This is a genomic window from Neorhizobium sp. LMR1-1-1.1 (assembly GCF_040675795.1).
GTDB classification, from domain to species: domain Bacteria; phylum Pseudomonadota; class Alphaproteobacteria; order Rhizobiales; family Rhizobiaceae; genus Neorhizobium; species Neorhizobium cellulosilyticum.
Genome location: NZ_JBEGHE010000002.1, coordinates 110106 through 158029, shown reverse-complemented (window position 1 = coordinate 158029; position 47924 = coordinate 110106). Strand labels below are relative to the sequence as shown.

The following is a 47924-nucleotide window of genomic DNA, read 5'->3' as shown; positions in this document are numbered from 1 at the left end:
GCCGCAGCAGCTCAGAAGAGAGGAGAAAAGGCCAATCCCTTGACCAAAGCCTGATCAGAAAACCATACTCAGAGGTGGCTCACTTCTCGGTGGAAAAACCGGCTCAGTTCCGCGTGGAAACCAACACAGGTCGGTGTAATCCCAGATATTCTCGATCTTGAAGTTTGTACGGTTGACGAATTCCTGCTTTAGGCCCGTGTAGCTCTTCTGCTTCGTCCCAGCGACCATGATGATGATACGAGGGTACAGGCCGATCTGCTCATCTGTGAGCACCTCCAGCGTGTCGTTGATTTTTCCAGATCCGCCCTGAGATGTGACTTGGATCCCGATCCCGCGGACGTCATCAATGAGATCTAAGCCAGGCGCGTTGCTCCGCTCTTCGTTTGCATTCCTCAGGCTATAGTCGTGGATATCGTTGATGATTTCCCGATAGAAATTCTCCAGCAGCTTCGTGAGATCGGTCATGCCTACCTTATTTCGATTTGCGACCTGACCACCGATAGAAGCAAGATCGTCTAGAAGCTGCCCGATATAGTAGCCTGCAGTGATCATGGCTGGATCCCGTGTGCATCGAAACCGTACTGGAGGTAGTCATACATGCAGGCCAGCTTTCGGAAGTACGATCTATAAGACCCCTCCTTTAGCTTCTCTACATTATCTCTGAGGAATTGGCCGAGTACGACGAGGTCTGTCTCGGCCCGTGACTGAAATGGCAGAATAACAGATGCCTTTTCAGGCGTTGTTCGATCTATAATCTCTTGAGTACCCAGTCCGCGAAAATCCCGATCAAATTGACTACGATACGAATGCGTTATGAAACCCCGCTCGACCGTCCTGGCTGCAACTCGCTTCGCGTCGTCGTAAGAGCATTCCGCAAATGATTGCTTGTCCACAACCCCCACCTCTCGCAGATAGCGGAATGAGGGGATGTAGGCATTAGGCAATTTCTTGAAGAGCGGATAGGTCGAGTTCAGGATGTTTTCTGCATCATAGGAACTTTTCTCGAGGAGGATGTCACTGAACACATCATCGACGCTTATGCCCGTGTAACCTCTGGCCGTCAAAACCTCCTTTCGGCGCTCTACTACCTTTTCCTCTCGTTCCGTGAACTCCCTAGCGACACCAACCCCTACCACGAACTCAATATCATCGGTCTCGCCGATTTCATCCAAGTCACGAACAGCGAGCTTCACCTCGGGATTTGTCGATTTGACGAGCTCGTACATCTGCTCTTTGCAGTAGCGTAGGACGCGGGCGGGGATCTTGCGTTTGGTCGCTTCCACAGCACTGTAGATTTTCGTAAAGTCATTCGTACGTACCAGAGTGACACGAACCTTGCTTGCGCCAATCGTGATCGTTGCACCCTCGAACGCATCGTCTTGGCCTTCATCTGGCCGCTCCACGAAAATCAGGTTCTCCTCGAACTGCTTAAGCTTGTCGCCGCCTACGCATTCAGCGATCGACCCTATGATAGCTTGGATATGGGGATCATTAATTGAGTATCCGAGGAAGATCACGGGATGCTCTACGAAGATCGTTATCAGCTTGGCGGCTAGATATGGGTTCTTTTTTTGAAAATCTTGATAGTCCTCTTCGGTGAGGACCAAAGATGAAGGACGCGACGAGCAGCCATGGATTTTGTAGACTTCCGCGATCGACTGCGGATTGGAGAAGATCAGCTCTTCCTGCCCAATGAAAACCTTGTAGTCGGGGAAGAGATCCTCGAGCAAAAGATCCCAGTTTGTGGTGATGATACCGTCTACGTTCATCTGGGAGAGCGCCTTAATCTCGTCGGCGAAACCTGATTCCTTATACTCAAGCGAAAGGCCTCGGAGGTACCCCGCTATCTCGAACTTCAGTGAGGCTGCCTGATCAGTGACATCTTTCCCGTGCTCTTGTTTACTGGCTTCAAAGTCGGGATGGTTCCACCACATCTGATTGAAGTCTTTGGCTATCAAAGATGCGGTTCTCGGCAAATCGCCATTAGCGTTCGATAGGTACAACCCGTAGTCGCTTATGTTCGTGCAAAACCTGGCTAACAGATCGGACCAAGTCTCCAGACCTATATATCTCCTTGAAAACCCCGAACCGACAAAAAGGAAAGGTGCGGATCCACAGCTATGAAGAGCTTTAGTAAGGCTTTCGGTAATGTCGACCACGTCTACAACTCGCGCAAGAAATTGACGCCTCATCAAACACCACAAAAGACTGATTCGCCTATAGAAACTTGCAGTCCCTACCGTTCTCATGGTCTCAATATCCGTATTTCCGAGACCATTTTCTATGACGGCAGATTTCCCCTCAAAAGAGCTTTTACAAGTCATCAGATCGATGGCTCGAATGAAAGAAAAGCTCGACAACTTCATGAAGTCCCAGAGCGCTCTCAGCAAAGACGTCGCAGATCTTCAAGATGATGTCGCCGACCTAAAGTCCGCTTTGAAATCTCAACGTGCTTGGATCGCCGGCGCGTCGGCGGTTATCTCGGCCATAATGGTCTTCGGGACGCCGCTCATCAAAAAATAATTGGCCTCTGAACGCCTGAGATTTCCTGACCGCGTCAACAGATTTGGAATCAAAGTCTAAAAAGTTGTGTGTAAGGCGTTGTTTCCTTTGAGCTTTGCCGCCAGCATTCACTTATGGAATGCTAAAAAAAGAAATGAGCACCATACAAGTAGTTTGTCTGAAAGCCCTATCTAGCAGGGATTTCAGCAGTTCTATCGGCGGATTTGGTTTCCGCCGGTGACTTTTCGGACATCTGAATGTCGTCTAGAAAGTCAGTATGAGCGACGTCGAGCCCCTTCATCCGACATTGAATGATCTCAAATTCGAGATCGGTCAGGTGCTCGTGTGTTGGTCTTTCTTAGAAAACACGATGAGACGGCACCTAGCCGCGGCAGGGCTTCAGGAAAAGATCTTGAAGGGTCCTATTATTGTGCACTGGCGCACACATATAAAGGCGACATATCCCGAGCGGGCCGAGGAGCTGCTCGAACATATTGAAGCGGTAGCTCGCGTTAGAAATCTTCTCGCTCACAGCATCTATTCGCTGTCCGCCGACCCGTGGACAGCAGGCAGCGCCGTCATCGTATGCGGTGACCCCGACGGCACAAAACACTCATTCAGTATCGATGATCTTCGCGCTGCATGCACTGAGCTGAGTAAGTTGATGGTCGCGCCGATCCGGCTCTTTGTCACTTGCTGACGCCGACGGCAGTCTCCTCCATATATATAGAGGAGACCCACCCGATGAAATTCAAAGACATCCCAGCTGTCATCGAGAAAGCCGCTCTAGCGCTGCTGACAGCTATCGCAAAGCTGATCGACGCCATCATTGCCGCCATCTTTGGCAGCGACTCGAACCTGGCGGCCAAGGTGCCGCGGTTGGCGACGAAAGCAGAAGACGTCCTGCAAGCACTGGCGCGGGAACCAACTTACACAAAACCTGAAATCGAATACATGGTCGCTCATACACCTCGGTCTGTGCTTCATGAATACGCGAGTGCGAAGGATCTGGTCTCGCGGGCTGCCGTTGATATCCGTGCTCTGACGCCTGAGCAGACCGACTGGCTTTTTGGGCTATCTGATGAAGATCTCGACAAGCTTGCAAAGGCTGGCCCAGACGCGTGTGAGAAAGCTTTGGTAGGTAAGAAGTGCGGGATCGTTGGTTTGGAGCTGCCACATAAGCCGAAGGGCGTCTCTACATATAATGAGCCGCCATACAGTGATGTTGTTCTGGAAACCGAGCTGGCCAAGCGCGTTAGGGATTTTAAGACGGATGAATTCTCGCCATTCCAGATAGCCACTTGAAGTGATCTTAGGCTAACAATGCCTAGCGATAAGTAGAGGGCGCGATGTCAGACGACTTAGAAAAAGACGAGATTGCTCTCGTCATTCCTACAGAGCCAGAAGACCATGTCTTCGTTCCCTATGAGGCTCTACAATACCTACCGGACGAGTGGCAGCAGCATTTCGACAGGATGAGGGAGGAGGGGGTAGCGCTCCTCTCTGTAGTGGACGACGATCTGAGGAATCTGAATCGTCTAATTCAGGCATTTCCGTCGATGGCCAGTCTTCGCTACATCCAGAAACGGTTGGCTTCGACGGAGTTCGAGGCGACCGCAGAATGGGCCATGGAAAACGACATGCTTACGCTTGCGTTCGTCACGACTTATTTCCGTCTTATCGACGGCGGCATGGGAAGCGGAGTGTCTAGAAAGTCGCTACCTTCAAAATTACGGAAGGTGCACGATCAGATCATTGTGCTCAGGCATAAGCGGTACGCCCATAATGCGGGCCATGATTCTCTCAAATCTGGGATGGTTATCGGATTTACTGAAGACCAATTCAGTGTTTCGATGAACTACAAAATGGGATTTCATGTCGGCGGTGCACTTGAGTGGGATCCGCTTGTTGCCTTTTTAGACAACCTTATGGTCGAGCGATTGCAAAAATTGCTCGATCGGTTGTCGGAAAAGACGGGCAGAAAATGGGGATTTTCAACCGGACCAGCGCCGCATTGGGTCTTTGATGACCCCGCTAATCCCCAATGAAACCGTAGTCACCATAAATCTCGACGCCTTTGCATTTCTGGAGCGTCGTCAGTGAGATATCGCCGCCACCATTGATGACTAGCCACACAGTGTCGTCGGGAAATCTGCCCATGAGGCCATCGTCATAATGATGGCTCTTCGTAAATTCGAGCGGTCCACGCTCCATATCGGCCGACACCTCGCATCGCACTTTTCGGGCATCCCGACCGTCGGCGACGACGAAACGAAGACCGTAAGCCGTCTTGGACTTCTGCTCGATCTCAATCCTGCACTGGATGCCTTTACCGCATCCTGTAGACGTCCAAGCGCCAGTATATGGATTTTCCTCCGCGGACACGGGTCCGCAAGCAGCTAACAGAGCCGCGGCTACCAAAAATTTCTTCATTTTAATTCCTTCAATTAATGAGTACGCATGCGCTCGATGTAAGCTTGACGCTGTGCCAAAGCCGCAGTCAGACTAGCATTCTGAGCACGCAGGGCTTTGATCTCTCCGACGAGCTGGAGTGCAATGTCGCCGAGAGACTGAGCTTCATCCGTTACCGTAGCCAGCGCTTGAAGCTGAGCCGTCTGCTCAGCGCGTTCCTGACGGCGTTCGCGAGCTTCGACGTGGGCTTTCCGCAATGCGTTGCCGATGACCAGTCCCGTTACCGCGACAGCGGCGCTCATGTTCATTCCGTGTACAGTTGCTGGGTTGCTCATGTTGATGTCTCCTTGGATCCGTAGCTAGCACACTACAGAATCGCCGTGAGCCCCAAGGTTTCGCACTTAAGGAAGAAAATCGTCTGCTTGTCATAGAATGTGTGCGGATGGCTGCGTAATGTGCAGCGCGAATGATGAAATTGATTGTAATTTAGTGCTTGTAAGGTTTTCCGCAGACGGCAATCATTTCTTTATGAGTACAATCAAGGAAATGGAAATTTTTGGAAAATTATAGGGCGAGGATTTGTGTTAGACGCGAAGAGTATTTCGAGCACGGGCGGATGAACTCGGTCGGCCATTGCAAGCTTCAGGTGCCTGCGGCTGCTATGACGGCTATCGGGGCAGGGGTAGGCGACCAGTATCGCGTTACCCGTGATGGCGATCAGGTCGTCTTCAAGAAAGCGAAGACCAGGAACTGGTGCGACAAATATGAATTGCGGGAGCCTGAGGCAGTTCGGTTCGAGCCGATGCACATTCTCTATATCGACTCACGTCGCGTTGGTTTGCCGTCGGTCGACTACCCGCTGACTGATATCGATCTGATCCTGGAAGACGACAGCCTTCGGTTCACTGTGCCATCTGATGTGCCCAAGCTGCGCGTCATAACGCCTAAGCCAGACAAAGTGGCTCATGAAGACCGCATGGATTTCTCAGAGATCAGGCAGTCATATCGGGGAGCTGCATATGCGGTAGCTTTGGATGCCAAGCGGCTAGGTTTAAAGCAGCATGCTCTCGAACAGGATCAGCTGGTTTCCATGTTGAGAAATGCTGGGCATCAGCTCGCACGGATATCGCCGAGGCTATGGAAGATGGATGATCAAACGGTCACGCTATCCGACATGCTCGAGCGAGCACGCAAGATAGATGAAGAGATGATTCTGGTAGCCGAGGCGGCCTAACCTTTAGATGCCCATTTTGGCGGCTCGATTTGCCGCCATGTCTTATAAGTGCCTGGTACAGGGATCTTGGCACCTTTTTCCTTTGGTACGCCGCCGAGCGAATAGATGTTGGCAAAGACCTTGGGATTGCCGAAGTACGGAGCAGGGCCGACCAAAGGCCCGATCGAGGTCACCTGCGCGACGGTGTCGCCCCAAGTCGTGCGACGGATCCAGAAGCCAGTACGATTCCTATTTGCGACATACATCTGAAAAATGTTGGGCTGATCGCTCATAGATGTCCTCCCCAAAAAACTTCAGAGAGAGAAAATCAGAAAACGAAGAGGAAATCAGCCGTCGGCGCTTAAGACGCCCGCGAATATCAAGAGGACGAAAGTGTGGCGGTTTTTGTGGTGGTGAAATCCAGCTATAGAGCTAGGCGCCTGTAAGTCATTGATTTTATTAGGGGAAATGGTGGGCGATGAGAGACTCGAACTCCCGACATCCTCGGTGTAAACGAGGCGCTCTACCAACTGAGCTAATCGCCCTTCGCGAGACCGGATCGTGTCCGCCGCGTCGGTGGCCGTGATCTATGCGGATCGGAAAAAAACCGCAAGAGCCTTCGTGATGTTTTTTTGAATTTTTCGTCGGATATGCGCAAAAAAGAGCGGCTGTGGATAAAACATTGAAGGCGTCATCCTTTTGTCTTGAAACCTGCTTGACACCCGATCCCGAACCTCTTAGACAGCCGCCAACCGAGCGATTGAGGTCGCCCGGCCAAGAGGTTTCCCTTCCAGGAGGTGGATTTCTTGAAGAAAGTGCGGGTGTAGCTCAGTCGGTTAGAGTGCCGGCCTGTCACGCCGGAGGTCGCGGGTTCGAGCCCCGTCACTCGCGCCATTCTTCTCTCATTGATTAATCGGTTGACCCCGGTTGATCCGCCGTAAAAGGCAAATGCGCGGGTGTAGCTCAGTCGGTTAGAGTGCCGGCCTGTCACGCCGGAGGTCGCGGGTTCGAGCCCCGTCACTCGCGCCATTCTCTCTATCCTCCATATTTCTATTCACCTATGCGGTTTCAAACACCGCATGACGGTCGCTTTTAGACTTACGTCGCCCTGTTCCTTCCATCCTGCATTTCGCGGCCCTGCTGATCGCTCGGCTGCTGTTTCCTCTCTTTATCTTCGGGGGAGGGTGGTTGCCCGTTCGCAATTGCGTGATCGACCTTTTTCGTGTGGGCAGTTTTGTGTCGGTTTCGGTTATGCTGTCCGGGGTGGCGCGGATTTCCCGTAATGCGCGAGATGGCTTTCCGGTGCGGAGGGTTTTGCCTGTGTTTTCGGAGTTGCCTGCAACCGCTGCGACTGTTTTTGTGGGGCTCGTGCCGTGCGGACAATTGTCGCAGGGGTGATTTTTCGTGCGTAGACTTGGCAAAACGCAAGTTCACTGCAAACGTTGATATTTTTGCTCCTGTTAATAACTTTTTGCGATGCTCCCGGCTCTATGGCTTTGTCGTTTTTCAATCGTTTCAGGCTTTCCGTCACCCTCCGCGACATTTTGTCGTCTTTCGCACCTCTATGCGTGTGGGGTGGCTTGTTAAAGCACTTGCGTGGGAAACGCGGCTGCGATAGTCACGGCTTGTTGCAATGCACGTTCGCTTGCCCGCGCATTGCCTAAAAATGCGTCGTTCGGCGCTTCTTGCAGGCAGGGGTTGGATATCATGAGTGAACTTCTCGCTTCTTACATCCCGATCGCGATCTTTATCGGAATCTCCATGGTTATCGGCCTGGCGCTTTTGATCGCGCCGTTTGCCGTCGCCTATAAGGCTCCCGATTCCGAGAAGCTGTCGGCATATGAATGCGGCTTCAACGCATTCGATGACGCGCGCATGAAGTTCGATATTCGATTCTATCTCGTGTCGATTCTCTTCATCATCTTCGACCTTGAAGTGGCGTTCCTCTTCCCCTGGGCTGTGTCCTTCGGGGAAATTGGCTGGTTCGGCTTCTGGTCGATGATGGTCTTCCTTGCTGTTTTGACAGTCGGCTTTATCTACGAATGGAAAAAAGGAGCTCTGGAATGGGAGTAGTCGATAGCGGCAGCACCCTCGTTGCACCTCAGCCGAAAGGCATCATTGATCCCAATACCGGTAAGCCGATCGGCAGCGATGACGCATTTTTCGGCGAGATCAACAATGAGCTCGCCGACAAGGGGTTTCTCGTCACGTCGACGGACGAGCTGATCAATTGGGCCCGTACCGGTTCGCTGATGTGGATGACCTTCGGTCTTGCCTGTTGCGCCGTCGAGATGATGCAGCTTTCCATGCCGCGTTATGACGTAGAGCGCTTCGGTTTTGCACCGCGCGCCTCTCCGCGCCAGTCCGATGTGATGATCGTCGCCGGCACGCTGACCAACAAGATGGCGCCGGCGCTCCGCAAGGTCTATGATCAGATGCCGGAACCGCGTTACGTCATCTCGATGGGCTCCTGCGCCAATGGCGGCGGTTATTATCACTATTCCTATTCGGTGGTGCGCGGATGTGACCGCGTTGTGCCGGTCGACATCTATGTGCCAGGCTGTCCCCCCACGGCAGAGGCGCTGCTTTACGGCGTGCTTTTGCTGCAGAAAAAGATCCGCCGCACCGGCACGATCGAACGCTGAGGCTTCAAGGAGGATATCATGACTGAAGCCTTGAGCGAACTTTCCAACTATATCCGCGAAGCGCGCCCCACGCTGGTCGAGGACGCATTGATTGCCTATGGCGAACTGACGCTCCTCACAACCGGTGCAAATGTCGTCGATCTTCTGACTTTCCTGCGCGACGATCCCCGCTGTGCCTTCGTCAATTTCATCGATGCCTGTGGTGTAGACTATCCGGCGCGCGTCAAGCGCTTCGATGTCGTCTATCACTTGATGTCGCCGAAGCAGAACCAGCGCATCCGCGTGAAGCTTGCAACGGCTGAGGAAGAGCCCGTTCCGTCTGTCACTTCCGTTTATCCGGGTGCCGACTGGGCCGAGCGCGAAGCCTGGGACATGTACGGTATCCTGTTTACAGGCCATCCGGATCTTCGCCGCATCCTCACCGATTACGGCTTTGAAGGTCATCCGCTGCGCAAGGATTTCCCGACCACAGGTTTCGTCGAGGTTCGCTATGACGACAGCCTCAAGCGCGTCGTCTACGAACCGGTTGAACTCCGCCAGGAGTTTCGCAGCTTCGACTTCCTGAGTCCGTGGGAGGGACCGGAATACGTCCTTCCCGGGGACGAGAAGGCTAATACCTGACGCCGAAATCTGAAACTGGCGCATAAGCGCCGGTTTGACGCCAAGTTTTTCCCGCCCGGTACGCTTGAGTACTGGCATGGAGCCGCAGATGACCGAGCACAACGTTCGTAACTTCAACATCAATTTCGGGCCGCAGCATCCTGCCGCGCACGGCGTTCTGCGTCTTGTGCTGGAACTCGACGGCGAAATTGTGGAGCGCGTGGACCCGCATATCGGTCTTCTGCACCGCGGCACCGAAAAGCTCATCGAGACGAAGACTTATCTCCAGGCCGTTCCCTATTTCGACCGCCTCGATTACGTCGCGCCGATGAATCAGGAGCATGCCTTTGCTCTGGCCGTCGAAAAGATGCTCGGTCTGGAAATTCCGATCCGCGGCCAGCTCATCCGCGTCCTTTATTCCGAGATCGGCCGTATCCTGTCGCATCTCTTGAACGTCACCACCCAGGCCATGGACGTCGGCGCGCTCACCCCGCCGCTCTGGGGTTTCGAAGAGCGCGAAAAGCTGATGGTGTTTTACGAGCGTGCCTGTGGCGCGCGCATGCACGCAGCCTATTTCCGTCCCGGCGGCGTCCATCAGGATCTGCCGCATGAGCTGGTCGAGGATATCGGCGCGTGGTGCGACCAGTTCCCGTCCAAGCTGGACGATATCGACGACCTTCTGACCGGCAACCGCATCTTCAAGCAGCGTAACGTCGATATCGGCGTCATCGATATCAACGACGCTTGGGCGCGTGGTTTCTCCGGCGTCATGGTCCGTGGCTCGGGCGCTGCCTGGGACCTGCGCCGTGCGCAGCCCTACGAATGTTATTCCGACCTCGAATTCGACATCCCGATCGGTAAGAACGGCGACTGTTACGATCGCTACCTCATCCGCATGATCGAGATGCGCGAGAGCTGCAAGATCATGAAGCAGTGCGTCAACCGCCTGCTCGGCGATGCCAAGACAGGCCCGTTCTCGGCCACCGATGGCAAAGTCGTTCCGCCCAAGCGCGGTGAGATGAAGCGCTCGATGGAAGCGCTCATCCACCATTTCAAGCTTTATACCGAAGGCTACCACGTGCCCGCCGGCGAAGTGTATGCCGCCGTCGAAGCGCCCAAGGGTGAATTCGGCGTGTTTCTCGTGGCCGATGGCACCAACAAGCCCTACCGCTGCAAGATCCGTGCCCCGGGTTATGCCCATCTGCAGGCGATGGATTTCGCCTGTCGCGGGCACCAGCTTGCGGACGTCTCGGCGGTGCTGGGCTCGTTCGATATCGTGTTCGGCGAGGTAGACCGCTGATGACTGACGTCGTTGCGATCATCCCTGCCAATGCCTGCGAAGCCGCTTTTGCGGTGGTCTCGCGGCGTGTGTCAATAAACTGATAAGGCGTGAGAAAGAATGTCCGTTCGTCGACTAGCCGAAGAACAGTTCCAGCCCGCTAACTTCGCCTTCAACGAAGAGAACGCGGCCTGGGCCGAGGCAACGATCAGGAAATACCCGGAAGGCCGGCAGCAGTCGGCCGTCATCCCGCTTCTGATGCGAGCGCAGGAGCAGGAAGGCTGGGTCACCCGCGCCACGATCGAGCATGTCGCGGCCCGTCTCGACATGCCCTATATCCGCGTCATGGAAGTGGCGACTTTCTACACCCAGTTCCAGCTGAAGCCGATCGGCACCCGCGCCCATATCCAGGTCTGCGGCACAACGCCCTGCATGCTGCGCGGCGCCGAAGAGCTGATCAAGGTCTGTCAGCACAAGATCCATCACGATCCGCTGCAGCCGAATGCCGACGGCACGCTGTCCTGGGAAGAAGTCGAGTGTCAGGGCGCCTGCGTCAACGCACCGATGGTCATCATCTTCAAGGATGCCTACGAAGACCTCACGCCCGCGCGTCTCGAAGAAATCATCGATGCGTTCGAAGCAGGCAAGGGTGACGAAATCAAGCCCGGCCCGCAGATCGACCGCCATCTCTCCGCGCCTGAAGGCGGGGCGGTCACGCTGAACGACGAGATCAAGCCGGTCCGCACCAATCTCGAGCCGCAGCCGGAGCCGGCTGTCGACGCAGCCCCGGTTCCTCCGGCAGAGGCTGCAAAGCCGAAGGATACGGCACCCGAAACTGATCCCAAGCTGAAAACGCCGGTCACGGCGCCGAAGGCCGCTGAAGCAAATGCCAAGGCAACGGTAGATAAGTCGGCTACAGAGGTCCCAAAGGCTGAAGCCGTTAAGGCTGCTCCCGGCGCAAAGTCCGAAAAGCCGTCGCTGGAAGACAAGAACCGCCCTAAGGGCATCGAAAAGCCGGCTGAGATTGATGACCTGAAGCTGATTTCCGGCGTCGGTCCGAAGATCGAAGCAACCCTTCACGAACTCGGCATATTCACCTTCGCGCAAGTCGCATCGTGGAAGAAGGCCGAGCGCGAATGGGTGGACGGCTACCTGAATTTCAAGGGCCGTATTGAACGTGACGACTGGCTCAACCAGGCCAAGGCGCTCGCCAAGGGTGGCGAAGCCGAATACATTAAAGTCTTCGGCAAGAAGCCACGGTAAGGGGTGAGATATGCTTAACGATCAGGATCGCATCTTCACCAATATCTACGGCCTCAAGGACAAGTCCTTGAAGGGCGCGATGAGCCGCGGCCACTGGGATGGCACCAAGATCATCATCGAAAAGGGCAGGGACTGGATCATCAATGAGATGAAGGCATCCGGCCTTCGTGGTCGTGGTGGTGCTGGCTTCCCGACCGGCCTCAAATGGTCCTTCATGCCGAAGGAATCTGACGGCCGTCCGCATTATCTTGTCGTCAACGCCGACGAATCTGAGCCCGGCACGTGCAAGGACCGCGAAATTCTCCGCAACGATCCGCACACCCTGATCGAAGGCTGCGTGATTGCCGGTTTCGCCATGGGCGCCCATACGGCCTTCATCTATGTTCGCGGCGAATACATGCGCGAGCGTGAAGCCCTGCAGGCAGCGATCGACGAATGTTACGAGGCAGGCCTGCTCGGCAAGAACACGGTCCATGGCTGGGATTACGACATCGTCGTCCATCACGGCGCCGGTGCCTATATCTGCGGCGAAGAAACGGCATTGCTCGAAAGCCTCGAAGGCAAGAAGGGCCAGCCGCGCATGAAGCCGCCATTCCCGGCGAACATGGGTCTCTATGGCTGCCCGACCACGGTTAACAATGTCGAATCGATCTCGGTCGCCCCGACCATCCTGCGTCGCGGCGCATCCTGGTTCTCCTCGATCGGCCGTGCCAACAATGTCGGCACCAAGCTGTTCATGGTTTCGGGCCACGTCAACAAGCCCTGCACCTTCGAAGAGGCAATGGGGCTCTCCTTCCGCGAGATCATCGAACATCACTGCGGCGGCATCCGCGGCGGCTGGGACAATCTGCTGGCTGTCATTCCTGGCGGCGCATCCTGCCCGATCGTGCGTGGCGAAGACATGGCCGACGCGATCATGGACTTTGACGGCATGCGCGAGGTCAAGTCTTCCTTCGGCACCGGCGGCATGATCGTCATGGACAAGTCGACGGATGTCATCAAGGCGATCTGGCGCATCGCGGCCTTCTTCAAGCATGAAAGCTGCGGCCAGTGCACGCCGTGCCGCGAAGGCACCGGCTGGATGATGCGCCTGATGGAACGCATGGTGCGCGGCAACGCCCAGAAGCGCGAAATCGACATGCTGTTCCAGGTTTCCAAACAGGTCGAAGGACACACGATCTGCGCGCTCGGTGACGCGGCCGCATGGCCGATCCAGGGCCTGATCCGCAATTTCCGCGCCGAGATCGAAGCTCGGATCGATCAGTATACATACAATGCGACGTCTGAAGGCGCCGTCATGGAGGCGGCCGAATAAGCCCGCGAGAGGCGGAATTTCGGTTGTTGAAATGAACTATTTCCGGGTTCTGAACGGCTCGGGTTGAACACAGGACGTAAGTGATACGATGGCAAAGCTGAAGGTTGACGGCAACGAAATCGAAGTTCCTGACCATTTCACGCTGCTTCAGGCATGCGAGGAAGCGGGAGCCGAGATTCCGCGTTTTTGTTTCCATGAGCGTCTGTCGGTGGCGGGCAACTGCCGCATGTGTCTGATCGAGGTGAAGGGTGGTCCGCCAAAGCCGACGGCCTCCTGCGCCATGGGTGTGCGCGATATCCGCGGCGGCCCGAACGGCGAACTGCCGGAAATCTTCACCAATACGCCGATGGTCAAGAAGGCCCGCGAAGGCGTGATGGAATTCCTGCTGATCAACCATCCGCTGGATTGCCCGATCTGCGACCAGGGCGGCGAATGCGACCTGCAGGACCAGGCGATGGCCTTCGGCATCGACTCGTCTCGTTATGGTGAAAACAAGCGCGCTGTCGAAGACAAGTATATCGGCCCGCTGGTCAAGACCGTAATGAACCGCTGCATCCACTGCACGCGCTGCGTCCGCTTCACCACTGAAGTCGGTGGCATTTCCGAACTCGGCCTGATCGGCCGCGGCGAAGATGCCGAAATCACCACCTATCTCGAACAGGCCATGACCTCCGAGCTTCAGGGCAACGTCGTTGACCTTTGCCCGGTCGGCGCGCTGACCTCCAAGCCTTTCGCCTTCACCGCCCGTCCGTGGGAACTCGGCAAGACCGAATCGATCGATGTCATGGATGCCGTCGGCTCAGCCATTCGCGTCGATACCCGCGGCCGCGAAGTCATGCGCATCATGCCGCGCGTCAACGAGCAGGTGAACGAGGAGTGGATCTCCGACAAGACACGCTTCATCTGGGATGGTCTGAAGACCCAGCGTCTCGACCGACCTTACGTCCGCAAGGATGGCCGTCTGCAGCCCGCAAGCTGGGGTGAAGCCTTCGCGGCCGTCCAGGCTGCCGTTTCCGCAACCTCGGGCGACAAGATCGGTGCGATTGCCGGTGACCTCGCTTCCGTCGAGGAAATGTATGCTTTGAAGCAGATTCTGTCTTCGCTCGGATCGGAAAACCTCGACTGTCGCCAGGACGGGACGGCGCTCGATCCGTCGCTTGGCCGCGCAAGCTACCTCTTCAACCCGACGATCGAAGGCATCGAACAGGCCGGCGCTCTGCTCATCATCGGCGCCAACCCGCGTCTCGAAGCTGCCGTCTTGAACGCTCGCATCCGCAAGCGCTTCCGCCGCGGCAACTTCCCGATCGGCGTGATCGGCGAAGTCAATGAACTGCGTTATCCTTACGATTATCTCGGCGCTGGCCCGGAAACGCTTTCCGATCTGGCCTCGGGTGTAAACAGCTTTGCCGAAAAGCTGCGTGGCGCAAAGAACCCGATGATTATCGTAGGGCAGGGGGCTCTCACCCGTCCGGATGGTCTGGCTGTTCTTCAGGCTGCAGCGCAGCTCGCAGGCTCGGTCGGTGCCCTGACGGAAGAGTGGAACGGTTTCGCCGTCCTCCACACCGCAGCCTCCCGCGTCGGCGGTCTCGACCTCGGTTTCGTTCCGGGTGCGAAGGGCGCCGATGCTGCAACCATGCTGCGCTCGATGGACGTTCTCTTCCTACTCGGCGCCGACGAGATGAACTTCTCGGCCAAATACGCCAAGACGACGATCTATATCGGCAGCCACGGCGATAACGGCGCGATGAATGCGGATATCATCCTGCCGGGTGCGGCCTATACCGAAAAGTCCGGTACCTGGGTCAACACCGAAGGCCGCGTCCAGATCGGCAACCGCGCCGGCTTCGCGCCGGGCGAAGCCCGCGAGGAATGGGCGATCCTGCGTGCGCTCTCCGATGTGCTCGGCAAGAAACTGCCCTTCGACAGTCTCCAGGCTCTACGCGCCAAGCTTTATCAGGACCACCCGCATTTTGCGCAGATCGATGAGATCGCTGCAGGCTCGGTCAACGATGTGGCAGCGCTCGGCCAAAAGGCCGGCGAAATGACCAAGGGCGGCTTCTCTTCGCCGATCAAGGATTTTTACCTGACCAACCCGATTGCCCGTTCCTCTGCCGTCATGGCTGAGTGCTCGGCATTGGCCCGCAACAACTTCCAGGCTGCGGCGGAGTGATATGAATATGGATTCGTTCTTCTGGACCTACGTTTGGCCGGCGCTCATCATGCTGGGGCAGTCGCTTCTGCTGCTGGTCTGCCTTCTGGTCTTCATTGCCTATATCCTTCTGGCCGACCGCAAGATCTGGGCCGCCGTACAGCTGCGCCGCGGCCCCAACATCGTTGGTCCGTTCGGCCTGTTCCAGTCCTTCGCCGACCTTTTGAAGTTCGTCTTCAAGGAGCCGATCATTCCGGCTGGTGCCAACAAGGCAGTCTTCCTTCTGGCGCCGCTCGTTTCCGTGACGCTGGCGCTCGCCACTTGGGCAGTGATTCCGCTGAATGAAGGCTGGGCTATCGCCGATATCAATGTCGGCATTCTCTACATCTTCGCGATCTCCTCGCTGGAGGTCTACGGGATCATCATGGCGGGTTGGGCATCCAACTCCAAATACCCGTTCCTCGGTGCGCTCCGTTCCGCGGCCCAGATGGTGTCCTACGAAGTCTCGATCGGTTTCGTCATCGTTGCCGTCCTTCTCTGCGTCGGCTCGCTGAACCTGACGGATATCGTCATGTCGCAGCAGGACGGCCTCGGCACCAAGCTCGGTCTGCCGAACTCCTTCCTCGACTGGCACTGGCTGTCGCTCTTCCCGATGTTCGTGATCTTCTTCATCTCGGGTCTTGCCGAAACCAACCGTCCGCCCTTCGATCTTCCGGAAGCGGAATCCGAACTGGTCGCCGGCTACATGGTCGAATACGGCTCGGCTCCGTACATGATGCTGATGCTGTCGGAATATGCCGCCATCCTGATGGTCTGCTCGCTGACGACCATTCTCTTCCTTGGCGGCTGGCTGCCTCCGGTCGATATCGCCATCCTCAACTGGGTACCGGGTGTCATCTGGTTCGTGCTCAAGGGCACAATGGTCTTCTTCATGATCGCCATGGTGAAGGCATTCGTACCGCGCTACCGCTATGACCAGCTCATGCGCCTCGGCTGGAAAGTCTTCCTTCCGCTGTCGCTCATCATGTTGATCATCGTTGCATTCGTGCTGAAACTGACGGGATGGGCTTGATTATGACCGGTCCGTTCCTCGGCATCATTGGAGAATAAGATGGCTATTGCACAGGCTATCAACTCACTGTTCCTGAAGGAGTTCGTCGGCGCCTTCTTCCTGTCGATGAAGTATTTCTTCAAGCAGAAGGCCACGATTAACTACCCGTTCGAAAAGGGGCCGGTTTCACCGCGCTTCCGTGGCGAGCATGCGCTGCGCCGTTATCCGAACGGGGAGGAGCGCTGCATCGCCTGCAAGCTGTGCGAGGCGATCTGTCCCGCTCAGGCGATCACCATCGAAGCCGGTCCGCGCCGCAATGACGGCACCCGCCGCACGGTGCGTTACGATATCGACATGGTGAAGTGCATCTATTGCGGCTTCTGCCAGGAAGCATGCCCGGTCGACGCGATCGTCGAAGGCCCGAATTTCGAGTTCTCGACGGAAACCCGCGAAGAGCTTTATTTCGATAAGACACGGCTTCTGGAAAATGGCGATCGCTGGGAACGGGAGATCGCCCGCAATATCGCAATGGATGCGCCTTACCGGTAAGGCGCATTCGCCGGATGGCTTGATGCTTCCGGCTCATTCAAATTCATACCGGCGCTTAAACGGCACCGGTCGGGCGGGTAGGGCGGAAAGCCCGATCTCGACGAGGGACGAGAAGGCACCACGATGGGTCTGCAGGCACTATTCTTCTATCTGTTCGCGTTCATCGCCGTCGCGTCGGCGTTCATGGTCATTTCGTCCAGGAACCCGGTCCACTCGGTTCTCTTTCTCATCGTGGTCTTCTTCAATGCGGCCGGTCTCTTCCTTTTGACCGGCGCTGAATTCCTCGCGATGATCCTGCTGGTTGTCTATATCGGCGCGGTGGCGGTTCTCTTCCTCTTCGTCGTGATGATGCTCGACATCGATTTCGCCGAGCTGAAATCCGGCGTCCTGCAATATGCCCCGATCGGCATGCTGGTCGGTCTGGTGGTCGCGGCCGAGCTGATCCTCGTTATCGGCTCGAGCGTGCTGTCGCCGGAAGCCGCGCAGTCGATCACAATGCCTATCCCGAACCCGGCAGAGCGCACGAATACTGCCGCTCTCGGGGACGTGCTCTACACCCACTATGTCTATTTCTTCCAGATTGCCGGCATGGTTCTGCTGGTGGCGATGATCGGCGCGATCGTGCTGACCCTGCGCCACCGCCAGAACATCAAGCGTCAGGATGTTTCGCGCCAGGTCGCCCGCACGCCGGAGACCGCCGTCGAGGTGGTCAAGGTCAAGCCGGGCCAAGGGCTCTGAGGAAGCGGGAAAAAGGAACAGTAAAATGGAAATCGGTCTTTCCCACTATCTCACGGTCAGCGCCATCCTCTTCACGCTTGGCGTTTTCGGCATCTTCCTGAACCGCAAGAACGTCATCATCATCTTGATGTCGATCGAGCTCATCCTGCTCGCGGTCAATCTCAATATGGTCGCCTTCTCGTCGTTCCTGAACGACATCGTCGGCCAGGTCTTTGCTTTGTTCATTCTGACTGTTGCGGCTGCGGAGGCCGCCATCGGTCTTGCAATTCTTGTCGTCTTCTACCGCAACCGCGGCTCGATCGCCGTCGACGACGTCAATGTGATGAAGGGCTGATCGGGTCATGATCTACAAGCTTATCGTCTTCCTTCCTCTGGTCGGCTTCCTGATCGCGGGCCTGTTCGGTCGCCAGATCGGCGCCAAGGCCTCGGAATTCGTCACCTGCGGCCTGATGGCCGTGGTTGTGGTTCTCTCCTGGATCGTCTTCTTCCAGGTGGCGCTCGGTTCCCAGGAAACCATGAGCGTCGAGGTGCTGCGCTGGATCCAGTCCGGCAATATCGACGTCTTCTGGGCGCTTCGCATTGACACGCTGACTTCGGTCATGTTCGTCGTCGTCAACACGGTGTCCTTCCTCGTGCATGTCTATTCCGTCGGTTACATGCACACCGATCCGCATCGTCCGCGCTTCTTCGCCTATCTGTCGCTCTTCACCTTCACGATGCTGATGCTCATCACGTCGGATAACCTGCTGCAGATGTTCTTCGGCTGGGAAGGCGTCGGTCTCGCATCCTATCTCCTGATCGGCTTCTGGTACGATCGCCCGTCGGCCAATGCGGCTGCCATGAAGGCCTTCATCGTCAACCGCGTCGGTGACTTCGGCTTCATGCTGGGCATTGCCGCCGTCTTTGTCATGTTCGGCTCGATCAACTTCGAGACCATCTTCGCCAATGCCGGCACCTATCTGCCGGCCGAAGGGTCTCCGGAAGCAGCTCGCGTCATCTTCGACGTCTTCGGCCTGACGCTGACCCGCGAAGGCGCGCTGACTGCCGCCTGCCTGCTGCTCTTCATGGGCGCGATGGGCAAGTCGGCGCAGTTCCTGCTGCACACCTGGCTGCCGGACGCGATGGAAGGCCCGACCCCGGTTTCGGCCCTCATCCATGCCGCAACCATGGTCACCGCCGGCGTCTTCCTCGTTGCCCGCATGTCGCCTTTGTTCGAACAGTCGCCGGATGCACTGACCGTTGTCACGATCATCGGCGCGATCACGGCTTTCTTCGCAGCGACCGTCGGTCTCGTGCAGAACGATATCAAGCGCGTCATAGCCTATTCGACCTGCTCGCAGCTCGGCTATATGTTCGTCGCACTCGGCATCGGCGCTTATGGCGCAGCGATCTTCCACCTCTTCACCCACGCCTTCTTCAAGGCTCTGTTGTTCCTTTGTGCCGGCTCGGTCATCCATGCCGTCGATGGCGAGCAGGACATGCGCAAGATGGGTGGCCTGAGAAAGCACATCCCGGTCACCTTCTGGATGATGACGATCGGCACCCTGGCGCTGACCGGCGTCGGTATCCCCTTCACGCCGATCGGTTTTGCCGGCTTCTTCTCCAAGGACGTCATCATCGAGGCATCCTATGCCTCGCATTCGGCGGTCTCGGGCTTTGCCTTCACGTTGCTCGTCATCGCAGCGCTGTTCACCAGCTTCTACTCTTGGCGTCTGGCGTTCCTCACCTTCTTCGGCAAGGAGCGCGCCAGCCACGAGGTCATGCATCACGTGCATGAAAGCCCTAACGTCATGCTGATCCCGCTCTATGTACTGGCCATTGGCGCGGTGCTCGCCGGCGTGATCTTCCAGGGAATGTTCTACGGTGAGGCCTACGAGGGCTTCTGGAAGGGCGCGCTCTTCACCTCCGAACACAACGAACTGCTGCACGAATTCCATCACGTGCCGTTCCTCGTCGTCCTGTCGCCCTTCATCGCCATGCTGATCGGCTTCGTCACCGCCTGGTATTTTTACATCAAGTCGCCGGAAACGCCGAAGAGGCTCGCGGCCGCACAGCCGGGCCTTTACCAGTTCCTGCTCAACAAGTGGTATTTCGACGAACTCTACGACTTCCTGTTCGTCCGTTCCGCCAAGGCTCTCGGCCGCTTCTTCTGGCAGAAGGTCGATGTCGGTACGATCGACCACTTCGGACCCAACGGCGTTGCTGCTCGGGTGGTTGACACCGCCAACCGCGTCGTGCGCCTGCAGACCGGTTACCTCTATCACTATGCCTTCACGATGCTGCTTGGCGTCGCTGCCCTGATTACCTGGATGATGCTCGGGAGTTCTGTCTGATGACCGATTGGCCTATTCTTTCCACGGTCACCTTCCTCCCGATGGTGGGCGTGCTGTTGCTGGTGTTCACCCGCGACGACACCGACGACGGTCGCCAGAACGTCATGATCATCTCGTTGATCACGACGATCATCACATTCCTCCTGTCGCTGGTCGTCTGGTACGGCTTTGACGGCTCTAGCGCCGATTACCAGATGGTCGAGCAGTATTACTGGCTCGGCAAGGGCATCAGTTACCATATCGGCGTCGATGGCTTGTCCGTCATGTTCGTCGTGCTGGCGACCTTCCTCATGCCGTTCGGCGTGTTGACCAGCTGGAAGGCGATCACGCTGCATGCGCGTGAATACATGATCGCCTTCCTGGTTCTGGAAGTGCTGATCGTCGGCGTCTTCGTGTCGATGGACCTCGTGCTCTTCTACGTCTTCTTCGAAGCGAGCTTGATTCCGATGTTCCTGATCATCGGCGTCTGGGGCGGACCGCGTCGCATCTACGCGTCGATGAAGTTCTTCCTTTATACGCTGGCTGGCTCGGTCTTCATGCTGGTCGGCATCCTTGTCATGTATGCGGAAGTCGGCACCACCTCCATTCCGGTCCTGCTTGCCTACAAGTTCTCGCCGGAAATGCAGTTCTGGCTGTTCCTCGCCTTTTTCCTGTCGTTCGCCGTCAAGGTGCCGATGTGGCCGTTCCACACCTGGTTGCCGGATGCGCACGTAGAAGCCCCGACGGCCGGCTCGGTCGACCTTGCGGCTCTGCTCCTGAAGTTCGGTGGCTACGGCTTCCTGCGCTTCTCGCTGCCGATGTTCCCCTTGGCGTCCGACTATTTCACGCCGATGATCCTCACCCTGTCGGTCATCGCCATCATCTACGCCTCGCTCGTGGCTCTGATGCAGTCCGACATCAAGAAGATGATCGCCTATTCCTCCGTCGCCCACATGGGTTACGTGACGATGGCCATCTTCGCGGTCAACCAGCAGGGTCTCCACGGCGCGATCTTCCAGATGCTGTCGCACGGCGTCATCTCCGGCGCGCTCTTCCTCTGCGTCGGTATCGTCTACGAGCGCACCCATACGCGTAACATCGGCGATTACGGCGGCCTCGTGCATCGCATGCCGAAATACGCGCTGGCCTTCCTGATCTTCACCATGGCCAATGTCGGCCTGCCGGGCACTTCCGCCTTCGTCGGCGAATTCCTGGCGACGGTCGGTGTCTTCCGTGTCAGTGTCTGGACGGCCTTCTTCGCCACCACCGGCGTCGTTCTTTCCGCCGCCTACATGCTGTGGCTCTACCGCCGCATGATCTTCGGTCAGGCAAAATCGCCGCTGATGCAGGGCCTTGTGGACATTTCTTTCCGCGAGCACTGCATCGTCTGGCCGCTGATCGTTGTGACCATCTTCTTCGGCATCTATCCTGCGCCGGTCTTCGATGCCTCCGCAGCGACAGTCGACAGAATCGTAACCAATTACCATGCGGCCATCCAGGCCGTGGCGACCGCCGCTCAGGCTGCGAATTGATGACGGGACAGATAAGACTATGACTCCTGAACTCTTCTCTCAAAGTCTGCAGTTTGCTCTGCCCGAAATCATTCTGGCGGTCGGCGCGCTCGTGCTGCTCATGATGGGTGTTTTCATCGGCGAAAAGGCGAACCAGCTGATTTCCGGGCTGGCAATCGCGCTTCTCGCCGTCGTCGGACTGCTGATCACGGTGTCTTCCGGCAATGGCGAAGCCTTCGGCGGTGCCTTCATCGTCGATCCGTTCGCCCGCTTCATGAAGGTCGCGGCAATCGCCGGCTCGATTTTCGCGCTCGCCATGTCAGCCGTTCAGGGCAAGGCCATGCAGCTCGACAAGATCGAATATCCGGTCCTGCTGGTTCTCTCGACGCTCGGCATGCTGCTCTTGATCTCGGCCAATGACCTGATCGCCTTCTATCTCGGCCTCGAGCTGATGTCGCTGGCGCTTTATGTCGTTGCCGCCTTCAACCGCGACAGCCTGCGCTCGACCGAAGCTGGCCTGAAATATTTCGTCCTCGGTGCGCTGTCTTCCGGGATGCTGCTCTACGGCATGTCGCTGGTCTACGGCTTCACCGGCAACACCGGATTCCAGGAAATCGCGTCCGTCCTTTCTTCGGAAACCCGTGGCCTCGGCCTGATTTTCGGCATGGTCTTCATCCTCGCCGGCGCCTGCTTCAAGATTTCCGCGGTTCCTTTCCACATGTGGACGCCGGACGTTTATGAAGGTGCACCGACCCCGGTTACCGCCTTCTTCGCAGCCGGCCCGAAGATCGCTGCCATGGCGATCCTCATCCGTCTGACCTCGGAGACCTTCCTGCCGCTCATCGGCGACTGGCGCCAGATCATCGTCTTCGTGGCGATTGCCTCCATGGCGCTCGGCTCCTTTGCCGCCGTCGGCCAGAAGAACATCAAGCGCCTGATGGCCTATTCCTCCATTGGCCACATGGGCTTCGCGCTTGTCGGCCTGTCGGCAGGCAGCGAAAGCGGCGTTTCCGGTGTCGCCCTCTACATGCTCATCTACATGATGATGTCCTTCGGCACCTTTGCCTGCATCATGTCGATGCGCCGCCCGGATGGCACCTATGTCGAGGAGATCGACGAGCTTGCTGGCCTCTTTGCCAGAAAGCCGTTCATGGCGGTGGTACTGACCGCGCAGATGTTCTCCATGGCAGGCATTCCGCCGCTCGCAGGCTTCTTCGCCAAATATTACGTATTCCTGGCGGCCGTCGAAGCAGGTCTCTTCACGCTTGCCGTCATCGGCTTCCTGATGTCTGTCGTCGCAGCCTACTACTACCTGCGCATCGTCAAGCTGATGTGGTTCGATGATCCGAAGGGCGAATTCGAGCGCACACCCGGAGAACTACGCTTCATCTTCGGCATTTCCGGCCTGCTGATCACCACCTACATCCTCTATGGCGGCCCGATCGGCTCCGCGGCGGATGCGGCTGCACGGTCGTTCTTCTGAGAATGGCGGGAGAGAAGAGCCGCTTCTCGCTCGAAGCTTTCCGTCATGTCGCCTTCGACGACATAGGATCCACCAATAGCGAATGTCTCGCCCGCGCTCGCGCGGGCGATCCCGGTTTGTTGTGGGTGACGTCTGCCCGTCAGATCGAAGGGCGTGGCCGACGCGGCCGCGCCTGGACCTCCGAGCCGGGCAATCTCTACGCCTCGCTGCTGCTGATCGATCCTGCCCCCATGGAGCGCGTGGCCTCGTTGCCGCTTGCGGTGGCGGTCGCCGTCCATGACGCGGTCAAGGCGATCCTACCGCCCGGCGACGCCGCCCTGCAGGTCAAATGGCCGAATGACATCCTGATCAATCGCAAAAAGACCTGCGGTATCCTGCTTGAGGGCGAGCCGCTTGCCGGCGGAAAGCGGGCTCTGGTCATTGGCATTGGTATCAATATCCGCCATATGCCTGACAGCGCGCCTTATGGCGTCACCCGTCTTTCCGATCACGGTGCGGCGATTTCGCCGGATGAACTTTTCGCCCATCTTTATCAGTCCATGGCTTTGGCGCTCGATTTGTGGGATGAGGGAAGGGGCACCGCCGAAATCGTGCGCCGCTGGCGGGAGGTCGCCTGCGGCGTCGGCGAGCGTATTACCGTCAATCTTCCCGACAGGTCGCTGGAGGGCAGATTTGCCGGAATCGACGACGGCGGCCTGCTGTTACTCGACATGGGGGGTGGACAAGACCTGCCGATCGCGGCAGGTGATGTATTCTTTATGAAAACGGAATAAGAAGAAGAATGGCTAATCAAGACGAACTGGTGTTTCTGCCGCTGGGCGGCGTGGGCGAGATCGGCATGAACCTCGCTCTCTATGGCTATGGACCGCCTCAGAAGCGTCAGTGGATCATGGTCGATGCGGGCGTGACCTTCCCGGGTCCCGATCTTCCGGGCGTCGATCTCGTTCTTCCCGACATCCGTTTCCTTGCCTCGCAGCGCAACAATCTCAAGGGCATGATCATCACCCATGCGCATGAGGACCATTACGGCGCGCTGAACGATCTGTGGCCGGGCCTCAACGTACCGGTCTATGCCTCGCCCTTTACCGCCGGCATGCTGGAAGCCAAGCGCAAGTATGAAGGCGACCGTGCCGAGATCCCGATCACCATCTTCAAGGCCGGCGACCGTATCAATGTCGGACCATTCGAGATCGAGGCCGTCGGCGTCAACCACTCCATCCCCGAGCCGATGTCGCTGGTCATCCGCACTCCGCTCGGCAATGTCGTCCACACCGGCGACTGGAAGATCGATGCCAAGCCGACACTCGGTCCGCTCACAGACGAGGCGCGTTTCCGCGCCATCGGCGACGAGGGCGTGCTGGCGCTGATGTGCGACAGTACCAATGCCCTGCGCGAAGGCGTTTCGCCATCTGAAGAAGAAGTCTCTGCCGGCCTGCAGAAGGTCATCGAGGAAGCCGAGGGCAGGGTGGCCGTCACCACCTTCTCGTCTAATGTCGGCCGTATCCGCTCGATCGCCGAAGCCGCAAACGCAGCCGGCCGTGAAGTTCTGCTGCTCGGTTCGTCGCTGAAACGCGTCGTCAATGTTGCGCAGGACATCGGCATCATGGAAGGCCTTAAACCCTTCCTCGCCGAAGACGAATACGGCTACATCCCGCGCGACAAGGTCGTCGTCATCCTGACCGGCAGCCAGGGCGAGTCCCGCGCGGCGCTGGCGAAGATTTCCCGCGATGAGATGCGCCATGTGGCACTCACCAAGGGCGATACGGTCGTCTTCTCGTCTCGCACAATTCCGGGCAATGAAAAGCCGATCATCGAGATCAAGAACGCGCTGATCGAACAGGGCATCAAGATCGTCACCGATGCCGATGCGCTCGTGCACGTTTCCGGCCACCCGCGCCGCAACGAACTTCTGAAAATGTACGAGTGGACAAGGCCTCAGATCCTCGTTCCCGTTCACGGCGAGGCGGCCCACCTGACGGCACAGGCTGAACTTGGTGCATCCGCCGGCATTGGCGAGATCCCGCGCGTCCGTAACGGCAACATCCTGCGCCTTGCGCCCGGTCCGGCGGAAGTCATCGACGACGCTCCCTTCGGCCGCATCTACAAGGATGGCAAGCTGATCGGCGATCTGGACGAAATGGGCATCAGCGATCGTCGCAAGCTCTCCTTTGTCGGCCATGTCTCGGTCAATATCCTGCTCGACCAGCGCTATGAATTCCTCGCCGACCCCGATCTCGTCTCCTTCGGCCTGCCGGAATTCGACGACGAGGGCGAGGACATGGACGACGGTCTTTATGACGCCGTACTCGGCGCCGTTGAAAGCATCCCGCGCGCCCGCCGCAAGGATCTCGACACCGTACGCGAATCCGTTCGCCGCGCCGTCCGCTCGGCCGCCAATATCGCCTGGGGCAAGAAGCCTGTGGTCACGGTGTTCGTAACAAGGGTTCAGTAGGGGGGGTGCTTATGCGGAGTGTAGCGAGCTGCACTCCGCATCTCCCCCGGAGAGGTATGTCACGTCGCTAGCGATGGCACCTTCCTGGTGCGCTTAAATCGAGCCTGTTGCGCAAAAATGTGCAGCAGTTTTGCGCAACAGACATGCTATAAAACAAAGACCTAAAACTCCGCGAGCGGATCCGCAGGATCGCGATATGCTTTAGCGCTTCACTCGGTCATGGGCGTCAGTCATAGTGGAACTCGGCAGACGTTCTTTGCCCCGTCAGCCTCCAAGGAGGAGATGAGCACGATGAGAAAAACGTTAATTTCCTTGGCCGTTGCAACGCTGACCGCGTGCAGTGCTACTGCCGATCCCGAATTGGTCGCGCGCGACTACGGATCCGACATTGCGCCAATCTCGGGTAGCATCACATACGGCGGTCAACCTAGAAGCCGTCTCACCAAAGCGCCCGTCGGCAGCAGCTTCGATCATGAGTTTTACAATAGTTTCGGTAACCGCGTTGTTGAACGCTACCGGATACAGCCAGATCGAAGCCTGAAAATCGTCAGCCGTCAGATATTCAACCTGCCATCGGGCGATTGAGACGTTTGCGGGCATGACGGCCAGAGTGCAGGTCCCGCCACTCAGCCCCGCACCGCCCCGACGTCAAGCCGGGCGTCGTGCTCTAAATTGTCTAAGGGGAGAAGGTGCCGGCAGGCGAATGAGGAGCGGCTGCCTGCCGAAAGCAGGCGCCCGAAAGAGGAGGAACACATGCTCGGCCGAGTAAACCACATCGCCATCGCCGTCCCGATCCTCGAAGAGGCTGCCGCGATTTATCGAGACACGCTCGGCGCAAAAGTCTCCGAACCGCAATCGCTGCCCAAACACGGCGTCACCGTCATTTTTGTCGAGCTTCCAAATACCAAGATCGAGCTGCTCGAACCGCTCGACGATGCATCCCCGATTGCCGCATTCCTCGAACGCAATCCCTCAGGCGGCATCCACCACATCTGCTACGAAACGCCTGATATCCTCTCTGCCGCCGAAAAGCTGAGTGCCGCCGGCGCGCGTATTCTCGGCGATGGAAAGTCGAAGATCGGCGCCCACGGAAAGCCGGTTCTCTTCCTCCACCCAAAGGATTTCAACGGCACGCTGATCGAGCTGGAGGAAGTCTGATGCGGCGTGCAATGGCGAATAAAATCAATGACTCTGCCGAAAGATCGGAATCATTTTATCAGCGGCTTCAACCGCCTGTTCCGATGATCAAACGCCAGGATGGAGCGTCCGCATGCCAATCCTGACAATCGTCGCGATCTATTTCATCCTATGGTGGACTGTCCTCTTCATGGTTCTGCCGCTCGGCTACCGTAGCCAACGTGACGAGGGCGAGGTGACGCTCGGAACTGTCGAGAGTGCGCCTGCGAAATTTCGTGGCGGGCGCGTCATTCTGCTCACCACCGTCATCTCGGCAGCGATCTATCTCGCCTATCATTTTGCATCGGTTTATTTCGGCTTCGGTATCGGCAGCATCCCGAACATCATGCCGAGCTTCAAATAATGCAGTACGAAATAGGGATCGATGCCGATGCGGGCGGGGGAATTCCGGGATAACAGTGAGCGACGGATCGTTCTGGCTATTGTCTATACAGTCGCGGCTCTAGCCTTTGTGATGCTTTTTGGCATTCAGGCCTATCGCCGCCACACATTTCCCCATTCGGTCGCGACGATCCTTGAAATAAGGGAGGAAGAACGAGATGGCGGGCGCTCCGGGCCATACATCGCGGTCATCGGTCTTCTTGAATTTACCCGTGAGGCAAACGGCCAGATCGTCACATGCAGGACAGAAAAGGAGATCGATCGCGGGCGTCACCGCCATGAAATTGGCCAAAAGCTGGATGTGATACCGGCAACCGGCACATGCGATCGCGTCGATATCATCGGCAAACTGTAATCCGAAAGGCTCTCTGGAGGCATTGTTGCCTGTCTAAAGGCAAAAAAAAACAAGGCGTTGAAGCCTTGTTTTTCAGTTTCGCGTGATCCTAACCGTTTCCGGGGCAGCGTCTAGCGCGCCTAAGATCTGATCCTCCCAAGACTTTACCGCGATTGGCATGAATTTGAACTTCATGCCTGTTTTATGGGCTGAAACTAGCTCATAGGTTGGGCTTTGTCATCCTCTTTTTTTGTATTTTTGTGACAGGTGTGGAAAAAATTGCCTTTGGCGCATTTGTCGCACCCCTGCCTTCACGAAAATCACATCTTCCGCAAGTCCTTGCCGATTTTCGCTTCGGTCATCCACCGGCTTTTCGATAGGAGCCGGGTTTCCTTGGCGTCTGGGAACCGGTAATAAGCCACGCAAATGGTCTTCAAATCGGCCGATTCCTGCGAGATGCGGGAGGCCAGTCAAAAGTCGGAAATCACCATGCGCCTGTCCCGCTATTTTATGCCCATCCTGAAGGAAAATCCCAAGGAAGCGGAAATCGTCTCCCACCGTCTGATGCTGCGCGCGGGCATGGTCCGCCAGCAGAGCCAGGGCATCTATTCCTGGCTGCCGCTCGGCAAGAAGGTGCTGGACAAGGTCAACGCCATCATCCGCGAAGAGCAGAACCGCGCTGGTGCCATCGAGTTGTCGATGCCGACGCTGCAGTCCGCTGAGCTTTGGCAGGAAAGCGGTCGTTACGAGGCTTACGGCAAGGAAATGCTGCGCATCAAGGACCGCCAGGAGCGCCCGATGCTCTACGGCCCGACCAACGAGGAAATGGTCACCGACATCTTCCGGTCCTATGTGAAATCCTACAAGAACCTGCCGCTCAACCTCTATCATATCCAGCTGAAGTTCCGCGACGAGATCCGTCCGCGTTTCGGCACTATGCGCTCGCGCGAATTCCTGATGAAGGATGCCTATTCCTTCGACCTGACCCGCGAAGACGCGATCCATTCCTATAACAAGATGTTCGTCGCTTACCTGCGCACATTTGCGCGGCTCGGAATGCGCGCGATCCCGATGCGTGCCGATACCGGCCCGATCGGCGGCAACCACAGCCACGAGTTCATCATCCTGGCCGATACCGGTGAATCGGAAGTCTTCAGCCACAAGGCCTTCACCGATTTCGAAACCCCGGCGGAAAATACCGATTTCGACGATGTCGCCGGCCTGCAGTCGATCTTCGACAAGTGGACCTCGGTCTATGCCGCAACCTCGGAAATGCACGACGAGGCAGCTTTCAACGCGATACCGGAAAGCGACCGCCTGTCCGCCCGTGGCATCGAGGTCGGCCACATCTTCTATTTCGGCACCAAATATTCCGAACCGATGGGCGCCAAGGTTCAGGGACCGGACGGCAAGGAACATCCTGTCCACATGGGTTCCTACGGTATCGGCCCGACCCGCCTTGTTCCCGCCATCATCGAAGCATCGCATGACGAGAACGGCATCATCTGGCCCGAATCGGTCGCGCCCTTCGATGTCGTGGTGATCAACATGAAGCCGGGCGATGCCGCCTGCGACACTATCTCGGAAAAGCTCTACGCCTCGCTCGGCAATGCCGGCAAGGACGTGCTTTATGACGACAGCGACGATCGCGCCGGCACCAAGTTCGCCACTGCCGATCTCATCGGCGTGCCGGTCCAGATCATCGTCGGCCCGCGCTCTGCAGCCGCAGGCGAGGTCGAGGTGAAGGACCGCAAGACCGGTGCCCGCGAAGTGATGACGCTCGAGGCTGCACTGAACCGGGCAACCGGCTGATAATACTGCCGTTCGGATTTCCGGCCGGATGACAGAATTGGGTGCTGGACAGGCCGGAATGGCCTGATCCGGCGCCGATCAAGACGAGGAAACGTGAATGGCAAGCGTCGCGGCGGGTCAAGAAAAGCAGAAAGTCGAAAAGGCTCCGAGTGCCGGCGCCTTTTCAGGCTTCGAGCGCATGGTTGCCTGGCGTTACCTGCGCTCGCGCCGCAAGGAAGCCTATATCTCGGTCATCGCCGGGTTTTCCTTCATCGGCATCATGCTGGGGGTTGCCACCCTCATCATCGTCATGGCGGTGATGAACGGTTTCCGCACCGAGCTGATTTCCCGCATCCTCGGCATCAACGGCCACATGATCGTCCAGCCGGTCGACACGCCGCTGAATGATTACGCCGAACTGACAAAGAAATTTTCAGCCGTGCCGGGCGTAAAGATGGCCCTGCCGCTGGTTGAAGGCCAGACGCTTGCCTCCGGTCGCGGTGGCGCAGGTTCCGGCGCGCTGGTCCGTGGTGTCCGCGCCGAGGATCTGGAAAAGCTCACCGAGGTCGCCGGCAATATCAAGCAGGGCGATATCGTCGGGTTTGCCTCGGGGCAGGGCGTTCTGGTCGGGTCCCGGCTTGCGGCACAACTCGGGCTGAATGCCGGCGACCAGATCACGCTGATCTCGCCTGAAGGCGATGTAACCCCGATGGGCGTCAATCCACGCGTCAAGTCCTACACGATCTCGGGCATCTTCGAGATCGGCATGTCGGAATATGATGCGACGATCATCTACATGCCGCTCGAAGAATCGCAGCTCTATTTCAATGCCGAAGGCATCGTTCAGTCGATCGAGCTGTTCATCAACGACCCGGAAGCCGTGGATGAGCTGCGCCCGAAGATAGAGGAGGCCGCCGGCCGTCAGATCTTCATCACCGACTGGCGCCAGCGCAACCAGACCTTCTTCTCGGCGCTGCAGGTCGAACGCAACGTCATGTTCATGATCCTGACGCTGATCGTGCTTGTCGCTGCCTTGAACATCATTTCCGGCCTGATCATGCTGGTAAAGGACAAAGGCTCCGACATCGCCATCCTGCGCACCATGGGGGCAAGTTCCGGCGCGATCATGCGCATCTTCTTCATGACGGGGGCAGCGATCGGTCTTGTTGGCACGCTTGCGGGCGTCGTCCTCGGGGTTGTCGTCTGTCTCAATATCGAAAGTATCCGGCAGTTCTTTTCCTGGCTTTCCGGCACCGTTCTCTTCAACCCGGAACTCTATTTCTTGAGCGAATTGCCCGCTGAAATGAGTGTCAGCGAGACCGTTTCCGTCGTCACCATGGCGCTGGTCCTATCCTTCATCGCCACCATTTTCCCGGCATGGCGAGCCTCCAGGCTCGATCCTGTCCAGGCGCTTCGCTACGAATAGGATCCCATCACCTCATGGCACCGCGTAAATCCGTATTGAAGCTTGCAAATGTCGAACGTCATTATGGCCAGGGAGAAACGACGCTTTCTATTCTGAAAGGCGCCGATTTCGAGCTGAGAACGGGCGAGATCGTCGCACTCGTAGCGCCTTCGGGTACAGGCAAGTCGACTCTCCTGCACTTGGCAGGCCTGCTCGAACATCCAGATAGTGGCGAAGTCTTTGTCGGCGGCCGCTCGTGCAACGATTTGCCGGACGACCAGCGCACCGCCATCCGTCGCTCGGAAATCGGCTTCGTCTACCAGTTCCACCATCTCCTGCCGGAATTCTCGGCGATCGAGAATATCATGATGCCGCAGCTGATCGGCGGCCTGTCCAAGGCCGAGGCGAAGGAGAGGGCAGCCCAGCTTCTCGATTACATGCGCATCGGCCATCGCGCCGAACACCGTCCGGCGGAACTCTCCGGCGGCGAGCAGCAGCGTGTCGCGATCGCCCGCGCGGTTGCCAATGCGCCACGCGTGCTTCTGGCCGACGAACCGACCGGCAATCTCGATCCGAAGACCGCATCCTACGTCTTCGACGCGCTGGAGGCCCTGGTCCGCCAGTCTGGCCTTGCCGCCCTAATCGCCACCCACAACCACGAACTCGCCGCCCGCATGGACCGCCGGGTTACGCTGGAAGCCGGTAAGGTGGTGGAGTTCTGAGGATTGCTTGGCTCCTGCTATCAACTGTGAGGTAGTAACGGCTCGGAGACCTTGCCCCTCTCCTTAAGAAGTCTAGCACTTAGCCTTTCGGCTAAGCGCTGATTTTCTTAGCGCCGCGATTGTTTCCCTCCCCTTGCGGGAGAGAAAGCAATGTCGAAATCCTAGCCAAAGACTAGGTTTCATAAATTGCGAGAGAGGGGCTATTCACGCCCGGGGACGTTTCTCCCTCCCGCTCCAACAATCCCAACCACTTACCAATCTTCCATCCCTGCACTCAAAGCCCGTGCCTACAATGCCCCGTGCCGCTTCGGCTACACCGGTCCGCATAACAGGCGAGGCGGAACCAGTGACCGGGTGACCCGCCCTTATGCATGCAGATCACACGGGCTGCGCAGAAATGGCCTGCCCCTGAATAAGGCGTGCGTGTGTCGCACACATCCCTGCCGGACGCCCAACCGCCGCTGACGGACCGGAGTTGCGCCGAAAAACACACCGAACGGGACACGCCGAGCGTCACATAGAAAAAAATTCAATTCGAGGCAGACGACCTGTCCCGGCCGAAACAAGAAGCCTAGGCACCGAGGGCGAAATCCGTCTTCAAGTCTGTCCGCTTTAGGAAAGTGTTTACTATCGGGGCGGGGATATGGCGCAAAATTCGTTTCCTTTTTGTTCCGTTATTGACTCCCGTACAAAAAGAGAACAAATTAAAAACATAACGAACACGGGAGACAACGATGACTGACCTTCTTCGTGATATTGCCGCTTTCGCGTCCATCGCAACCTTCGTCGCCACGCTGTCGATGTTGATGATTGCGATGTAACCTTGCTTCGGCGCCCGCGCCGGGCGCCGCCGCCTCTGGAATGCGCTGCCGAAAACCGTTGAGCGGTGAATTCAAAACTGGACTTGAGTCGTCGCGCGCCTGAAAATAGAGCGATTGAATCACAGGTATGGCGATAGACATGGCGGAACAGGCAAAGACAGGATCGGCAGACGAAATCCTCGGGGAGACCCCGCAATTCGTCCATCTGCGCCTGCATTCGGCCTACTCGCTGCTCGAAGGTGCGCTTCCGCTCAAGAAGGTCCTCGGCAAGGCCGTCGCGGACAATCAACCCGCGATCGCCATCACCGATACCAACAATCTTTTTGTTGCGCTTGAATTCGCCCAGAAGGCGACGGGCGACGGTCTGCAGCCGATCATTGGATGCCAGCTGTCGATCGACATGCAGGACCAGGAAGAGGATCGTCGCGGCAACCAGCTCGCCAAGCTGCCCGCCATCGTCCTCCTCGCCGCCAATGCCGAAGGCTATGAACGGCTGGTCGATCTCGTCAGCCGGGCCTATCTCGGCGGCGAAGGGGTAAGCGAAACCCATATTTGCGCCTCCTGGCTGGATGAGCTTGGCACTGCAGGTCTGATCGCATTGACCGGCGCCGCTTCCGGCCCGGTGGATCGGGCGGTCAAGGAAGGGCATGCGGGCCTGGCTGTCGAAAGACTGTTGCGCCTTAAAACCCTGTTTGGCGACAGGCTCTATCTCGAACTGCAGCGACACGGCAATTATGATCGCCGCCATGAGCATCGCATGGTCGATCTCGCCTATGAGCACGATATCCCGTTGGTCGCGACCAACGAGGCCTTCTTTCCCTCCAAGGCTGATTACGATGCCCATGATGCGCTGATGGCGGTTGCCCATGGCGCGATCGTTTCCGACGACAGCCGCTTTCGCCTCACACCGGATCATTACCTGAAAAGCCGCGCCGAAATGGCGAAGCTTTTCGCCGACCTGCCCGAAGCGCTGGAAAACACCGTCGAGATCGCCCGCCGCTGCTCCTTCATCCTGAAGACACGCAATCCCATCCTGCCGCGTTTCACCGGCGTCAGTGATCATCCGGAGGAGGACGAACGCAAGGAAGCGGCCGAGCTTCGTCGCCAGGCGGTCGAGGGGCTCGATCATCGGCTCGAAGAACTTGGGCTGAGTGCCGGTTTCACCGAGAAGGATTATCGCGAACGTCTCGATTTCGAACTGTCGATCATCGAACGGATGAAGTTTCCGGGATACTTCCTTATCGTTGCCGACTTCATCAAATGGGCGAAGCAGCACAATATCCCGGTCGGTCCGGGCCGTGGTTCCGGTGCAGGATCGCTGGTAGCCTATGCACTGACCATCACCGATGTCGACCCGCTGCGCTTCTCGCTTCTGTTCGAACGCTTCCTCAATCCGGAACGCGTCTCGATGCCCGATTTCGACATCGACTTCTGCCAGGATCGCCGCGAAGAGGTGATCCGCTACGTGCAGCAGAAATATGGCCGAGAGCAGGTGGCGCAGATCATCACCTTCGGTTCGCTGCAGGCGCGCGCGGCATTGCGCGACGTCGGCCGCGTGCTGGAAATGCCCTATGGCCAGGTCGACCGCATCTGCAAGCTGGTGCCGAACAACCCTGCCAACCCGACTCCGCTGTCAAAGGCGATAGAGGAAGAGCCGAAATTCCAGGAAGAGGTGGATAAAGAGCCGGTCGTCGGCCGTCTTCTCGATATCGCCCAGAAGATCGAAGGCCTGTACCGTCACGCCTCGACCCACGCCGCCGGTATCGTCATCGGCGATCGCCCGCTGTCGAAACTGGTGCCGATGTATCGAGACCCGCGCTCGGACATGCCGGTCACCCAGTTCAACATGAAATGGGTCGAGCAGGCCGGCCTCGTCAAGTTCGACTTCCTAGGCCTTAAGACGCTCACCGTGCTGAAAACAGCGGTGGACTTCTGCCGCAAGCGCGACATCCGTGTCGATCTGGCAAAGATCCCGCTCGACGACAAGCTGACCTATGAAATGCTGTCGCGCGGCGAAACGGTCGGCGTGTTCCAGGTGGAAAGTGCCGGTATGCGCAAGGCGCTGATCGGCATGAAGCCCGACTGTATCGAGGACATCATCGCGCTCGTGGCGCTTTATCGTCCGGGTCCGATGGAGAACATCCCGACCTATAACGCCCGCAAGCATGGCGAGGAAGAGATCGAGTCGGTCCATCCGTCGATCGACTACCTCTTGAAGGAGACCCAGGGCGTTATCGTCTACCAAGAGCAGGTCATGCAGATCGCCCAGGTCCTGTCGGGTTATTCGCTCGGCGAGGCCGATCTTCTGCGCCGCGCCATGGGTAAGAAGATCAAGGAGGAGATGGACAAGCAGAGCGAGCGCTTTGTCGATGGCGCCGTCAAGAACGGCGTATCGAAGCCGCAGGCGAAGAACATTTTCGAACTGCTCGCCAAGTTCGCCAACTACGGCTTCAACAAGTCTCACGCCGCAGCCTACGCTATCGTCTCCTACCAAACGGCCTATATGAAGGCGCATTATCCGGTCGAGTTCCTCGCCGCGACCATGACCTACGATATGGCCAACTCCGAAAAGCTCAACGATTTTCGCGAGGATGCCGGCCGTCTCGGTATCAAGGTTTTCCCGCCGTCGGTTCAGACCTCGTTCCGCCATTTCGAGACGGGCGAGGCGAAGATTTATTATGCACTCGCCGCCATCAAGGGCGTCGGTGAATCGGCTGTCGAGCACATCACGGAAGTCCGCGGCGATAAGCCTTTCGCCGGCATCGAGGATTTCTGCATGCGGATCGACCCCAAGCAGATCAACCGCCGCGTTCTGGAAAGCCTGATTTCCGCTGGTGCTTTCGATTGCTTCGGCCATGACCGAGCCCAGTTGATCGCTGGTCTCGACCGGATCATCGGTTATGCGCAGCGCGCGCAGGAAGAGAAGGTCTCAGGCCAGTCCGATTTCTTCGGCTCCGGCTCCAGCAGCGGCCCCGAAAAACTGATCCTGCCGACATTCAATCCGTGGATGCCGTCGGAAATGCTGATGCGCGAATATCAGGTTCTCGGCTTCTATCTGTCGGCCCACCCGCTCGATACCTACAAGGATGTCCTGTCGAAACTCAGGGTGCAGACCTTTGCCGATTTTGCTGCCTCTGTCCGCCAGGGAGCGACCGCCGGGCGTCTGGCCGGTACGGTGACAGGTCGGCAGGAGCGCAAGACCAAGACCGGCAACAAGATGGGCATCATCACTTTTTCGGACTCATCCGGCCAGTTCGAAGCGGTGCTGTTTTCCGAGGCATTGGCGCAATACCGAGACCTGCTCGAACCCGGCAGGTCGCTGGTCATCACCGTCCAGGCTGACGAGCGGCCGGAAGGCATCGGCCTGCGCATCCAGACGGCTCAGTCGCTGGAAGAACAGTCGATCCGTATGCAGAAGGCACTGCGTGTCTTTGTTCGAGATGCAGGACCGCTGAAGACCGTCGCCAACCATCTGAACATGCGTGGCGAAGGCCTGGTTTATTTCATTGTCATCAAGGAAGACGGCCGCCGCGAGATCGAGGTGGAGCTTACGCAGAGATATCGGCTCTCGCCGGAAATGGCAGCTGCACTCAAGGCCGCGCCCGGTGTGCTGGATGTCGAACTCGTCCAGTAGCAGGCTCGGTTACTTTGGCTGACCGGAAAGAGCTGAGCGTTCGTGGAAACCGATCCTAGAGACGGCTTTCTCCATGCAGTTCACTTGCCTCGGCCTCGTCGAGGCCCGTGAGCTTGACCTGATTACGCCCGGCATTCTTCGCCGCATAAAGCGCCTGGTCCGCCTGCCGGTAGGCCTCGGCCAGTCTGGCAGCCGAGGTCACGGGAGATACGCCGAAACTCGCGGTGACGATCAGGCCATCGGGCAGATCGGGCAATGTCATTGTTGCGGCCCGCAGCGCCTGAGCAAACAGCGCCGCGGCGCTGATATCGGTGTCGGGCAAGAATATCGCGAACTCCTCGCCGCCGATGCGGCCGAGTGCTGCCCTCTTGGGCGCGCTGTCGTTCATCAATTGCCCAAAGCTCTGGATCACCATGTCTCCCACATGATGCCCATAGGTGTCGTTGATGCGCTTGAAATGGTCGAGGTCGCAGAGAATGACGGCATGTTTGCCATGCGATGCTGCACTTAGGATGGATTGAACCTGCCGGTTGAACCCGCGCCTGTTGGCGATCGCTGACAGGGTGTCCTTCTCCGACTCACTGCGCTGATCCGCCATGATCTCAAGCACCAGAGCCGCAAGCAGCGTCAGTCCCACGGCCACCACCAAGATGGCCGTGGCACTCTGTGAGATCAGCGCGTAGTTGGTGTGAATGTAGTCTTTGGCGGCAGAGCCTGCGCCGACCAGAACTGCCAGACCGGCCTTGGCAAAGAAATGCAGGCCGGTGAACAGCGTGAGCATTCCGAGAAAGCGATCGATCATCTGCCGCCCGCGGGAGGCGAGGATGACAAAGGCGCTGTCGAGAAGCACGATTGCGAACGGGCTCTGATAGGAGACAGCCTGTATCAGCGTTCCGCGGGGCATGTCATAGATCACATAACACAAGATGATGCTTGCGCTGACGAAAGCCGCAGCGATACGCTTGTCGAGCCTGCGCCCATAGAGATGTCCAATTCCGATCCGCAGCAGCATCATGCCGATCAGAACCGTCGCGAATGCACCAATTGCCCATATCTTTGGGGTGTCCGTATAAGCGACCAGAAGCTCGCAGACCGCAGACAGTGATGCGACGCCGAACCCTGCCGCCAGCCAGAGCGCAGCCCGGCGCGAGCGGCTTCGGGTGGCAACAACGGCGAAGACCGCGCTGAAGCAAACCGCAACGACGAAATTCACGCCCAGGAAAAAAGCTACACCGTTCATCAATCCATCACGGCAGTCAGGATCGCGTTCTTGTACTCTGGAGCGCTGTTTCCTGAACAATAGGCAAATGTTTTTTGCCGGTTATATCGATCGGCGATCAGCAATCAATTAGCAGATATGCCCTTTCCAAGATTGCTCTGCGGCGATCCGTCCGGTGAGTGCCCGTGGGCTCTCATGTCGAGGGATGTCTGATCGCGTCTCGCCGCTTGCCCGGCGCAGGGAATGCTACGATCATGCCGGACGGCTGAAACAGAGGGCGATCGCATGGAACTCCCGCCGACCCATGCTGAATATTTCGGACATGTGCGCACCATCATCGGCATGGTTCTGGCGCTGAGCCTTGCGCGTCTCGTCAATGGCCTGACGCGTTTCGTCCAGCACCCGGGAACGATCAAGGTCTATCCGGTTCATCTCGGCTGGGTCGTCTTTCTGCTCATCACCATCGTGCATTTCTGGTGGTACGAGTTTCACCTGATGTTCGTCCCCGTCTGGACATTTCCGCTCTACGGGTTCCTGATCTTCTACACGATGATTTTCGCCGCTTTGACAGCCTTGCTGTTTCCCGACCAGATGACCGACTACAGGGGCTTCGAGGATTATTTCGAACAAAGAAAACGCTGGTTTTTCGGGCTTCTTGCCTTTGCGGCCCTGCTTGATATCGGCGATACCATGGCCAAGGGTGAAGACTATTTCCACTCGCTTGGCATGGAATATCCCATTCGCCAGGCGGCGTTTGTCGCGATATCGATCATTGCGATGTTCATCAGGTCCAGACGAGGCCAGCTGGTTCTGGTCGTTGCCGCAATCGCCTATCAGGTAAGCTGGATTGTCAGGCTTTACGATATTCTGTGATGGATAGTTTGATGCCGTTCATCCACCCGGAGGACGGTCATGGAAGAAAAACAACACATAACCGTCCAACACTGATGGAAGCGTCACCCATGGGGGACACGGGTTTCGGGGGTACTTCCATGCCGCTCAGGTAGAAAGTGAACGTGGTCGCAATGTGGCGTAGTGCACGGTTTGACTTGCGACTTTCGTCTAGCCTGCCTCGGCTGAAAGCTTTGGTGTCGCCTTCCATGCTTCAAAGCGATACCATGTTTCAGACCGAGGCAAACAAGCTGGTCCGGATTTTGGCAATCAATACAGCCCGATACCGCCGATATATGATTCTCTTTTCGAACGGCGCGCGGGTTTCGGTTCGCTCTGGTTGAGACCTGCCTGAGCGATATTGGCCTGGGAGCGCGTAAGTGTTACGAAGTCGGTGCCTTTGCCGGTTTCCGGACCAAGACCCTGGTCCGTAATGGTCAGCGATGTGCCGTTTGCCATCAGTTCGCCGATCCGTTCACGCACGTCCTTGGGAATGTCTACCCGATCGAGTGCCATCGCCGCAGCGTTGGGAATGCTTGAATCTGCCGGCTTGTCGATGCCGAACTCTTTCATTTCGTCGGCGCTCATCTCGTTCTTCAACGTGATCGCATGCCACTCGGCGGTCTCTGCATTCCGCTCAAGATGATCGGCTGTGAAGAAATAAGTGCCGAGAGCCTGTTCCGGGTGCTTGATGCCAACAGGCGCCTCGAACAGCGGTTCGAAATTGCGGCGCACGAGGATCTGACCTGCCGGCGGCTCTTTTTCTCCGGCCGAATGATAGAGCGCAGCAAGAAAATCCTTGCTGATCATCGTGCCGCTGGCCGGAAGACCCTTCCACCGCTTATAGGCGGCGATCGCATCACGGGTCATCGGCCCTGCAATCCCGTCGGCAACACCAGCGTCGAAGCCGAGATCCGTTAGATGGGTTTGTATATCAAGCATGGTTTCGCGTGCGCCACGACGATGAATGAGTATGCGCAGCGGCGCTGGATCTTCCGGAACGACTGCCTGCAAGGAACCGGTCGACATAGGATCGGTGTCGGCCATTGCCACATCGTAGGATCCGTCGGCGGCCTTTTTCATCGCGGTCGGTCGCAGATCGGCATTCGGAAACAGCGGTTCCGATGGTAGACGCTTCAACGGCATGAAGAGGTTGGCGTTTTCGATTTTCACCGGCTTCACCGGTGCATCGGCGATCACCACATGCACGCCGCGTTCCGTCATGTCGTAGATCGCCTTGGCGGTCCCGGTCGGAATGCGAACGCAGCCATGCGATGCCGGATAGTTCGGCACGTTGCCTTCGTGAAGTGCGATACCGGACCAAGTGAGGCGCTGCATGAAGGGCATGGGAGCGTTCGAATAGATATTCGATTCATGGTATTTGCGCTTCTCCAGAATCGAGAAGATTCCGCTCGGCGTCGTGTGTCCGGCTTTTCCGGTAGAGACCTTCGTGGTCGTTACGACCTTTTCGCCGTCATAGACCGTCATCGACTGCTGGTCTTTCGATACGATGATCTGGAGCGTTGCGGTGTCGGCAAAAGCAGACTGAGAAAGGATGGTCCCGGACAGGAGTCCGAGGCTGAACAAAACGCCACGCAACATGAAGACCTCTTACGCATTACAATGGACGGCAATTTAGCGTGTTAAACTTAATGAAAATTTTCTGAAAAGTGGCAGGATCGTGTCAATTCATCACGTTCCTGCGATTTCGAAATGAGTTCCCGACACGCTTCTTGTGGCTCAACGACGCTTGTCGCCAAACGTGTAACCAGTCTCGACAGCCGCCTTGCCGAACTTGTCACGCAGCTTGTCCATTGCCGCTTCAGCCGCCGCCCGCCGCCCTGCCTGTTGATCGACGAGATCTGGTGGGTCTGCCAGTGCCGGATCGCAAAGATCGGTTACCCCGATCCCGAGCAGGCGGAATTTCGTGCCGTCCGTTTCCTTCTCCATCAGCGAAAGGCCGGTGCGGAAGATGCGGTCGGCAAGCTGTGTCGGGTCTTCCAGCCGCCTGTTGCGCGTCCGGCTCTTGAAGTCAGTCGTTTTCATCTTGAGCACAACCGTATGACCGGCGATCTCGTGCTTCTTCAAGCGTGCGGACACTTTTTCCGAAAGGCGTCGCAGGACAGGCACGAGGTCATCATGCCGGGAAATGTCTTCGAAGAATGTCGTTTCGGCCGAAACGCTCTTTGCCGCATCATTCAAATGCACTTCGCGCTCGTCCATTCCGCGGGAAAGCCTGTAGAGACGCTGGCCCATCGAGCCGTAGCGGCGCATCAGGTCGCCTTCCTCCATCTGCTGCAGCTGGCTGATCGTGCGGATGCCATCGGCCTCCAGCGTGGCGCTGAATGCCTTGCCGACCCCCCAGATGGTGGTGACGGGACGAGGAGCTAGGAAATCCTTCGCTTCTGCCTCGCCGATGATGGAAAAACCACGCGGTTTCTGCAGGTCGGAAGCGACCTTGGCAAGGAACTTGCAATAGGAAAGCCCGATGGAAATCGAAATTCCGAGTTGGCTTTCAACTCGCTTTGCGAATTTGGCAAGGATACGTGCCGGCGGATCGCGATGCAGCCGTTCGGTTCCCGCAAGTTCGAGAAACGCCTCATCGATCGAAAGCGGTTGAACGAGGGGCGTAAGCTCCATCATCATCTGCCGCACCTGACGGCCAACGCTTACATATTTTTCCATATCGGGGCGTATGACGACGGCGTTGGGGCAGAGTTCCAGCGCCTTGAACATCGGCATTGCTGATCTGACGCCGCTGATGCGGGCGATGTAGCAGGCGGTCGATACGACACCGCGCTTGCCGCCGCCGATAATCACCGGCTTGTCTGCAAGCTCCGGATTGTCGCGTTTTTCGATCGTCGCATAAAAAGCGTCGCAGTCGATATGCGCCAGCGTCAGATCGTAAAGCTCACGATGATAGACAAGCCGGGGCGATCCGCATTTGCGGCAACGGCGCGTCTCCGCCTTCTGCTCGGCAAGGCAGTCGCGACAGAAACCCAAAATTATGTCGGCCGAAGAGGTCATGTCAGGAACAAAGATTGAACATCGGCACGATAAGCCGCAATCGATTGGCACTCAAGAGGATGAGGCAAGTCTGCAATGGTTTGTTGCCGGTGGACGCCCGCTTTGCTCGGTTACGAATTAACGGCCTATATGCGCGCGAATGAGATCTCCGGCCTGCGCCCAATCAAGCGCCCTTGTAATGCCGTCATCCGGCTTCGGTGCCAGAAGATGCAGCGGGGAATCCGGCATCATGTGCAGGACAAGGCAGTTGTCGACATGGTCGCGCACCGAATGAAGATTGTGCGCCATGTCGTCGATGAAGACTGAGGGCAGGGCGCGTTCGCCATGGATGCGTCGCATTACCGGTCCCTTCGGTTCTTCCGTTGCGACAAGCGGAAAGTCGAAGCCGAGCCGGTCGAGCAGGCGTCGTCTTGATTCGCTGTAGCGGGGCGGCATCGCGGTGAGGAACATCACGTCGGCATCGGCGCCAAGCGCATTCAGCGTATCGAGCGCGAGATCGAAAGGTGTCTGCCACTCTTCCTGTTGCTCGAAGAACGAACCGATCAACTGTTTGACCGCCATGTCCTCGACCGCGACATCCGTGCCGACAGTAACGATATTGCCGGTGAGCCTGAATGAACGCGGCAGCAGTTCCAGCCCATCCTTTTTCAGGTAGTGTTCAAACGGGGCAAAGAATTGCAGCACCACGTCATCCACGTCGCAGACGATCAGCGGCCTGTCTTTCAGGCTGATATGGGACAGGTCGAGGATTTCGCTCATCTCAGAAGTCTCCGGGACCTATGTAGGGACCGGAATAATGATGATGCGCGGCAATGACAGTCTCTGGCTTGGTCCCTGTGGCTTCGCAGAATGCCAACAATGTCGGTTCATGGCCCATCACGAAGTCGATCATGCCGGCTAGGAAGCCGGGATCTGATATGGCTGACCGTATCTGATCAGGTGACACGCCGGACAGCGCAAGAAAACGCTGCATCATGTCCGGTTCGCCGGCCATCCAGCCAAGCACCGCGGCAGCCGTCTCTTCGGCGTTGACGCGTCTGGCGTCCTGTTCGGTCGTTTTCGGCGGCATTGTTCGGGAGTTACCTCTTCTCAACCAAATGGCCCTAGTCTTGGCGAAACTGAGCTCAGTGGAATCAACCATTTTGGAGCTTATATACCGAACATACGCTTTTGAAGGCGCGATTTGAGGAATGGATCGCAATGCCCAAACGGGTCATGATTGTCGAAGACAACGAGCTGAACATGAAGCTCTTCCGCGATCTGATCGAGGCGTCGGGCTATGAAACAATCCAGACCCGAAACGGCATGGAAGCGCTCGATCTCGCCCGCAAGCATCGTCCCGATCTTATCCTGATGGATATCCAGCTGCCCGAAGTTTCCGGTCTGGAAGTCACCAAGTGGCTAAAGGAAGACGACGAACTTCATGTCATCCCGGTCATCGCCGTAACTGCCTTCGCCATGAAGGGGGACGAGGAACGCATTCGCCAGGGTGGTTGCGAAGCCTATGTTTCCAAGCCGATCTCGGTGCCGAAATTCATAGAAACAATCAAGACTTACCTCGGCGACGCATGATGCGGGGAGCACGGGCATGACAGCGCGGATACTGGTGGTCGATGACATTTCGGCCAATGTGAAGCTTCTCGAAGCGCGTCTGCTGGCCGAATATTTCGACGTGCTGACGGCCGATGACGGCTACAAGGCACTGGCGATCTGCGAAAGCACCCCATTGGATTTGATACTGCTCGACATCATGATGCCCGGCATCGATGGTTTCGAGGTATGCGAGCGTCTAAAGGCCAATCCCAAGACGGCTCATATTCCCGTCGTGATGGTGACGGCCCTCGACCAGCCTTCCGACCGTGTACGCGGGCTGAAGGTCGGTGCCGACGATTTCCTCACCAAGCCGGTCAATGACGTGCAGCTGATCTCCCGCGTTCGCAGCCTCGTGCGCCTGAAGGCTCTGAGCGACGAGTTGCGAATTCGGGCCGACACTGCCCATAGCCTCGTTATCGAGGATATACTCAGGGGCGCAGACGGTCGCGACGATATCGGCCAGATTTTGCTTGTCGACGGTCGCGCAAGCTCGCAGGAGCGCATCACCAAGGCGCTGAAGCCGGTTTGCAACGTCGTCGCGATGTCTGATCCGCAGGCCGCGATCTTCGAAGCCGCGGAAAACAGTTTAGATCTTGTCATCGTCAATGCCAATTTCGACGACTACGATCCCCTGCGCCTATGCTCTCAGCTACGTTCACTGGAACGGACGCGCTTCCTGCCGATTCTGCTGGTGGCCGAAGCCGGTGCCGAGGACATGATCGTTCGCGCGCTCGATCTCGGCGTCAACGACTACATCGTTCGTCCGATCGACCCGAATGAATTGCTGGCGCGTACGCTCACCCAAATCAAGCGGAAGCGTTACAACGATCGCCTGCGGATGAGCGTCAAGCACACGATCGAGCTCGCCGTCACGGATGCCCTGACGGGTTTGAATAATCGTCGATATCTCGACAATCATCTGAAGATACTCTTCAACCGAGCCGCGGCTCGTTCGCGCCCTCTGTCGATCTGCCTCATGGATATCGACCGGTTCAAATCAGTGAACGACACATACGGCCACGACGCTGGTGACGACGTGCTGCGCGAGTTCGCCTCCCGGATTCGCTCGACAGTTCGAGGAGCAGATCTTGCCTGCCGGTACGGCGGTGAAGAATTTGTCGTTGTCATGCCGGACACGGATGCGACAGCATCGGCTGCTGTCGCAGAGCGTCTGCGAGCCATCATCGAGAAGACACCGTTCATACTTAAAAATGCCGGAACTGCAATCGAGCTGACGGCATCTTTCGGCCTCTCCTGCAGCACCGGAGATGCCGACACGCCGGAGCAATTGCTGAAGCAGGCCGATCAGGCGCTTTATAAGGCCAAAGCTGACGGACGAAACCGCGTCGTTGCAAATGCGGCTTGATCACGAATCGGCGACAGAAATGACAGTCGTTTCGTAAGCGGTTGATCTCGTTCAATGGTTCCGTGCCGTGGTGGCGATTTACAGACGGAATAAATCACAGTTTTGTGGCGATCTGGAAATTCTTGAGCCTAGTGAGCCGGTGCAAAATGCCGCACGCAGTTTCACTGTTTCCAATGGGTTGAAATCCCCGGATGAAATTTGGTGAAAAGCATATCCGAGTTTAGTTGTTTGTAATTCGGTAGGCGGTTGGGCCAGAATGTCATTTTCCTGCGGAATTAATTCCGTGGCGGTTGTACCCGCCAAGAAAACAACCCACTTTCAGGTTGGTTTTACTTCACTGCTATTGACGAGCGTTAAGTTGTTGGGCGCCGTGAGGCGCAAATTTTAACCAACAGCGAATCCATTTTTTCCTCCCAGTTAAGAATCTATTGATTTTCTTTTTCCTTTGCGCAATTTTGAACCTAACGACAAATATGTGCCATATGCGGCACTGCCATACCCCATGATGCTCAGGTCCGCCGCATCTCCTGGGTCGTGGGGTCGGTCGACCGGCAGGCATGCCAATGCGGTTCCTCGTGCCGTTATTGCAGGCTGGTCGACCCCCAAATTCAAAACGCCGCTTCCTGATGGGATGCGGCGTTTTTTCGTTTCGGCTTAAGTCGCGCTATTCGGCAGATCAGCAGGTAAAAGAAAAGGCGCCTGACCTTGCGGTCGGCGCCTTGTTCAAACCCTACAGATCAAGTCTTACTTGATCTTGGTTTCCTTGAATTCAACGTGCTTCTTGGCAACCGGGTCGTACTTGGTCTTGGTCATCTTGTCCGTGAACGTACGGCTGTTCTTCGTGGTGACGTAGAAGAAACCGGTGTCAGCCGTCGACAGCAGCTTGATCTTGATGGTCGTAGCTTTCGCCATGGTTGTTCTGCCTCTAGAAAATAGGAAGCCGTCGACGCAGCGTGCGCCCCAGCTAAATCTGGCGCGAAATTACAAATCGCGCGCGAAAAGTCAACTCCGTTTTGGTTGGAAAAGCGTACGACACAGGGCAATCAGCACGTAAAAGCCGAAGAATGCGGCCAGTGCCCAGGCATAACCGTCGTTTCCGACGACATCCATGGCGGCCCCGATGCCCTGCGGACCGACCACGGTGCCGACCGCATAACAGAAAATGAAGGCTGCATTGGCCGCTGCAAGATCCGCTCCGCTGAGTCGCGCACCCAGATGCGCCAAGCCCACCGTATAGAGACCGGAGACGCAACCGCCCCAGAAAAACAGCACGACAGCCATGAGTAGCCAGTTGTGGATGAGCATGGGCAGGGCGAGCGAGCCCAGTACACCGAGAACAGCCATTGCGGCGAGCAGCGGGCGGCGGTCTTTCAGTTTGTCGGAATAGAGACCGAGCGGGATCTGGAATGCCATGTTTCCGATGCCCATCACGGTCAGAAGCACGGCTGCCTGAGATTCCTGCAATTGTTCGCGTAGTGCATAGATAGGGAACAGCGAAAGCCCGCCGGCCGAAACCGCGCCGAAGGCGAACACGGCGGCAGTCGCCGTCGGCACGAGGAAGATGTAGTGGAAGAAATGGCGATCCGGCTTGGTGTCGAGGACCGGGCTCTCGTGCCGTGCAATAAAGATCGGGATCAGCGCGAGCAGGATGATGATGGCGCCCACCAGGAAGGGAAGGATGCCGTCGCTGCCAAGCGCGGAGAAGAGCAGGGGGCCGACTGCAAAGCCGACTGCGAGCACGGTGGCATAGATGCCGAGCACAAGACCGCGGCGACGCGGCGGTGCCGCCTCGTTGATCCAGAACTCCGACAGGATGAATAGCGTGGTCGTCGCGCCGTGGAAGGCGAAACGCAGCGGGAACCACATCCAGAAGGATTGCGCATAATAGAAGCCGAGCCCGCTTATCGAAGCGACGACAACGGCAAACATCATCGTACGCGCCACACCATAGTCATGCGCGAGCTTTGTCGTGACCGGAGCCGCAAGCATCGAGGCGACGCCGGCCATGGCCGCGTTGAGGCCGATCAGCGTCGAGGGGATGCCGCGTTTTTCAAGAATTATCGAAAGAAGTGGGAGTCCGAGCCCGATCGCAATGCCGACCGCGCTGATGGCCGCAATGGCAGCAACGAGGGACGGCCAGTGGATTTTCTCGACATGCCCGTTTTCGTCGGTCGCAGGCTGCGGCATTCATTCTTCCTTACAGTAGTGTCTGGACGAAGCGCCCGCGACGCATCGAATAGAAGGGGACGGGATTTCCAAAAGGGACGGAAGGATCGAGTTTCAACAGGTCCTTGACGTCCTCCAGTACCGTCTGAGTGATCCGCGCGAGTTTCAGACTGGAAACCGCTGCAATGTCAAGCCATTGCAAGTCTTCAAGTTCGTCCGTATCGCCGAAATGCGACATGTCGAAGACAGTCTCTTCGCAAAACCCAAGAAAGAAGCGGGTGTCATAGCGGCGAACGGCTCCCGGCGGGGTTATCGCCCGCGCGACATAACGTAACATGTCGAGATCGGGGCCTTCGGCATTGACCGGCCGTATGCCGGTTTCCTCCTGCAACTCGCGAAGCGCTGCAAGCGCGAGCGCCCTGGCGCGTGCCGGTCCCATGCGGCTGGATGTGTAGGCCTGCAGCCTCTCCATCACTAGCGGGTGGAGATCATTGTTGAAGGGTAGCGCATGGTCGCCGCGGTCGCGCCGCCCGCCGGGAAACACGTATACGTCCGGCATGAACACGTGCTTGGACGCCCGACGGCCCATCAGGATCTTTGGTTGAGCGCCGGAGCGATCAACAAGGATAAGGCACGCCGCATCCTGCGTGCGGACGCGATTAGGTCCCTCGAAACGATCATCCGGCTCCGCGACATCTGCGCCTGTCGGCTTCATGCGGAAGGATCGCCGTGCTCCGGCTCCTTGCTGAACCCATGCATCCGGTAGGCCCATTGCAGGCCAATGACCCCGCCCTTGATAGGCTGAACCGTCGCGATTGCGGTCAGCACGGCAAGCGGTATCCAGATCGCCATGTGAACGAAGGGGGAGACGCGCCAGATCATGTCGGTCAGCAGGTAGCCCGTCATTAGCACATGGCCGACAACGACGATCACGAGATAGGCCGGCAAGTCGTCGGCGCGTTGCGGCGTATAATCCTCGCCGCAGACGGCGCAGTGATCGACCGGCTTGAGGAAGGCGCGGAACAGTCGGCCGTCGCCGCAATTCGGGCAGCGGCAGAGAAGGCCGCGTTTGATCGAGCGGCCTAGCGGACGTTCGGGCGCGCCTTTGCCGCCATATTGGATGGTCGATCCGGCGCGCTCGTCCATATTGTTATCTCCTGCGTCCGCGGGGAGGGCGTGTGCCCGGTTTTTTGGGTCCGCCGCCCGGCCTGTTGCGCCGACCCGCCTTGTGGAAGGATCTCATTGCTGTCGGAAGCTTCTTGCCTTCGCTCAGCATCTCGAACTGCAGCGCGCCGGCAAGCGGAATGGCATCCTTCAGGCGCACGTCCACCGTATCGCCCAGCTGGTAGCCGAGCCCCGAGCGCTCGCCCGTTAGCGCCTGATGCGCCTCGTCATAGATGTAATAGTCGTTGCCGATTGTCGAGACAGGCACGAAACCGTCTGCGCCATAGGTGGGCAGCGAGACGAACAGGCCCGCCTTGGTGACGCCGGAAATGCGGCCTTCGAATTCCTCGCCGATCCGTGTCGCCAGGTGATGGGCAACGAGGCGGTTGATCGTGTCGCGCTCGGCGGCCATCGCCCGGCGCTCGAATGTCGAGATTTCGGCGGCGATATCGTCGAGCTGCGCTTCTTCCGCTGGCGTAATTCCGCCTTCGCCAAGCCCCAGCGAACCGACAAGTGCGCGGTGCACGATAAGGTCCGCGTAACGGCGGATCGGTGAAGTGAAATGCGCGTATTTCATCAGGTTGAGGCCGAAATGCCCGATATTGTCCGGGCTATAGACCGCTTGGCTCTGGGAGCGCAGCACCATCTCGTTGACCATCACCTGATGAGGCGTGCCTTGCGCTTGCGAAAGGATGCCATTGAACGAGTTTGAGCGCATGTTGCCGCCCTTGGCCATGGA

The 47924-nt window shown here is 57.6% G+C and carries 47 protein-coding genes and 3 tRNA genes (1 of these 50 only partly in view); 34 read left to right on the top strand and 16 right to left on the bottom strand.

Translation table 11 applies throughout. From position 1 onward, the window contains the following. Nucleotides 1–54: 54 nt before the first annotated feature. Nucleotides 55–552, bottom strand: coding sequence for an SMEK domain-containing protein (locus tag MRBLMR1_RS08605; RefSeq protein ID WP_500064104.1), 498 nt, complete (start codon nucleotides 550–552; stop codon nucleotides 55–57). Continuing rightward, nucleotides 549–2159, bottom strand: coding sequence for an SIR2 family protein (locus MRBLMR1_RS08600; RefSeq protein ID WP_500064103.1), 1611 nt, complete (start codon nucleotides 2157–2159; stop codon nucleotides 549–551). Before MRBLMR1_RS08600 ends, MRBLMR1_RS08605 begins: the two co-directional genes overlap by 4 nt. Nucleotides 2160–2283: 124 nt before the next feature. On the opposite strand from MRBLMR1_RS08600, the gene MRBLMR1_RS08595 reads away from it, so the two are divergent. From MRBLMR1_RS08595 to MRBLMR1_RS08580, 4 genes are all read left to right on the top strand, one after another. Next, nucleotides 2284–2523 (top strand): hypothetical protein, encoded by a 240-nt coding sequence (locus MRBLMR1_RS08595; protein ID WP_500064102.1) that lies wholly within the window; start codon nucleotides 2284–2286, stop codon nucleotides 2521–2523. A gap of 256 nt (nucleotides 2524–2779) precedes the next feature. Further along, nucleotides 2780–3202, top strand: coding sequence for a hypothetical protein (locus tag MRBLMR1_RS08590; protein WP_500064101.1), 423 nt, complete (start codon nucleotides 2780–2782; stop codon nucleotides 3200–3202). Nucleotides 3203–3246: 44 nt separating this feature from the next. Beyond that, on the top strand, nucleotides 3247–3807 hold the full coding sequence (locus MRBLMR1_RS08585; RefSeq protein WP_500064100.1) for a hypothetical protein: 561 nt from the start codon (nucleotides 3247–3249) through the stop codon (nucleotides 3805–3807). A gap of 44 nt (nucleotides 3808–3851) precedes the next feature. Continuing rightward, a complete protein-coding gene (locus MRBLMR1_RS08580; protein WP_500064099.1) occupies nucleotides 3852–4550 on the top strand; it encodes a hypothetical protein in 699 nt (232 codons plus the stop codon). Here the strand turns inward: MRBLMR1_RS08580 and MRBLMR1_RS08575 are convergent. Both MRBLMR1_RS08575 and MRBLMR1_RS08570 read right to left on the bottom strand, forming a co-directional pair. After that, a complete protein-coding gene (locus MRBLMR1_RS08575; protein WP_500064098.1) occupies nucleotides 4537–4935 on the bottom strand; it encodes a hypothetical protein in 399 nt (132 codons plus the stop codon). The genes MRBLMR1_RS08580 and MRBLMR1_RS08575 overlap by 14 nt on opposite strands. A 14-nt stretch (nucleotides 4936–4949) precedes the next feature. Further along, the gene (locus MRBLMR1_RS08570; protein ID WP_500064097.1) at nucleotides 4950–5249 is read right to left on the bottom strand and encodes a hypothetical protein; all 300 of its coding nucleotides are present in this window, start codon (nucleotides 5247–5249) and stop codon (nucleotides 4950–4952) included. Nucleotides 5250–5530: 281 nt separating this feature from the next. On the opposite strand from MRBLMR1_RS08570, the gene MRBLMR1_RS08565 reads away from it, so the two are divergent. Then, nucleotides 5531–6148: a hypothetical protein gene (locus MRBLMR1_RS08565; RefSeq protein ID WP_500064096.1), complete on the top strand. Its 618-nt coding sequence runs from the start codon at nucleotides 5531–5533 to the stop codon at nucleotides 6146–6148. Here the strand turns inward: MRBLMR1_RS08565 and MRBLMR1_RS08560 are convergent. Next, entirely contained in the window at nucleotides 6145–6420 is a 276-nt protein-coding gene (locus MRBLMR1_RS08560) for a hypothetical protein (RefSeq protein ID WP_500064095.1), read from the bottom strand. The two genes, MRBLMR1_RS08565 and MRBLMR1_RS08560, sit on opposite strands and share 4 nt — an antisense overlap. A gap of 176 nt (nucleotides 6421–6596) precedes the next feature. Continuing rightward, a tRNA-Val gene (locus tag MRBLMR1_RS08555) sits at nucleotides 6597–6672 on the bottom strand. A 272-nt stretch (nucleotides 6673–6944) separates the two neighbouring features. Here MRBLMR1_RS08555 and MRBLMR1_RS08550 point away from each other — a divergent pair. From MRBLMR1_RS08550 to dnaE, 26 genes are all read left to right on the top strand, one after another. After that, nucleotides 6945–7021, top strand: a tRNA-Asp gene (locus MRBLMR1_RS08550). Between the two features lie 58 nt (nucleotides 7022–7079). Next, nucleotides 7080–7156: transfer RNA gene (locus MRBLMR1_RS08545), tRNA-Asp, on the top strand. 678 nt (nucleotides 7157–7834) lie between these two features. After that, nucleotides 7835–8200, top strand: coding sequence for an NADH-quinone oxidoreductase subunit A (locus MRBLMR1_RS08540; protein WP_112457281.1), 366 nt, complete (start codon nucleotides 7835–7837; stop codon nucleotides 8198–8200). After that, on the top strand, nucleotides 8191–8772 hold the full coding sequence (locus tag MRBLMR1_RS08535) for a NuoB/complex I 20 kDa subunit family protein (protein WP_148147961.1): 582 nt from the start codon (nucleotides 8191–8193) through the stop codon (nucleotides 8770–8772). The genes MRBLMR1_RS08540 and MRBLMR1_RS08535 overlap by 10 nt, the downstream gene beginning before the upstream one ends. Before the next feature lie 18 nt (nucleotides 8773–8790). Then, nucleotides 8791–9393, top strand: coding sequence for an NADH-quinone oxidoreductase subunit C (locus tag MRBLMR1_RS08530; protein ID WP_183826934.1), 603 nt, complete (start codon nucleotides 8791–8793; stop codon nucleotides 9391–9393). A gap of 88 nt (nucleotides 9394–9481) precedes the next feature. Beyond that, nucleotides 9482–10672, top strand: a complete 1191-nt coding sequence (locus tag MRBLMR1_RS08525) for an NADH-quinone oxidoreductase subunit D (RefSeq protein ID WP_206825140.1) — start codon at nucleotides 9482–9484, stop codon at nucleotides 10670–10672. A 99-nt stretch (nucleotides 10673–10771) separates the two neighbouring features. Further along, nucleotides 10772–11914 carry an NADH-quinone oxidoreductase subunit E gene (locus MRBLMR1_RS08520; RefSeq protein ID WP_500064094.1) on the top strand — a complete coding sequence of 381 codons (1143 nt, stop codon included), beginning with the start codon at nucleotides 10772–10774 and terminating at the stop codon, nucleotides 11912–11914. Between the two features lie 10 nt (nucleotides 11915–11924). Next, complete coding sequence (gene nuoF / locus MRBLMR1_RS08515) at nucleotides 11925–13229, top strand: NADH-quinone oxidoreductase subunit NuoF (RefSeq protein ID WP_148147965.1); 1305 nt, start codon at nucleotides 11925–11927, stop codon at nucleotides 13227–13229. Nucleotides 13230–13317: 88 nt separating this feature from the next. Then, the gene (nuoG, locus tag MRBLMR1_RS08510; RefSeq protein ID WP_500064093.1) at nucleotides 13318–15399 is read left to right on the top strand and encodes an NADH-quinone oxidoreductase subunit NuoG; all 2082 of its coding nucleotides are present in this window, start codon (nucleotides 13318–13320) and stop codon (nucleotides 15397–15399) included. Between the two features lie 7 nt (nucleotides 15400–15406). Further along, complete coding sequence (gene nuoH, locus MRBLMR1_RS08505; protein ID WP_148148033.1) at nucleotides 15407–16450, top strand: NADH-quinone oxidoreductase subunit NuoH; 1044 nt, start codon at nucleotides 15407–15409, stop codon at nucleotides 16448–16450. Between the two features lie 39 nt (nucleotides 16451–16489). After that, nucleotides 16490–16978: an NADH-quinone oxidoreductase subunit NuoI gene (gene nuoI / locus MRBLMR1_RS08500; protein WP_500064092.1), complete on the top strand. Its 489-nt coding sequence runs from the start codon at nucleotides 16490–16492 to the stop codon at nucleotides 16976–16978. Nucleotides 16979–17101: 123 nt separating this feature from the next. After that, nucleotides 17102–17716 (top strand): NADH-quinone oxidoreductase subunit J, encoded by a 615-nt coding sequence (locus MRBLMR1_RS08495; protein WP_148147967.1) that lies wholly within the window; start codon nucleotides 17102–17104, stop codon nucleotides 17714–17716. A 25-nt stretch (nucleotides 17717–17741) separates the two neighbouring features. Next, nucleotides 17742–18050, top strand: a complete 309-nt coding sequence (gene nuoK / locus MRBLMR1_RS08490) for an NADH-quinone oxidoreductase subunit NuoK (RefSeq protein WP_112511603.1) — start codon at nucleotides 17742–17744, stop codon at nucleotides 18048–18050. Nucleotides 18051–18057: 7 nt separating this feature from the next. Beyond that, nucleotides 18058–20049 carry an NADH-quinone oxidoreductase subunit L gene (gene nuoL / locus MRBLMR1_RS08485; protein WP_500064091.1) on the top strand — a complete coding sequence of 664 codons (1992 nt, stop codon included), beginning with the start codon at nucleotides 18058–18060 and terminating at the stop codon, nucleotides 20047–20049. Beyond that, on the top strand, nucleotides 20049–21560 hold the full coding sequence (locus MRBLMR1_RS08480; protein ID WP_206825143.1) for an NADH-quinone oxidoreductase subunit M: 1512 nt from the start codon (nucleotides 20049–20051) through the stop codon (nucleotides 21558–21560). Before nuoL ends, MRBLMR1_RS08480 begins: the two co-directional genes overlap by 1 nt. A 19-nt stretch (nucleotides 21561–21579) precedes the next feature. Further along, entirely contained in the window at nucleotides 21580–23022 is a 1443-nt protein-coding gene (nuoN, locus tag MRBLMR1_RS08475) for an NADH-quinone oxidoreductase subunit NuoN (RefSeq protein WP_148147970.1), read from the top strand. Nucleotides 23023–23024: 2 nt separating this feature from the next. After that, a complete protein-coding gene (locus MRBLMR1_RS08470) occupies nucleotides 23025–23795 on the top strand; it encodes a biotin--[acetyl-CoA-carboxylase] ligase (protein WP_500064090.1) in 771 nt (256 codons plus the stop codon). Between the two features lie 8 nt (nucleotides 23796–23803). Next, nucleotides 23804–25474 carry a ribonuclease J gene (locus MRBLMR1_RS08465; RefSeq protein WP_148147972.1) on the top strand — a complete coding sequence of 557 codons (1671 nt, stop codon included), beginning with the start codon at nucleotides 23804–23806 and terminating at the stop codon, nucleotides 25472–25474. A 291-nt stretch (nucleotides 25475–25765) separates the two neighbouring features. Beyond that, nucleotides 25766–26059: a hypothetical protein gene (locus MRBLMR1_RS08460; protein WP_148147973.1), complete on the top strand. Its 294-nt coding sequence runs from the start codon at nucleotides 25766–25768 to the stop codon at nucleotides 26057–26059. 168 nt (nucleotides 26060–26227) lie between these two features. Continuing rightward, complete coding sequence (gene mce / locus MRBLMR1_RS08455) at nucleotides 26228–26632, top strand: methylmalonyl-CoA epimerase (protein ID WP_500064089.1); 405 nt, start codon at nucleotides 26228–26230, stop codon at nucleotides 26630–26632. 112 nt (nucleotides 26633–26744) lie between these two features. Beyond that, entirely contained in the window at nucleotides 26745–27014 is a 270-nt protein-coding gene (locus tag MRBLMR1_RS08450) for a DUF1467 family protein (protein ID WP_148147975.1), read from the top strand. 21 nt (nucleotides 27015–27035) lie between these two features. Then, the gene (locus MRBLMR1_RS08445) at nucleotides 27036–27407 is read left to right on the top strand and encodes a hypothetical protein (RefSeq protein ID WP_500064088.1); all 372 of its coding nucleotides are present in this window, start codon (nucleotides 27036–27038) and stop codon (nucleotides 27405–27407) included. 468 nt (nucleotides 27408–27875) lie between these two features. Continuing rightward, nucleotides 27876–29198 (top strand): proline--tRNA ligase, encoded by a 1323-nt coding sequence (gene proS / locus MRBLMR1_RS08440; protein ID WP_148147977.1) that lies wholly within the window; start codon nucleotides 27876–27878, stop codon nucleotides 29196–29198. 97 nt (nucleotides 29199–29295) lie between these two features. Beyond that, a complete protein-coding gene (locus tag MRBLMR1_RS08435) occupies nucleotides 29296–30603 on the top strand; it encodes a lipoprotein-releasing ABC transporter permease subunit (RefSeq protein WP_148147978.1) in 1308 nt (435 codons plus the stop codon). Nucleotides 30604–30617: 14 nt separating this feature from the next. After that, on the top strand, nucleotides 30618–31304 hold the full coding sequence (locus tag MRBLMR1_RS08430) for an ABC transporter ATP-binding protein (protein WP_148147979.1): 687 nt from the start codon (nucleotides 30618–30620) through the stop codon (nucleotides 31302–31304). Between the two features lie 960 nt (nucleotides 31305–32264). After that, nucleotides 32265–35759 (top strand): DNA polymerase III subunit alpha, encoded by a 3495-nt coding sequence (gene dnaE, locus MRBLMR1_RS08425; protein ID WP_148147980.1) that lies wholly within the window; start codon nucleotides 32265–32267, stop codon nucleotides 35757–35759. A 55-nt stretch (nucleotides 35760–35814) separates the two neighbouring features. Here dnaE and MRBLMR1_RS08420 read toward each other — a convergent pair whose 3' ends face one another. Further along, the gene (locus MRBLMR1_RS08420; protein ID WP_500064087.1) at nucleotides 35815–36999 is read right to left on the bottom strand and encodes a GGDEF domain-containing protein; all 1185 of its coding nucleotides are present in this window, start codon (nucleotides 36997–36999) and stop codon (nucleotides 35815–35817) included. Nucleotides 37000–37263: 264 nt separating this feature from the next. On the opposite strand from MRBLMR1_RS08420, the gene MRBLMR1_RS08415 reads away from it, so the two are divergent. Then, nucleotides 37264–37851, top strand: a complete 588-nt coding sequence (locus MRBLMR1_RS08415) for a hypothetical protein (RefSeq protein WP_148147982.1) — start codon at nucleotides 37264–37266, stop codon at nucleotides 37849–37851. A gap of 288 nt (nucleotides 37852–38139) precedes the next feature. Here MRBLMR1_RS08415 and MRBLMR1_RS08410 read toward each other — a convergent pair whose 3' ends face one another. From MRBLMR1_RS08410 to MRBLMR1_RS08395, 4 genes are all read right to left on the bottom strand, one after another. Then, nucleotides 38140–39471, bottom strand: coding sequence for a L,D-transpeptidase family protein (locus MRBLMR1_RS08410; RefSeq protein ID WP_500064086.1), 1332 nt, complete (start codon nucleotides 39469–39471; stop codon nucleotides 38140–38142). A gap of 138 nt (nucleotides 39472–39609) precedes the next feature. After that, on the bottom strand, nucleotides 39610–40896 hold the full coding sequence (locus tag MRBLMR1_RS08405; RefSeq protein ID WP_500064085.1) for a DNA polymerase IV: 1287 nt from the start codon (nucleotides 40894–40896) through the stop codon (nucleotides 39610–39612). 117 nt (nucleotides 40897–41013) lie between these two features. Then, nucleotides 41014–41655 carry a hypothetical protein gene (locus tag MRBLMR1_RS08400; RefSeq protein WP_206825155.1) on the bottom strand — a complete coding sequence of 214 codons (642 nt, stop codon included), beginning with the start codon at nucleotides 41653–41655 and terminating at the stop codon, nucleotides 41014–41016. A gap of 1 nt (nucleotide 41656) precedes the next feature. Beyond that, nucleotides 41657–41965: a DUF3572 domain-containing protein gene (locus tag MRBLMR1_RS08395; protein ID WP_148147986.1), complete on the bottom strand. Its 309-nt coding sequence runs from the start codon at nucleotides 41963–41965 to the stop codon at nucleotides 41657–41659. Between the two features lie 131 nt (nucleotides 41966–42096). Here MRBLMR1_RS08395 and MRBLMR1_RS08390 point away from each other — a divergent pair, with 131 nt between their 5' ends. Together MRBLMR1_RS08390 and MRBLMR1_RS08385 are read left to right on the top strand one after the other, a co-directional pair. Continuing rightward, a complete protein-coding gene (locus tag MRBLMR1_RS08390; protein ID WP_093003064.1) occupies nucleotides 42097–42468 on the top strand; it encodes a response regulator in 372 nt (123 codons plus the stop codon). 16 nt (nucleotides 42469–42484) lie between these two features. Then, nucleotides 42485–43855, top strand: coding sequence for a PleD family two-component system response regulator (locus MRBLMR1_RS08385; RefSeq protein ID WP_500064084.1), 1371 nt, complete (start codon nucleotides 42485–42487; stop codon nucleotides 43853–43855). Between the two features lie 744 nt (nucleotides 43856–44599). Here MRBLMR1_RS08385 and rpmG read toward each other — a convergent pair. The 5 genes from rpmG to rnr form a co-directional block, all read right to left on the bottom strand. After that, entirely contained in the window at nucleotides 44600–44767 is a 168-nt protein-coding gene (rpmG, locus tag MRBLMR1_RS08380; RefSeq protein WP_112457312.1) for a 50S ribosomal protein L33, read from the bottom strand. A 90-nt stretch (nucleotides 44768–44857) separates the two neighbouring features. Continuing rightward, nucleotides 44858–46042, bottom strand: coding sequence for an MFS transporter (locus tag MRBLMR1_RS08375; protein ID WP_500064083.1), 1185 nt, complete (start codon nucleotides 46040–46042; stop codon nucleotides 44858–44860). 10 nt (nucleotides 46043–46052) lie between these two features. After that, nucleotides 46053–46736 (bottom strand): NUDIX hydrolase, encoded by a 684-nt coding sequence (locus MRBLMR1_RS08370; RefSeq protein WP_500064082.1) that lies wholly within the window; start codon nucleotides 46734–46736, stop codon nucleotides 46053–46055. After that, a complete protein-coding gene (locus tag MRBLMR1_RS08365) occupies nucleotides 46733–47167 on the bottom strand; it encodes a DUF983 domain-containing protein (protein WP_183826898.1) in 435 nt (144 codons plus the stop codon). The genes MRBLMR1_RS08370 and MRBLMR1_RS08365 overlap by 4 nt, the downstream gene beginning before the upstream one ends. 4 nt (nucleotides 47168–47171) lie before the next feature. After that, nucleotides 47172–47924, bottom strand: partial view of a ribonuclease R gene (rnr, locus tag MRBLMR1_RS08360; RefSeq protein WP_500064107.1) — the 3' end only. Its footprint extends 1566 nt past the window's final position; 753 of the gene's 2319 nt are visible here — the last part of the coding sequence; its start codon lies beyond the right edge, outside the window — the gene reads right to left on this strand; it ends in the stop codon at nucleotides 47172–47174.

Excerpts from the sequence above, each read along its gene's own strand:
- MRBLMR1_RS08460 (WP_148147973.1), top strand. The coding sequence starts at position 25,766 with ATGAGAAAAACGTTAATTTCCTTGGCCGTTGCAACGCTGACCGCGTGC.
- MRBLMR1_RS08565 (WP_500064096.1), top strand. The coding sequence starts at position 5,531 with ATGAACTCGGTCGGCCATTGCAAGCTTCAGGTGCCTGCGGCTGCTATG.
- MRBLMR1_RS08435 (WP_148147978.1), top strand. The coding sequence starts at position 29,296 with ATGGCAAGCGTCGCGGCGGGTCAAGAAAAGCAGAAAGTCGAAAAGGCT.
- MRBLMR1_RS08420 (WP_500064087.1), bottom strand. The coding sequence starts at position 36,999 with ATGAACGGTGTAGCTTTTTTCCTGGGCGTGAATTTCGTCGTTGCGGTT.
- MRBLMR1_RS08410 (WP_500064086.1), bottom strand. The coding sequence starts at position 39,471 with ATGTTGCGTGGCGTTTTGTTCAGCCTCGGACTCCTGTCCGGGACCATC.
- mce (WP_500064089.1), top strand. The coding sequence starts at position 26,228 with ATGCTCGGCCGAGTAAACCACATCGCCATCGCCGTCCCGATCCTCGAA.
- MRBLMR1_RS08570 (WP_500064097.1), bottom strand. The coding sequence starts at position 5,249 with ATGAGCAACCCAGCAACTGTACACGGAATGAACATGAGCGCCGCTGTC.
- MRBLMR1_RS08395 (WP_148147986.1), bottom strand. The coding sequence starts at position 41,965 with ATGCCGCCGAAAACGACCGAACAGGACGCCAGACGCGTCAACGCCGAA.
- nuoI (WP_500064092.1), top strand. The coding sequence starts at position 16,490 with ATGGCTATTGCACAGGCTATCAACTCACTGTTCCTGAAGGAGTTCGTC.
- MRBLMR1_RS08370 (WP_500064082.1), bottom strand. The coding sequence starts at position 46,736 with ATGAAGCCGACAGGCGCAGATGTCGCGGAGCCGGATGATCGTTTCGAG.
- MRBLMR1_RS08390 (WP_093003064.1), top strand. The coding sequence starts at position 42,097 with ATGCCCAAACGGGTCATGATTGTCGAAGACAACGAGCTGAACATGAAG.
- nuoN (WP_148147970.1), top strand. The coding sequence starts at position 21,580 with ATGACTCCTGAACTCTTCTCTCAAAGTCTGCAGTTTGCTCTGCCCGAA.
- MRBLMR1_RS08405 (WP_500064085.1), bottom strand. The coding sequence starts at position 40,896 with ATGACCTCTTCGGCCGACATAATTTTGGGTTTCTGTCGCGACTGCCTT.
- dnaE (WP_148147980.1), top strand. The coding sequence starts at position 32,265 with ATGGCGGAACAGGCAAAGACAGGATCGGCAGACGAAATCCTCGGGGAG.
- MRBLMR1_RS08365 (WP_183826898.1), bottom strand. The coding sequence starts at position 47,167 with ATGGACGAGCGCGCCGGATCGACCATCCAATATGGCGGCAAAGGCGCG.
- MRBLMR1_RS08470 (WP_500064090.1), top strand. The coding sequence starts at position 23,025 with ATGGCGGGAGAGAAGAGCCGCTTCTCGCTCGAAGCTTTCCGTCATGTC.
- MRBLMR1_RS08465 (WP_148147972.1), top strand. The coding sequence starts at position 23,804 with ATGGCTAATCAAGACGAACTGGTGTTTCTGCCGCTGGGCGGCGTGGGC.
- nuoG (WP_500064093.1), top strand. The coding sequence starts at position 13,318 with ATGGCAAAGCTGAAGGTTGACGGCAACGAAATCGAAGTTCCTGACCAT.
- nuoF (WP_148147965.1), top strand. The coding sequence starts at position 11,925 with ATGCTTAACGATCAGGATCGCATCTTCACCAATATCTACGGCCTCAAG.
- proS (WP_148147977.1), top strand. The coding sequence starts at position 27,876 with ATGCGCCTGTCCCGCTATTTTATGCCCATCCTGAAGGAAAATCCCAAG.
- MRBLMR1_RS08595 (WP_500064102.1), top strand. The coding sequence starts at position 2,284 with ATGACGGCAGATTTCCCCTCAAAAGAGCTTTTACAAGTCATCAGATCG.
- MRBLMR1_RS08415 (WP_148147982.1), top strand. The coding sequence starts at position 37,264 with ATGGAACTCCCGCCGACCCATGCTGAATATTTCGGACATGTGCGCACC.
- MRBLMR1_RS08385 (WP_500064084.1), top strand. The coding sequence starts at position 42,485 with ATGACAGCGCGGATACTGGTGGTCGATGACATTTCGGCCAATGTGAAG.
- MRBLMR1_RS08495 (WP_148147967.1), top strand. The coding sequence starts at position 17,102 with ATGGGTCTGCAGGCACTATTCTTCTATCTGTTCGCGTTCATCGCCGTC.
- nuoK (WP_112511603.1), top strand. The coding sequence starts at position 17,742 with ATGGAAATCGGTCTTTCCCACTATCTCACGGTCAGCGCCATCCTCTTC.
- MRBLMR1_RS08445 (WP_500064088.1), top strand. The coding sequence starts at position 27,036 with ATGCCGATGCGGGCGGGGGAATTCCGGGATAACAGTGAGCGACGGATC.
- MRBLMR1_RS08525 (WP_206825140.1), top strand. The coding sequence starts at position 9,482 with ATGACCGAGCACAACGTTCGTAACTTCAACATCAATTTCGGGCCGCAG.
- MRBLMR1_RS08605 (WP_500064104.1), bottom strand. The coding sequence starts at position 552 with ATGATCACTGCAGGCTACTATATCGGGCAGCTTCTAGACGATCTTGCT.
- rpmG (WP_112457312.1), bottom strand. The coding sequence starts at position 44,767 with ATGGCGAAAGCTACGACCATCAAGATCAAGCTGCTGTCGACGGCTGAC.
- MRBLMR1_RS08430 (WP_148147979.1), top strand. The coding sequence starts at position 30,618 with ATGGCACCGCGTAAATCCGTATTGAAGCTTGCAAATGTCGAACGTCAT.
- MRBLMR1_RS08400 (WP_206825155.1), bottom strand. The coding sequence starts at position 41,655 with ATGAGCGAAATCCTCGACCTGTCCCATATCAGCCTGAAAGACAGGCCG.
- MRBLMR1_RS08590 (WP_500064101.1), top strand. The coding sequence starts at position 2,780 with ATGAGCGACGTCGAGCCCCTTCATCCGACATTGAATGATCTCAAATTC.
- MRBLMR1_RS08480 (WP_206825143.1), top strand. The coding sequence starts at position 20,049 with ATGACCGATTGGCCTATTCTTTCCACGGTCACCTTCCTCCCGATGGTG.
- MRBLMR1_RS08540 (WP_112457281.1), top strand. The coding sequence starts at position 7,835 with ATGAGTGAACTTCTCGCTTCTTACATCCCGATCGCGATCTTTATCGGA.
- nuoL (WP_500064091.1), top strand. The coding sequence starts at position 18,058 with ATGATCTACAAGCTTATCGTCTTCCTTCCTCTGGTCGGCTTCCTGATC.
- nuoH (WP_148148033.1), top strand. The coding sequence starts at position 15,407 with ATGGATTCGTTCTTCTGGACCTACGTTTGGCCGGCGCTCATCATGCTG.
- MRBLMR1_RS08575 (WP_500064098.1), bottom strand. The coding sequence starts at position 4,935 with ATGAAGAAATTTTTGGTAGCCGCGGCTCTGTTAGCTGCTTGCGGACCC.
- MRBLMR1_RS08530 (WP_183826934.1), top strand. The coding sequence starts at position 8,791 with ATGACTGAAGCCTTGAGCGAACTTTCCAACTATATCCGCGAAGCGCGC.
- MRBLMR1_RS08585 (WP_500064100.1), top strand. The coding sequence starts at position 3,247 with ATGAAATTCAAAGACATCCCAGCTGTCATCGAGAAAGCCGCTCTAGCG.
- MRBLMR1_RS08520 (WP_500064094.1), top strand. The coding sequence starts at position 10,772 with ATGTCCGTTCGTCGACTAGCCGAAGAACAGTTCCAGCCCGCTAACTTC.
- MRBLMR1_RS08535 (WP_148147961.1), top strand. The coding sequence starts at position 8,191 with ATGGGAGTAGTCGATAGCGGCAGCACCCTCGTTGCACCTCAGCCGAAA.
- MRBLMR1_RS08375 (WP_500064083.1), bottom strand. The coding sequence starts at position 46,042 with ATGCCGCAGCCTGCGACCGACGAAAACGGGCATGTCGAGAAAATCCAC.
- MRBLMR1_RS08560 (WP_500064095.1), bottom strand. The coding sequence starts at position 6,420 with ATGAGCGATCAGCCCAACATTTTTCAGATGTATGTCGCAAATAGGAAT.
- MRBLMR1_RS08450 (WP_148147975.1), top strand. The coding sequence starts at position 26,745 with ATGCCAATCCTGACAATCGTCGCGATCTATTTCATCCTATGGTGGACT.
- MRBLMR1_RS08580 (WP_500064099.1), top strand. The coding sequence starts at position 3,852 with ATGTCAGACGACTTAGAAAAAGACGAGATTGCTCTCGTCATTCCTACA.